Source organism: Methylorubrum subtropicum (assembly GCF_038442325.1).
GTDB lineage: Bacteria > Pseudomonadota > Alphaproteobacteria > Rhizobiales > Beijerinckiaceae > Methylobacterium > Methylobacterium subtropicum.
Genome location: NZ_JBBXMW010000017.1, coordinates 57,672 through 114,999, shown reverse-complemented (window position 1 = coordinate 114,999; position 57,328 = coordinate 57,672). Strand labels below are relative to the sequence as shown.

Genomic DNA, 57,328 nt, shown 5'->3' with positions numbered 1-57,328 from the left:
GGTTCGAGGCTCAGGGCGAACTCGACCCGGACAGGCTCGTCTTCCTCGATGAGACGGCGACCACCACCAACATGGTCCGCCGCGACAGTTGGGCCGTGCGCGGTGAGCGCTGCCGTGTCGCTGTCCCGCACGGCCATTGGAAGACCACCACCGTCACCGCGGCCCTGCGCACCGGCGGGGTGGCGGCCACGGTCCTGTTCGACGGAGCCACCAACGGCATTCGCTTCCGAGCTTACGTCACCGACACCCTGGTGCCCATGCTGAAGCGGGGTGACACGGTGATCATGGACAACCTCGCCGCTCACAAGGTGGCCGGCGTGCGCGAAGTGGCCTGCTGCCGGTTTGGTGGACACCGTCCTAAGCTAATTGGGCACGGTTTTCGAACTCGACAGGGCTGAGGTAGTCCAGAGTTGAGTGCCGCCGCGCCGGGTTGTAGAAGCGTTCGATATAGTCGAACACATCGGCCCGAGCCTCGTCCCGCGTGCGGTAGGTCCGCCGCGCTGTGCGCTCGGTCTTCAGCGAGGAGAAGAAGCTCTCCATCGCAGCGTTGTCCCACACGTTGCCCGACCGGCTCATCGAGCAGGTCACGCCGTGCTCGGTCATCAGACGCTGGAAGGCTTCACTCGTGTATTGTGAGCCCTGATCCGAGTGATGCAGCAGAGCATCCGGCTTGCCTCTGCGCCAGATCGCCATGACGAGCGCATCCGTGACGAGTTGAGCCGTCATGCTCACTTGCATCGACCAGCCCACGACGCGGCGCGAGAACAGATTGATGACGGCGGCGACGTAGAGCCAGCCCTCGGCCGTCCAGATATACGTGAAGTCGGCGATCCACTTCCGGTTCGGGGCGTCGGCCGCGAACCGCCGATCCAGAAGATTGGGCGAGGCGGCGGCCCGCTCTCCCTCGTCCTTCGGTAGCCTCCGTCGGCGCGGTCGCGCTCGTAAGGCGTTCTCGCGCATGATCCGCTCGATCCGGTGCAGCCCGCACGAGACGCCCTCGGCCAACACATCGCGCCAGACGCGCCTTGCGCCGTAGGTGCGGTCGCTGGCCACGAAGCTCGCGTGGGCCTTGCTCAGGATCGCTTCGTCGTCCCGTGTGCGTTGGCTGGGCTGCCGGGTGAGCCAAGCGTGGAAGCCGGAGCGCGAGACGCCCAGCGCCGCGCACATCCACGCAACCGGCCAGACAGCTCGATGCTTTGCGATGAACGCGAACTTCATATCGCGTCCCTCGCAAAGTATGCGGCGGCCTTTTTTAGGATATCACGCTCCGCCTTCAGACGAGCGACCTCCTTGCGCAGGCGATCGATCTCGATCTGCTCGGGCTTCATCTGTCCCTGGCCGGGAAAAGCGTGTTGGGGATCGGCCGCCGCCTGCTTCACCCACCGGTGCAGCATCGTCTCGTGAACATCGAGATCGCGCGCGGCCTGCGCGACACTGACACCACGTTCCCGAACCAGTCGAACCGCCTCGATCTTGAACTCACGTCCGAACTTGCGACGCTGCATGGAGCACCTCCGGCTTCACCATCACACCTAAACCGGGTGTCCGGGAAACCGGCAGCAGGCCAGTCTGCGGATCGCCACCCGCGCCGCGCAGGTTCTGCAGAAATGGGGTTTCCGCCGCGATCCGAGCCGCCTCACTCAGAAGCTCTTGTGCCGAGGCGGCTTGGCTGACCCATGCACAAGCTAGGCTGGCGACAAGCTGACGATGAACCCTCGGCACCAAGCTGACATCCCTGAGCAGGCAACCGCCGTCTCCATGACGGTTTCGCTTATCTCAGGCACGTAACAGGCCGGCAACAGCGTCGGTAGGGCGCGCCGACGGCTAGAATCTGGGATTGCCGCGGTTTGATGGACACCGAGATCGCTTTCGCGTGAGGTGTTTGCCCGATGCCCAAGACCCGCCCCGCATACCCCGCCGAGTTCCGGCGGCAGATGGTCGATCTGGTCCACGCCAGCCGCGACCCCACCGAGCTCGTCCGCGAGTTCGAGCCGTCGCGCCAGACCATCCAGAACTGGGTCGCGGAGGCTGACCGCGGCGAGGGCCGCCGCGAGGCCAAGCCGCCGACAGCCGATCCCGGACTGACGGCGAGCGAGCCCGACGAACTCGTCCGGCTGCGTGGCGAGAACCGACAGTTGAGGTTGGAGCGTGACATCCTCTCTCGCGCGACGGCTTGGTTCGTGCGGGAGACCGGGGTCCTGCCGTCGGGATCTTCCGGTACATGAGCGCCAACCAGGCCGACTTTCCGGTCGCCGCCATGGCCCGTGTGCTCGGCGTGTCGAAGGCCGGTTACTACGCTTGGGCGGGACGAGAGCCCTCGGCGCGGGCGGTTGCCGACGTCGCACTGCTGAAGCGCATCCGTACAGTCCATCTCGGCTCGCGCCAGACCTATGGCGCGCCGCGCGTCCACGCCGATCCGCGCGAGCAAGGCGAGCGCCGTTCTCGAAAGCGCATCGCCCGGCTGATGCGGGAGGCTGGTCTCGTCGGAGCCAGCCATCGGCGCGGCGGTCCCGTGACGACAGGATGCAAGGTCACCCCGATTTTCCGATTTTTTGATGCGCGCAGAAACCCGTAAAGAAATAAAGTTACAGCGGACATCGACTGCGTAATTTTTCAACCAGCGATGGAAAATCTAGATCGCGCACTTAGTAGATGATCAGAAAGTTGCATATCATAAAAATTAACGCGATTTTAGCAGATCAACTTGTAAGAACGTAGCAAGGTGCCGACGTAGATGCGCACCTGACCCAAGCTCAATAATTTGACATGTCGATCTGCGCGCTCGTTCGGGGGGAGGGCAGCTCATGTTCGCTATCAGCTCGCATAAAATGCGTTCGAAGCTTCGAGCGCTCCCAGGCCATCATCGAGTTCGACAGCGCCGCCGCGATGAGTATCGCGGCCTCGTCATGCTGACGGACCTATCTGATGTGACGGAAGCGCGCGCGCATAGTGGCGTAGCACTCGCAGGCCCGGTGGCTGAGGCGGTCCCGACTCATGACCGTGATCCGACCATGGCGCATGAGGATCGTGCCCTCGGCCTGCAGCGTGCGCGAGATCGCGACGACGCTGGTGCGGTTGACGCCGAGCATCCGGCTGAACGCCTCCTGACGCACCGGCAGTACGTCGCTGTCGAGCTGATCCCGGCAGGTCAGCAGCCAGCGGCAGAACCGCTGCTCGAGCGAGTGGCTGGCGTTGCAGGCGGTCAACTGAACCGCGGCGGCGAAGATCGCCTCATAGTAGCGCATGATCCGGTGCCCGAATGTCTCGTCGCGCCGCATCGCCGCTTGACACGCCGCACCGGAAAGCTCCCAGGCCGTACCTTCGACCAGCACCACGGCGCGGCTGATCACATGGCCGCTGCCAAGTGTTGCCGGCAGGCCGAGGGCGCCGTGCCGGCCGACCGTGATCCCGTCGCTTTCCCGGCCGCCTTGCAGCAGCGTGACCAGCGAGACCAGCCTGCTCTCGACAAGCCAGATCCGGTCCAGCATCTGTCCGGACTCGAACAGGACCTCGCCGACGCTCAGCGTTGCCGGCCGGAGTTCGCCCTGCAGGACCTGCGCGGTCGCCTCGTCCAGAGACTGCAGCAGAATGTGCTGCCGCCAGCGCGCGGTGCTCGAGCCGGTCGCCGAACCCGGCCGGGGTCTGTCCGCTCCATCCGGCTCCATACGCACCCCACTTCGACGGCCACGGCATGCCGTGACGCAACCGCGGCTCCGGACTTCCGATGAACCAGCTCTACACCTGCGTCACGCAACAGCACGACCTGCGCCTCGTCGCCGTGGCGGCGCTGATCTGCGGGCTCGGCTGCTACGCGACCTTCACCATCGGTCGTCAGGTGTTCCGCAGGCAGCCCTGGCGGGAACGGTTGGCCTGGGCCTTGACCGGGGTGATTGGCACAAGCTCGGCCATTTGGGCCACCCACTTCATTGCGATGCTGGCTTACGAGCCGGGTATGGCGATCGGCTTCGCCGTTGGTCAGACCGCCGCATCGCTGGGCATGGCCGCCGTACTCGTCGGCCTCGGCGCCGGTCTCGTCGTGATGTGGCCCGGCCTGTCCGGTCGGCTGGTCGGCGGTGCGATCATCGGCCTGGCCATCTCGGCCATGCACTACACCGGCATGGGTGCCTACGCCGTACAGGGCAGCCTCGCATGGGACGCGGCGACGGTTGCCTGGTCCATCGCCGTCGGTGCCGGGTTCGGCAGCCTGGCGATGGGTCTGGCGTTCCACCGCCGCCGTGCGGTGCGCAACCTCGCACCGATGGTCCTGATGCTGGCGGTGTGCGGGACGCATTTCCTCGGCATGAGCGCGGTCACGATCCGCTTTGATCCGCGGGTCGAGATCCCCGGCGGCAGCATGGACACCACCATCCTGTCGATCCTGACCACCAACGCCGTGCTGCTGATCCTCGGACTGTCGCTCGCCGCCCTGCATCTGTGGCGCTTGAACAGGCGGCGGCACGAGGCCGAGAGCCAGCGCCTGCGCGACCTCGCCGATATCGCCGTCGAGGGTCTGATGATCTGCGACGGCAATACGATCTGCGGGATTAATCACAGCCTGGAGCGCGTGCTTGGCCGCTCGAGCGAGGACCTGCTGGGAGGATCGCTGCAGCGCGTGCTTACCGACCTGTCGATAAGCGACATTCCTCGGCATCAGGAGATCGACGCGGTACTCCACGACGCGGCGGGTCTTCCTATCCCGGTTCGTCTCATCGCCCAGTCGATCGTGATCAAGGCCAAGCCGCATACCGTCGTCGCCGTGCGCGACCAGCGTGAGCGGCTGCGGGCCGAAGTGGAGATGCATCGGCTTGCTCACCACGACGCCCTGACCGGCTTAGCCAACCGGCGCCAGTTCAACGAAGCCTTGTCGGCACGCTTCGCATCGCGCCGCAGCGGGGACGACACCTTCGCCCTGATGCTGCTCGACCTCGACCGCTTCAAGACGATCAACGACACGCTCGGCCACGGTATGGGCGATGCGCTGCTGGAGCGCGTTGCGCAGCGCCTGCGACGGGCGATCCGCAGCGACGATCTCGTGGCCCGGCTCGGCGGGGACGAGTTCGCCATTCTCAAGGCCGGCGGCATCGACCTGGCCGAGATCCAGGTTCTAGCCGAACGGGTGCTCGACCTGCTTGGACGTCCGTTCCTGATCGACGGGCACGTCCTCAACATCGGCACCAGCATCGGCATCGCCCTCGCACCCAGCGACGGCCTGACCTCTGGGCAACTGATGGGCAACGCCGATCTTGCCCTGTACGGGGCCAAGGAGGATGGGCGTGGGCGCTATCGGATGTTCGAGGAGAGCATGAACGTGCGCATCCAGGCCCGCCGCTCGCTCGAACTCGATCTCCGCCGGGCCATCGCCCGGCAGGAGTTCACCCTAGTCTATCAGCCTCAGCTCTGTGTCCGGACGGGCACCTACGACGGCGCGGAGGCCCTCATCCGCTGGCAGCACCCGGAGCGTGGCCTGATCCCCCCTGCCGAATTCATCCCGCTGGCGGAGGAGACCGGACTGATCGGCCCTCTCGGCGAATGGGTGCTGCGCACGGTCTGCACCGATGCACTGACATGGCCCAGGCACCTGACCGTTGCGGTCAACCTCTCGCCGGTCCAGTTCCGGGACGCGCGTCTGGCCCAGACGATCCGCACTATCCTGGCCGAAACGGGTCTGCCCGGTGCGCGCCTGGAAGTTGAGATCACCGAGGGCTCGCTGCTGCAGGATGAGCAAAAAACCCTCGCGATCCTGCGCGAGCTGCGCACCCTCGGCATCCGCATCTCGATGGACGATTTCGGCACGGGCTATTCCTCGCTGAGCTACCTGCGCCGCTTCCCCTTCGACAAGATCAAGATCGACCAGTCCTTCGTCCGACAGACGCCGGACGATCACGACAGCGCAGCGATCGTGCGCGCCATCACGATGCTGGGCGCGAGCCTCGGCATGAAGACGACGGCGGAGGGGGTCGAGACCGACGCGCAGTCGCGGTTCGTCATGGATGAGGGCTGCGATCAGCTGCAGGGCTACCTCATCAGCCGACCCATCCCGCTCGCGAGCGTAGCAGCTCTTTTCTCGGAGGCGTTCCCGTGCGTGCAGACAGCTTGAAGGAGCCTCTGGCCTTAACGGTCCACCGGCTCCTTTATCGCAGCGACATGCATCTGACCGGCAGCGAGGCCGACCTGCGCCAAGAGGTGGCCGAGATCGTCCGCCAGTCCGCTGCTCGGAATGCCGAGAGCAACCTGACCGGTGCGCTGCTGCATAGCCGGGGGGTGTTCATCCAGGTGCTGGAAGGGCCCCTGCCGGCCCTCGAGACGACGTTCGAGCGGATCTGCTGTGATCTCCGGCACCGCCGGGTCGAGCTGCTGGAATTCACTCAGGCCGCCGGCCGGGTGTTTCCCGAGTGGTCGATGACGTCCGTGCCGACGGATGGCTCGGCGGAAACGTTGTTTCGGCCGTTCCAGGAAAAGCTCGAGCAGGCGTTCGAGGCGGTCTCGGCGCAGACGGCCATTCACCTGCTGCGGTCCCTCATCGTGGTCGGCTCCGACAGTGATCGGGCCAAGCCGGCTGCCACGAGGTCTGCATCGTCACCCGGAGCTGGGGGGTAGCACTGCGTTAAGTACACCGAGGCACGGATAGCGTCACAGTGCCCCTGTATCGGCTTTTCAGGGTTGTAGAAACAGATTTGCAATCTGACCGGTCATACAACTGACGGCCACCCGGGGGCGGGTGGAAAGGAAAAACGACGTGCCGGACCCTTGACCGTTTTGGAAGCACGATGGGTGAACTGCTGCTGATCACGGACGACTGCCGCCGGGGTGAGCGCCTTGCCCGCGACCTCGGTCCGTTCCGATCGTGCCGGCTGCACGACCTCTACGACGACGTGCCGCCGACGGGATCGCCCGAACTCATCATCACCGACGTCAGCACGCTGACGTCCCCCGCCATCGAGCGGTTGCAGCGTGTCCTCGGTCTCGTTCGTGGACCGGATGTCCCGTTCCTGTTCCTGACGCACGGCAATGCTCCGCGCGCTGCCATGCAGGCACAGATCCTCGGCGCGAACGGCTCTGACCTGACCGGCTGGCTTTGGGCCGGGCTGATTGAGAGGATCAGCCAGGACTGAAGGAGTCGGACATGCGGCGAGGTCAGAAGACGAGTGCGGAGCAGGTGGTTCTGAAGCTGCGCCAGATCGAGGTGCAGACCGCCCAGGGCAAGAGCTTGGCGCTGGCGTGCAAGGAGGCGGAGATCTCCGAGCAGAGCTATTACCGCTGGCGCAAGGAGTACGGCGGCCTGCAGGTCGATCAAGCCAGGAAGATGAAGGATCTTGAGCGCGAGAACGCTCGCCTGCGCCGGCTCGTGGCTGACCTGTCCCTGGAGAAGCAGGTGCTGGCGGACGTCGCCTCGGGAAACTTGTAGCCCCCGAGCGACGCCGGCAGGTGGTGGACGCCATCCAGGAGAAGTATGGTCTCTCGGAGCGCCACGCCTGCCGGATCGTCGGCCAGCACCGCGGCACGCAACGCTACGTGCCGACCGTGCCGGCCGACGAGGATGCACTGACCCGCGCCATCATTGCCCTGGCGTCCGAGTACGGGCGCTACGGCTATCGCCGCGTCACGGCTCTGCTGCAGGCAGCCGGCTGGCAGGTGGGCAAGGATCGGGTTCAACGCATCTGGCGTCGCGAGGGGCTGAAGGTCCCCAGCCGACAGAGACCCCGCAGCCGCCTGTGGCTGAACGACGGCTCCTGCGTACGACTGCGCCCGCTCTACCGCAATCATGTCTGGAGCTTCGACTTCGTTCAGGCGCAAACCTATGACGGGCGAAGCCTGCGCATCCTGACGCTGATCGACGAGCACAGTCGGGCCTGTCTGGCGTTGAAGGTGGCACGGCGCATCAACAGCCTCGGTGTGATTGAGGCGCTGGCCGACGCGATGTGCCTACACGGCATCCCGGAGCATATCCGTTGTGACAACGGCCCTGAGATGATCTCGAAGGCACTGCGCAAGTGGGTCGCCAAAGCTGGCTCACAAATCCAGTACATCGCGCCGGGCTCGCCGTGGGAGAACGGGTACTGTGAGAGCTTTAACGGAAAGCTGCGGGACGAGTGCCTGAGGCAGGAGATTTTCTACTCGCTGAAAGAGGCGCAGGCCGTGATCGGTCTCTGGCAGAACACCTACAATCGCGTCCGGCCGCACTCATCCTTGGGCTACCGACCGCCCGCGCCGGTCACCTTCCCGGATCTGGCCTTCCGGCTACCCATGGCCGCCACCATGCAGTAGCCTCTCAATCGGCCCGGTCCAAAATACCGGTCAGGTCAACGCCGATGTCGTGCTCAATCAGGACGATTGCCGTGCCGTAGCTCTCCCGCGCGGCGAGGATGAACCCGCTCAATTCGCCGGAATGGCGATTATCGCTGCCCCATGAATGACTTGCGTTTATAAGGGCATGACGGACAAATAAAGAACGATAGCAGAATGAACCGAGAGCTTGTAAAACGCCCACAAGCCCTGTGCCTAGGGTTTTCAGCTCGGAGTTCAGCGCTCCCATATGTGAAAGCGCGACCTTAAACGCACAATTATGCCACGCGTAGTTCCGGCGCTGAAACGAGCAGCGAGCGATATTCAGCTATTGGCCGCGGCTTACCGGTCAAATATCCCTGTATCTCCGCACACCGATGCTGGCGCAGGAAAGATAGCTGATCCTCAGTCTCGATACCCTCCGCGATCACACGCACGTTCAGGCTTTCACCCAGACTGATGATTGCACGCACAATCGCACTGCCTTTGCCGGCGACACCGATCTCGCCTACGAACGATCTATCGATTTTGATCTTGTCGAATGGAAAGGCCTGCAGCGTGGCTAGCGACGAGTAGCCAGTACCAAAGTCATCAATCGAGATACGCACGCCAAGAGCTTTCAGATCGCGCAGCATCTCTTGTGAGTGCATTGTGCTTTTTAAGAACAAACTTTCAGTCACTTCAAGCTCTAGGCGACTTGCACATAAGCCCGTATCACTCAGTGTTGTCTCAATGACGTCACGTAGGTTTGATTGCTGAAACTGCGCGATTGAAATGTTCACAGCGATACCTAGGGGCTTCGCCCAGGTTGCTGCTTCGCGGCAAGCTTCGCGCAATACCCATTCGCCCAGCGGGATAATTAGTCCCGTTTCCTCTGCAATCGGCACGAACTGTGCGGGCGAGATAGGTCCACGGATAGGATGTGTCCAACGCACAAGTGCTTCGAAGCCGCAAGCCTTATGCGAGGCAACCTCATACTGCGGCTGATAGTGTAATTCGATCTGTGAAGTGCCGATTGCGGCGCGCAGATCTTGTGCTAGCTGATGTCGGTCGCGAGCCGCTGCATCCATCGCTGGTTCAAAAAAGCTATAGCCTCCCTTGCCCTCAGCCTTGGCGCGATACAGCGCCATGTCCGATGCGGAGAGGAGCTTCTCATAGCTGCTGCCATCGCGCGGGAACGACGCGATCCCGACACTGCAACCGACGTCGATCCGCCGATCATGCTCGAGATAGGGCACAGAAAGAGCGTCGATAACGGACTGCGCAGCGGTCGCCGGTGTCTTGTAGTTATTGAATCCCGTTGCCAGGATTGCGAACTCGTCGCCCCCAAGGCGTGCGGCGACACAGCGTTCGCCGAGCAGACCCTGGAGGCGGGCGGCGACCTCGGTGAGTAGTCGGTCTCCAACAGGATGACCGAACAGATCGTTGACCTGCTTGAAGCCGTCAAGGTCAAGACAGAGAAGGGCGATTTCATCACCGGTCCTTGCGCAGATCGCTAGCTCTCGCTGGACAACCTCCTCGAATTGCACACGATTCGGCAATTTCGTCAGGGCGTCATGCCGTGCAAGAAAGCGTAGGCGCTCCTCGTTATGTCGTCGCTCCGTGACGTCCTCGTGCGTGCAGATCCATCCTCCACCTGGGACGGAAACTCTCACGACGCTAATGCTGCGATCGTCAGACAGGTGGACGATTCGCGCGGCGAGCGGCGTCGCATCCAATTCCGGAGGCGTGACAACAATATCCCATGCCCCCGCCGCATCCCCGCGCTGATTGAGAACATGGTGGCGCAACTCCTCGGCTTTGGTGCCCGGCGCGCGCATATCAGGGGGGATGGCATAGAGGCCGGCAAAGCGGTCGTTCATGACCACAAGCCTCTTGTCAGCGTCGAAGAGGCACAACCCCTGGACCATGTTATTGAGCGCTACGCCGAAGCGCTCGTATTGGGTGCGTAACTCGTGCTCACTGCGGACGCGTTCCTCCGCGCCCGCAAGTCGCCTTTCGGCGCGAGACTGTCGTAGGACAAGCCAGTAGAGCGCCCAGATACATGCCGTGATCAGTACCGCTGCCGCCCCAACAACGAAAACCTGTTGGTAAAACGAGGCAAGGCTCGCTTCGACAGTACGACTGATGCTCAGGATCAAGGGGAAATTAGCAAGAGCTTTGGTGGCGATGAGTCGTTCATGACCATCAATCGGACTTACGTTCCGCAGAACGCCACTCGCTTGCTTTTTTGCCGCGATCAGTGCGGCCCCTGTCGTCGAGAAAATTTTACCTATCGTGCCCTCTTTGTGGGGGTGCCGCACAAGTAACATACCGTCGTTGCGGAACACGGAAACAACAGCGTCGGCAGCAGGGGTGATTTGCTTGTAAAGGCGTTCGAAGTATCCGAGCTCAACCGCCCCCAGCACAAGGCCAAGAAATGCCCCGTCCGGCGCAGCCACTTTACGGGCGACGTAGATTGTCCAAACGCCGTCGCCGCGGTTCTGAACCGGCTGGCTTATGAAGCGTTGCATTGAAGGGTCAGCAACTAACGCCTTAAAATAATCTCGGTCCGCAATATTGATATCGGGAATCGGCCAAAATCGGGTAAAGTTCAGAAGTTTACCGGTGCGATCAACGATCGTAATAGCATTGACCTGTGGCAGCGCAGCGACACGAGCTTTGAGCGCTAAATGCATGTCCTTTCGGCTAGCTGCGATTGCGAAGTCCGCAGGAGTAGAGACATTTGCTTCATGCATGCCCCGAATTATGGCATCCTGAACCATCTCCATGGACTGCAGAGATCGATCGGCCTGATCGGCGAGGACTGTCGACAGCCCAACTAAGCTGTGCTCGACGTCGTGAACGGCTTGACGATGCATATCGGCGATGAAAATCGATGTACCCGCCGCCAACACCATGCTCAGGATGATGAACGGAGCAACGAAGCTCATAACAGGCCGTACATTGTACGCGGACGCGAGCGTCGACCAAACTTTTCGCACTGGCATCGCACTCATCCTACGCCATCGCGCGTTGTAGTGACCTCCTGCTTTCGAATCGTTGAAGATCGAAAAAATCAATCCACCGGTCCAATGCCAAGGCTAGAGCAGGGTGAACAAAGCCTTGCGCTGTCATCATTTCCGGGCCGCCGCCATGTGTAGGATCGCGGCCTGCCCACTGGTTTTTCGGTCAGCAAACCGGGCGTACCGCTCGATCATCGCCATCGACATGCCGATCACGTCTTGGATCTGAGCGGTGCTCAGGCCCGCGCGGCGCAGGCGGACAACGGCGGTGGCGCGCAGGCCGTGCAGTATCACGTCCTTCAGCGCCGGGATCGCCTCGCGCTGCGTGTCGAAATGCTTTGAGAAGAGCTTTCGCGTGAATGGCCGGCCGGAGGCCTGCCGGACGAACGGGCCTGGCGCCTTCTCCCATCCTGACATCTCGGTCGCCAGCTCGGCGACGATCGGGCACCAGACCTCGCGCCCGGTCTTCTGCTGCGCCAGCCGGAAGCCGTTCTCGTCGATATCGGTCCAGCCGAGCCGGACGACGTCCGAGCCACGCTGCCCGGTGTAGATCATCAGCATGACGCCGCGGCGGACGTGACCGGTCAGGTGCTCGTGTGCGGCCGCGTTCTGCGCGTCCGTCCAGGGCTTGTGACCGCTTGTTGCGGCGTAGGGCTCGATCCCGTCGGTGATCGAGGCCGTCAGGTGGTCGCGCACCAGTGCCCAGGTCGAGACGGCGCGCATAGCGCCGAGGAAGTTGTTCGCCGCACCCGGCCGCTCGGCGAGCCCATCGACCACGCCACGGATCATGCTGGCGCGCAGTGTGGGGAAGGAAAGGACGCGGCCGATCATGCCTCGGCCCTCAAATAGCGGGTCTTAAGGCGGCCGCAGATCGCGGCGTCGAAGTCGAGGGTCAGCCGACCGTCCGAGCCGTACTCGTGGCGCTCCAGGCCATTGAGCCAGACATCGACGTGGGTCACCCACGCGAGAGCGAGGCCCTTCGCGGGCAGGTTCTCGATTGTGGCAGGTAGAGCTTCGGCGGCATCGATAAGCGCGTTGCGCCGGTCGGCGTGACGATCGAACTCGGCCTGCCCAACGGTGGTATCGTCGAGATTGGGAAGCGCCGCCCATTCTCGCCATGCCGAGATGAGCTGATCGAACAGCGATAGCTGGACGGTACCTGCCGCCTGTTGGCTCGGCCCCGCGGCATCGCTGCCGGCATCGCCACCTGACCGAGCGTTCGCTTCGTCACCCCATGCCCAGTCCGGAATGCGGCCGGGCCGATCATGGAGCGCGGCGCGCTCCCGCTCGCGAAAGTCCGGCTCGTTGCCGTACCCCATGAAGTCCGGTGGCGGGCTTGCACCCGTCACCGATAGAATGGCCCGCGCCGCCGAGACTGGGACGAACTCGTCGTCGCCTTCGTCGACGCCGCAGACCGCCCCCTCTGTGTGAAGGGCCAAGGCCAGCCCGATCACCGCCAGCCCCTCGGTCGTCTTCGGGGGCGCCATTGCGAAGGTGTCGGAGATCAGGGTGCAATTCGCGTTTCATAAGTTGAGCAATGGCACCTTCATCGGCATCGACAAGATTGAGATGCACTGAGGGCGGTTCATGCATAAAATTAAACCAAAAGATGCATTACGATTAAAGTTCGCGCTTTACCGTGAGCCCTCAACTCACCGACATATCACTGAAATCTATAGTTGAAATCACGAAAATTTCAATGAAAGACTAATTCGAACATTTAATCAAAGACAGCAATGTATTAACTATTATGATAGCTAGTACACTTTGAAAGCGAAAATGCCGGGTGCGCTGATGAAATTTTTCCGCAACGCCAAATTGATCGTGAAGATTGCCATTCCGCTTACCATGACCATGGTGATCAGCGCGGGGCTGGTCACCTACGCAAGTTCAATCATGAGTACGCTCTCCAAGCGGACAGCAGGAATTGTAGACTTTCAGGGCGGTAGACTTGATGCCCTGATGCATTTGCGGGGTGGTGTAACCGAGGCAGCACTAATGGATCGCAATATGCTCTTGGAGCAGGATCTTCAAAAGGCAGAGCGGTTCAAAGATCTGCAGCAGAGCGCAATGACCGAAGCGCGAGAGGCGATCAGCCGACTGGTCACTCTGTCCGACTCGCCGGAGCGACGCACCGCCAACGAGAACACGCGTCATGACATCGAGGCTTACTTCGCCATCCTCGACCGCGTGAGCGATCTTAGGGTGAGCGGTCAGCGCGAGGCGGCTTTTAAACTTGCTCGGGACGTAGGCATTCCGGCGCGTCGGCAGCTGAATGTATGGATGAACGAGCGAGCCACTGTTCAGGCGAACGAACTTGCCGCTGCGAAGGCGCAGGGGCTGGATGAGGCGGTGGCCGGCACGTACACTCTAATCGGGGCGGCAGTTGCAGGTCTCCTGAGCGCTCTGGTGCTGGCCGGCCTGATTGTTTTGCGCGCGATTAACCGGCCGCTCGGCAGACTGGTTGGCGTTCTGCAACGCATGGCGCAGGGCGAGATCGATGCCCACATTGAGGAAGCCATCCGCGGTGACGAAATCGGCGCGGTTGGTCGAGCGGTTGAGGGAATCAAGACAATGGTGGCCCGCAAGGCAGCCGAGGAGGCCGAAGTTCGCCGCCGCGCTGACGAAGCGGCTGCTGCCGAACGCAAGCGTACGATGATGGAGCTCGCGGACGGGTTTGAGGGCGCAGTAGGTGGCATCGTGGGCTTGGTCTCAGCTTCGGCCACCGAGCTGCAAGCTACGGCCCAGCAGATGACCGCCTCGGCGACCGAGACGGCATGCCAATCCACGGCTGTCGCAGCCGCAGCCGAGCAGGCTTCAGCGAATGTGAACACCGTAGCTTCGGCCGCCGAGGAACTGGGCGCCTCCGTGCAGGAGATCGGTCGACAGGTTTCTGGCTCGTCGGACTTGGCGCAGGTCGCCACGAGCGAAGCGGATCAGACTGCGTTGCAAGTTCACGAACTGAGCATGGCGGTTACCAAAGTTGGCGACGTCGTCCAATTGATCTCAACCATCGCGGCTCAGACCAACCTCTTGGCGCTTAATGCCACGATTGAGGCGGCGCGGGCCGGCGAAGCCGGGCGCGGCTTCGCCGTGGTCGCTGCCGAGGTCAAGGAGCTAGCAAACCAAACTGCGCGGGCCACAGACGAGATCTCGAGCCAGATTAATCTCATTCAGAGCGCAACGACGCGAGCGGTCGAGGCAATTGGTGGTATTACGGAGCGCATCAAGCAGATCAACACAGTCGCAATGACGATTTCGGCTGCAGTTGAGGAACAAGGGGCGGCAACACAGGAGATCGTGCGCAATGTTGCCCAGGCTTCGACAGGGGCGTCGGAAGTGACGAGCAACATCGCAGGTGTGGCACAGGCTTCAGAGCAAACTGGTGCTGCAGCGACCCAAGTGCTCGACTCAGCATCAGAGCTTTCTCGGCAGTCAGAGCATCTCTCGGCCGAGGTTAAGCGCTTTCTTGCTACGGTACGCGCCGCCTAAACGTACAGTCCCTTCCAAACTTGTGGTCCCGCCCGCTCAATGGTGGGATCATTTCTACAATGGCCTTCGGGAAGCGCTCACGGGTGCCCGGCGTAGTTCGTGTCGGGCCGCCGCTGGCGTAGCGTTCCCCAAATGTGTGCATTGTGCGCCGCCGTACTATTCTTGCGGTGCGGCATGCACTACGCTGGTCTCGTTCCTCCCAAGGACACGGACTACCGCCCCGCCTCGGTTCGCCGCGGCGGGGTTTTTCCTATGGGCATATGTCAAATAACTTCGACCAGTAACATATTATGCATCATGTTGCTTCTGCACGCCCGATCAGCGTGCGCAAGCTGCTGAATGCCAGGACTGGCCCCGCCCGGCACCGCCGCGGTGGGGTTTTTTGTACCAACCATTTGCCGCACTCCATCTAACATAAGTTGCGACTTGCCTCGCTTGCGCTCTACGATGTCTCAGCTCTTTGCGAGACACCCGATTGCCCGATGCGCCCACCCTCGAAGATAATCCCGACCTCGATCCCGAAGAGACGCTGGTTCGCATCTGGGCGCATTGTGCGGATCGAACCTACCAGTGACGGCCCTGCTGCCGAGCCTGGGTATACCGAACCGGCCTGCCGCGTCCGCGACGAAGGCTACGACCTCGACTGCGTGTCGCAGCGGTGTGTCACGCCGAACGATACGTTCGACGGTCGCGATGCCCATGAGCACGCCGAGCGTTCCGACATAGCAGCTGGCGTCCGAAGCGGTGTCGACGTGACCTCCGATAACGATGGCCGGGCCTCCGGGGACCGCCCCCTCAAGTCAGCCGATGAGATTGCCGGCGGGATCGCGCCGGGCCGACAGGCCGGCCTCCTCCATTCAACCGAGGACGAGTGCCTCGGCCTCGGCCTGCTGGGGGCTGAAGACGCGCCGCGTCAGGTTCCACGGGTAGGCGCTGACCCGGGCGAGGCGTTCGATATGGTCGATGACCGTCTCGGCCATGCTCACGACATTGCACCGATGGTGACGATGACGAATTCGGTTGGCATGATGGCACTCCGCACCATGACGTGACAAGACCCGGGTCGACCACGCCAGCCCGCGACCCATCCGTCGTGGGAAATGGCAGCCTCAAACTTAGTGCAGAGGAATCTGACACGACGAACTTTGCGACGCTCATGCAAAGCGATGTCAGATTGTAACAATCGCGCCTCTTGGCCCGTCTTCGGCGGCGTCAGGAACGAGAATGCCGTGGGGATGGCGCCAGGCCGAACCGATCGCCGAACGGCCGCCCGGATGATTTTCAGTCTGATGGCTCTGGAGCGGCGTGCGGGCCCGAGTGACCTGACCGGCTGGCGTCATTTCCTAAACGCATCGAGCGTGTAGGTGGGCACCGAAGAGCTGAGAGCGTCGCGCCTGCCACTCAACCCGCAGCACGCCGATTGCGGATCACCGAGAGCAGCGCCCCGTAGATGCAGGCTGCGAGCGCGCCCATCAGGACCAACAGGGTGATCGTCCGGTTCCAGAGCCGGTCGAGGCCGAGATCGGTGGTGACGAGGTCGGGCCGAGCCGGATCGGCCATCACCCCGACGCCGTAGTCGCCTGCGTGCAGGCCGGCGAACACGTAGTTCACCCGCCGCGTCACGCTGCCCTGGGCCGTGCGCAGATTCAGCGTCACGTCGCAGATGTGGATCACGAGCTTGGTGCTGCACTTGCCTTCGCTCACCCGAGCCTGCGGGGCTGGCTGCGCGGTCTCACGCATCTGCCAGTCGGAGACCACGACGGGCGCCGTGAACCAAGCGCTGGCCCCCAGGATACCGCCGAGCGTTAGGACGCCGAACAGCACGAAGAACATGGCGGTCCAGCCCATACGTTCGGGCGGCAGGCGCAGGGAATCGGACGTCCGGGTCGTCTCGGGCTTCGGGGATACGCTCATCGGCTCCTCAGGCAGGCTGTGCTTCGGAAGGAGTTGCGCGGGCCGTGCCAGTCTCGGTAGGCGTCCGCTCGGTCGAGGCCTGCTCCGCCAGGATCCGGCGGGCCTGGTGGGCTGCCTGGTAGCGGCCGATCAGGTCGGCGAAATCCTGCGGCTTCATCCCGCGCGGCAGGCCGACCGAGACGGTGACGATGCCGCGCTTGCGATCGAGCTTCACGTTGCGGCCGCCGGGGACGCGCTGCGGGAAGGCGGCTTCGGGCGGCAGCAGCAAGCGGGTCACCATCGTGCTCTGACTGAGCGTCATGTCGAGATCGGCCACAGCCTCCCAGGGAATCATCCGGTCGAGGCCCGGCGCCTTGAGCCCCTCCGGACTCAGGGTCAGGGCGAGCGGATCGCCCCGCCACAGGATGAAGCCGCCGACCGCGCCGAAGAGCGCAGCGAACGTGAGCGCCACCGCGAGGACGATGCGAGCCTCATGAGGCGAAATCCCCGGGATGCGGAACAGGGCCAGGGCAAGCGCCACAGCGGCGAACAGGCCGCCGCCCACCGCCAGCGCAAGCCCGCGGGCGCGGTGGTTGGCGTGAAGCACTTGCTCTTCGTTGCCGACCCCCGCGACCGTCGCCTCCAGATGCGCCCGCACGGCCGCCTCTTGCGCGCGGACCGCGCCGAGGAAATCGCCGCTTGCCGCCCGGCACAGCCCGGCCGGGTCGGCGAAGTAGGCGGCGAGCTGCCCCAGCGCATGGGGCGGTGGCGCGACGCCGGCCGCTGCCAGAAGATCGGCGTCGATCGTCCGCCCCAGGGCCGCGATGCGTTCGCGCGTCGGCGGGTGCGTGTCGGTGGGGTGAGGTTGCTCCTGCTCCAGATGAGCCGCGGGATCGTCGAGGCCGCGCGTGCCGGCGCGATCGAGGATCGCCGCTACGAGGTCAGGCGGAGCCGAGCAAGGCACATCGGCCGCCTCGTCCAGGGTCTCGGTGATACGGGGACCCAGCGCGCCGCTACGCAGGAGCGCCCGCGCGGAGGCCTCCGTCGAGGTCGCCCCGGCACCGGCCGCGTCGGCCGCGAACTCGCGCACCCGGCTCCAGTGGCGCACGGCAAGGTGGAAACGCTCCATCACGAACAGGCCGAGCCGCACCGACGGCCCGAGCAGGCCGAGCGAGCCCTGCTGGCCCCTCGCCACGGCTTCGAGGGAGCGCCCGACGCCGGCATAAATCGGCAGGAAGCGTGCGCTGTAAGCGGTATCGCCCCCGGCATAGTGGGCGAGTTCGTGGCCGAGGATCGCCGCGATCTCGTCGCCGCGCATCAGGGCGAGATGGGGCAGCGGCACGTACAGGATGCGGCCTGTAAGCTGGGTGCCGCCCGGCTCCAGCACGGCGTGGCCTGCGGTGACGAAGAAGCCTTCGGTCAAGCCCACGACCAAAGCCTCGGGTTTGAGCGCGCCCATCCGCTCGGCGAGCCCTTCGGTGAGCCGCCACAGGCCCGGCGCCTCGGCGGGTGAAATCCGGCGACCGAGGATCGGCAGCGGGTCGGGTTCGAAAGCGTCGAGCGCGCGGCGCAGTCCGAGAAGCGCACCGCCGGCGGCGATGATCACGGCGCCGACGGCCACGGCGGCGAGCGCCAGCAGCTTCATCCCGCCACTGCTGAGGCCGCCCGGCACGAACATCCCGGCTTCGAACAGGATCACGGCGACGAAGCCCGCGGTCGCGGCCAGGATCTGGACGGCGAGGAGGGCGGGAAGCACCCGGCGCATCACCGAGAAACCGCGCACCAGCGCGTCTCGCGAGCGGCGGCCCAGCCCTCCGAGTAAGGCGCCGGCCAGCAGCACGATCAGGGAGAGTGCAGCGGCAACGCCGCCGCCCACCACCGCGACCGGCGGGAGCAGCCGGCGCCAGTCCATCACGGTGGCGAGCGTTCCGGCCTCGTCCCGCGCCTCGCGCGCCTTCACCACGGCATAGGGCCCGCCGTAGTTCTGGCCGTTGTGGCGGAACTGCATGCGGTAATCAGGCCGCCCGTCTCGCGGCGAGCGGGCCTCCAGATCCGCCACGACCCTAGAAAGCCGGTCGCGCTCGGCTGCGAACTCGGCCCCATCGTCGGCGCCGCGCTGCCCCTCCCAGAGGCCGAGCAGCAGGATCGCGAGCGGAAGCAGCACGGTGGCCGCGACGAGCCCCCCAAGGGTGCGAGAACGCGAAGGCGCGCGCGAAGTCGTGGCCTCGGAAATGGTCACCTCCTGAAGCACCGGAAGATCGGCGGCGACACTGTGCACGGGCAGCGTATCAAGCGAAGCAAACACGGCACCTTCGCAAAGAAAGCGCCCGCGAAAGCTTGCCCTTGAGCCGGGAGAAAGGGCGCAATTAGAGCCGTGATTTGTTCGGCGGTAGGATTCCTACCTTACTCTGCGTTTGCGTCAACCTGTTGCTGCTCAGCTCGCTGTTCCATCGCGGCTTGAGGGCGGTGCCGATCTCTCGTGCGCGTACTACGACAGCGCATCTTCGCGGAGCCCTTCCATACCCGCTTCCATCCTGACGTTCTCGATCCTCGCTGCCCTGGTCCTCCCGGCTGATCCTCTCGATCAGCCCAGTCTAAAGCCAACCGATTAGGTCAGATGCCGGATGTTCGATCCGCCATGCCAACCCGCTTTTCGTATCTACAATCAGATTGACCGGCCGGGCAGCAAATCGTAGATACAGATATGCAGATCGTTTGGGACGAGCCGAAGCGGGAGACGAACCTCGCCAAGCACGGCCTGGACTTCGCAGCGTTCGCCGACGGCTTCGACTTCGATGGCGCCGTGGTGGTGGCCGCCAGCCCAAGTGCTTTCGGCAGCACCCGGATCAAGCTGCTGGGCGAGTTCGAGGGTCGGTTGATCGTTGCCGCGGTCGTCGCGCCGCTCGGTAGCGAGGCTCTGTCCCTGGTCAGCCTGCGCCCGGCCAGCCGTAAAGAGCGGAGGATCTATGAGGATGCCTGAGATCAACCTGCCCCCGATCACCGACGAGGATGAGGCCCGTATCCAGGCCGGAATCGCGGCTGATCCTGACAACCCCGAGACGACGGAGGACGAGGCCCGCGGCGCGCGGCCGTTCCGCGAGGCGTTCCCGGAGATGGCGGCCGGCCTGCGCCGCTCACGCGGCCCGCAGAAAGCGCCGACGAAGCAGCTCGTGAGCCTGCGCCTGGATCAGGACGTGCTCGAGCAGTTCAGGGCGACCGGGCCCGGTTGGCAGTCGCGGATGAATGACGCGCTCCGACGCGCAGCACGCGACCTTTTCGCCGCCTGAGGATCACCGGCGGCTCGATGTCGAGGGAGAGCGCCATGTAGGATTTCGAGACATAGGCGGCGGTGACGGATGAGGCCGTGCGCCTTATGAGGTCCGCGAAAGTCGCGCCATATCGGACTACGAAACTTGACGCGACTTGCTCATGGCATTCGCAGCCAGGACCTGCGGCCCAAGGACAAGGGCACGGCGGGTGTCTTCGATCCCGGCGACGCGAGCGTCTGGGGCCGATGCGAGAACGCCTCCCGCACCGCGGGCGGCCGGCTGCAGCCGGAGCGCATGGCGGCGTGCCTGAAGCGGGCGGTGTAGGCTACACCCTATGCTACCCTCCCCCGACCGGTCGGCCCGGCGGCGGCCGGTCCGGATTGCGATGGCGGGGGACACGGAATGGCGCGAGCGGCACGGGCGAGGACGGAGGGCGAGGCGCGCCAGCGTCCCCCGGCGGAGATCGTCCATGCGGAGGAACTGGCGCGGCTGGCGGCGGAGGACACCGCGCCGCGCCCGCCCGGCTGGGGCCTCTCGCTCCAGGCCGTTCGGCGCTTCATCTGCGGCGACCGGCCCGAGGCGGCCAAGGTCGTCTGCGCCCCCGCGCTGGTCGAGCGCGCCATGGTCACGCTCGCCACCTCGCGCGCCCTCCTGCTGATCGGCGAGCCGGGGACAGCGAAGAGCCTGTTGTCCGAATTGCTCGCCGCCGCGATCAGCGGTTCCTCGACGCTGACGATCCAGGGCGGCGCCTCGCTGACCGAAGACCAGATCCGCTACGGCTGGAACTACGCCCTGCTGGTCTCCGAGGGGCCGAGCGAGCACGCGCTCGTGCCCGGTGCCCTCCACCGCGGGATGCGGGAGGGGCGCATCGTGCGCTTCGAGGAGATCACCCGCTGCCCGCTGGAGGTGCAGGACAGCCTGCTCTCCGTCCTCTCCGACCGGGTGCTGGCGGTGCCCGAACTCACCGGCGAGGCCGGCATGGTCTACGCCCGCGAGGGCTTCAACCTGATCGCCACTGCCAACACCCGCGACCGGGGCGTCAACGAGATGTCGGCGGCGCTCAAGCGCCGCTTCGGCTTCGAGACCGTCTTCCCCATCGCCGACGCGGCGGCCGAGCGGGAACTGGTGCGGCGGGAGGCGGCGCTTCTGCTCGCCCGCTCCGGGGTGCCGCGGGCGCCCGACCCGGGGGTGCTCGACCTTCTCGTCACCTGCTTCCGCGAACTGCGCGAGGCGGTCGATTCCGAGGGCAAGGGGCTCGAAAAGCTCTCCTCGGTGATGAGCACGGCCGAGGCCGTCAGCGTGGCCCACGCCATCGGGGTCAAGGCGCATTTCCTGCGGGGCGATGCCGGGCGCCCCGAGGATATCGTGGCGTGTCTGGCCGGCACCGCCGCCAAGGACGACGCCGAGGACCTCGCGCGGCTGCGCCGCTACCTCGACCAGCGCGTGGCTGGCCGCAAGGGCGAGGGTTGGCGCGAACTCTACGCGGCACGCCACCTGCTGACCCCACAGTGAGGCCGACGCGAACATCGGGTTCGAAGGGCAAGCCCTTCGCGGGTCCAGGGCGGAGCCCTGGTCGGCGAAGCCATTCATGGGGCTCGGCCCCAAACCCCGCCGAAGGGATGATCCCTTCGGAATCCCGGACTCCGGGGAACTGCCCATGGAGGGCCTGACCGTCGTCGGCGTCCGGCATCACTCGCCGGCCTGTGCCGGGCTGGTGCGCCGCACGATCGAGGTGTTGCGGCCGGCCTTCGTGCTGATCGAGGGGCCGGCGGACTTCAACCCGCATCTGCCCGACCTCGCCCTCGATCACGCGCTCCCGGTGGCGATCTTCTCGTTCCGGGCGAACGAGCGGGGCAGTGCCGCCTCCTACGCGCCGTTCTGCGCCTTTTCGCCGGAATGGCAGGCCCTCGTCGCCGGGCGCGCGGTGGGGGCCGAGACGCTGTTCTGCGACCTGCCCGCCTGGGATCCGGCCTTCGGCGAGCGGCGCAACCGTTATGCCGACCCGCACGGGGCGCGGGCCGAGGCCGCCGAGCGGGCGCTCGCCGCGGCGCTCGGTGCCGAGGATCAGGACGCCCTGTGGGACGCGCTGGCCGAAGCCGCGCCGGAGGCCGAACTGCCGGCCCGGCTCGCCCGCTACTTCGATCTGCTGCGCCCGCCCGGCACCGACGACCCGGCGGAGGAGGCGCGCGAGCGCTTCATGGCGGCGCACGCCGCTTGGGCCCTGCGCGCGGCCGCGGGCCGGCCGGTCGTGCTGGTCTGCGGCGGCTGGCACGCGGAAGCGATCCGGCGCTACGCGGCGCAGGCCGACGGCACCCGGCCCGTGCCGGCGGAACCGGAGGAGGGCCTGCGCACCGGCAGCTACGTGGTGCCCTACTCCTATCCCCGGCTCGACCGCTTCTCGGGATACAGTGCCGGGATGCCCTCGCCCGGCTATTACGAGCGCGTTGCCGAAGGCGGGCTGACTGCCGGCGCGGACTGGGCGTTCGATGCGTTCAGCGCCGCCTTGCGGGGCGCCGGACAGGTGGTCTCGACCGCCGACCGCATCGCCTGGGCGGTCCATGCCGAGGGGCTGGCGCGGCTCCGGGCGCATCCGGCGGTGCTGCGGGCCGACCTGATCGACGCCGCCCTAGCGAACCTCGTCAAGGACGCCCTCGACGCGCCCCCGGCCTGGACGGCGAGCGCCGCCATGCCGGGCCATCCCGCGCTCGCCGCGATGCTGCGGGCGCTCGCGGGCACCCGCGAGGGGCGGCTTGCGCCGGGCACGCGCCGGCCGCCGCTGGTCGCCGATGTCGAGGAGCGCCTGCGCGCCGCCGGGCTGGAGCCGGGCGCAGGCCGGCGCCGGATCGCGCTCGATTGGGCCGAGCCCGAGGACCGCCCGCGGGCCCACCTGCTCCACCGGCTCCGCATCCTCGGCCTTCCGGGGGTGAACCGGGCCGAGGGGCCGGACCTCGCCGAGCCGGGCCTGCCCCGAGAGACCTTCGAGATCGCGTCCCATCCCCACTGGCCCGGCGCGCTGATCGAGGCCTCGCAATGGGGCGGCACGCTCGCCATGGCGGCCACCGCCCGGCTCGCCGCCCGGATCGAGGCGGAGCCGGACGCCCTGACCGTGCTCGCGGCCGCCCTCTCGGGCGCGCTGTTCTCAGGCCTCGCCATCGAGGGCGAGTTGCTGGCGCGGCTGAGCCGCGGCATCGCCGGGGCGCACGACCCCGCGGGCCTCGGCGCCGCGGGCCGTCGGATCGTCCGGCTCCACCGCTTCGGCGCGGCCCTCAGTGAGGCGGCCCGGCCCGCGTTGGCCCGGCTCTGCCTCGCCCTGGTGGAGCGGGCGCTGGGCCTCGTCGAGGGCCTCGCCGATCCCCGCGCCGGGCTCGCCACCCTCGACCTGATGATCGCCGTCCGCGACCTCTTTCGCGACGCGGCCGACGACCTGCCCGACCTCGCGCCCCTGCGCCCGCCCTTCGTCGCCATGCTCGGGCGCCGGCTCGCCGACCCCGACGCGCCGCCCGCGCTCGCCGGCGCGGCGCTCGGCTTCCTCGTCGCCTGCGGCGAAGTGGGGGCCGGCGCGGAGGAGGCGGCGCGCCGGCTGCGCCGCGTCGGCCTACCCGACAGCCTCGGCGACTTTCTCACCGGTCTATTCGCGCTGGCGCGGGAGGAGATCGCGGGCGACGCCACGCTCGCGGCGGTCGAGGGGCTGGTCGCCGCCTGGGGCGACGACGACTTTCTGCGCGCATTGCCGTCGCTGCGGATGGCCTTCGCATGGTTCCCGCCGCGGGAGCGCGAGCGCATCGCCGTGGCGATCCTGCGCCGCAGCGGCCTCGGCGAGGCCCGCGCCGAGGCCGAAGCCCTGGCCTGGATGCGCCAGCGTGCGGGCCCCCTCGATCAGGCCGAAGCGCTGGCCCGCGAGGCGCGGGTCGCCGCCCGCCTCGCCCGCTACGGGTTGACCTGAGGCGAAGCCTCGGGGTCTATCACGGCTCCGTGATACGGCCCCCGACCAGGAGACCGGATGCAGCGCTACGAGCTGACGGCGGGATCGTCGTCCAAGTTCTGGGAAGCCGGAACCGAGGGAAGCGTCCTCACCGTCCGGTTCGGCCGGCTCGGCACGCAGGGCCAGTCCAAGGCCAAGACGTTTTCGGACGCCGCGGCCGCGCAGGCCGAACTCGCCCGGCTCGTGCGGGAGAAGACCGCCAAGGGTTACCACCCTTCCGGCGCCGCCGCCTCGCCCGAACCGGACGAGGCCCCGCCGGCCCTCGCCGAGACCGCCCCGGTCCAGGGGGCGCCACGCCCGGACGGGGCCGCGATTTTCTCCGCCGTGCCGCTTCCGACCCGCACCCGGCCCGGCGCCTCGCTCGATCCCGAGACCGACTGGGCCGCCTTCGCTGGCCTGATCCGCCCGCTGCTGGCGGCGGCGGCCGAAGCGGCCCGCGCGCAGGCCGATCCCCTCGCGGCGCGGCTCGACCGAGAGCCCGCGCCCCCCGACTTGGGCCAGGCCCGCGAATGGCTGGAGACCCTCCAGGCGGCCTGTCCGGCGATGGATCAGCGCCGCTGGGGCGAGCGGCCCGGCCCGCAGGGCCCGGCGGCACGGGCCGCCTTCGCGCATTTCGCCCGCTGGCTCGTGGCCCGCTCCGGCGCCGAGACGCTGGTCGCCCTGTTCGACCGGCTGCGACCGCGCCCGGAAGGCGCCTACGCGATCATGCCGGCCTCGATCTGGGACGTCCCGACGACGTTCGGCGTGCGCGCCGCCCTCACGGCCGCGCCGGAGGCGGGCTACGAGGCCGCGCTCGCCGCCGCCCTGCGGCTCGACGCGGCGGAGGGGAACGAACATCTCGGCCCCTGGCTCGCCCACGTCTTCGCGGACGACCGGCCGGAGGCCGCCCACGCGCTGCGCCCCCTGCCCGTGCTGGAGCGGTTCTTCGCGGCCGATCCCGATTACGGTCACGGCCACGCCGCCGTCCCGCTGATCCTCGACCTGCCGCCGTCGCAGGCGGCCCCCTGGCGCAGCCGGCCTTACCACAAGGCGAGTCTCGCCACCTGCGACGTCACCCCCGCCGAGGCCGCCGCCACGGCGGTCGCGGTGGCCCGCGCGGCCGGCGAGCCGGCGACCGCCTCCCTCGTCTGGCTCCTCGACGCCGCGACTGGAGCCGACCGCACCCTCGTGGCCAGGGCCCTGCTCGACACCCGCGCCGACGACGCGCTGACCGCGCTCCTGCCCTTCACCGGCGCCAAGCTGGTGCGGGACGCCCTCGATGCGGGCGACGCCGCCCTCCCGGATTGGATGGTCCGGGCCTACCTCGCGGCGCTGGACTGCAAGGGCGAGGCCGCCTACGGCCCCCGCCTCGTGACCCTGGCCGGGCGCCACGGGCCCGAGACCGTGCGGGCCTGGGCCGCCGAGGGCGGGACGAAGGCGACCGGGCGGCTCGAGCGGCTCATGGCGGAGAACGACCGGCCGCAGGCGCCGCGCGCGGCTTGGCCGCCGTTGCTGCGCGACCCGCCCTGGCGCCGCAAGGCGACGGCGCGCGGGCGGATCGAACTGTCCCTCGCGCCGATCCCGACGCCCTTCGCCCACGGCTTCGATGCCGAGAAGGCCCTCGACCGCGACGGCTACGGCTATCGCGCCGGCCGCATCGTGCCGAGCCTGGACGACCTCGCCGGGGCGATCCGCGAGGCGGAGGCCAGGGCCGAGTACGACATGCCGATTCCGCCTCCGGCCGAGCCGGTGCCGGCGGACGACGCGCCCGCGGACGCCGCCCTCGCGTGGCTCGACCGGCGGCTCGACCTCACCCGCGAGGACTTCGCCGGCTTCTACTATTTCAACTACGGCCCCTGGTTCCGCGCGGTCCCGTGGCAGCCCGAGCCCCTGGCCCTGCTGCTGTGGGAGAAGACCGGACCGCTGCTGGCGAATTACGGCGACTGGCGCGCGACGATCGCCGGCATGGTCGTCCGCTTCGGCGAGCGGGCGGTGCCGGGCCTCGCGGCCCTCGTCGCCGCCGAGCCCACCGACATGCTGCCCCCCATCGCGACGGTCGATGCGGCCGGGCTCGCCCCGGTCGTCGCGCGGGCCTTCCTGCGGATCAAGCGGGCGCGGCCCGCGGCCGTGGCGTGGCTGCGCGCCCATCCGGCCAAAGCCGCGATGCGGCTCCTGCCCGACGCCCTCGGGCCCGCCGGCCTCGAACGCGACGCCGCCGACGCGGCCCTGCGCTTCCTCGCCGCCGAACAGGCGGGGCGCGCCGCCCTCGATGCCGCCCTGTCGGCCTATGCCGAGCGCGACCCGCGCGTGGGGGAGGCGGCGTCGAGCGGCGTCGATGGCGACCCGCTCGATCAGGTGCCGGCCAAGCCGCCGAAGCTGCCGGCCTGGCTCGTGCCCGCCGCCCTGCCGCGCCCGGTACTAGGCGGGGCCGGTGCCCTGCCCGACGAGGGCGTGACCCTGCTCTGCGAGATGCTCGCCTTCTCCGATCCGCTCCTCCCCTATGCAGGCCTCGCGCCCGTGCGCGCGGCCTGCACGCCGGAGAGCCTCGATGCCTTCGCGGGCGCGCTGTTCGAGGCCTGGATCGCGGCCGGCGCCCCCGCTGCGGGCGAATGGGCGATGCGGGCCTCGGCGCTGCTCGGGGGCGACGCCTGCGCCCGCACCCTGGCCCGCCAGGTCCGCGCCTGGGGGCAGGCGGGCCTGAAGCCGCGGGCCAAGGCCGGCATCGCGGTGCTGGCCGGCATCGGCACCGACGTGGCGCTGATGCACCTCTCCGCCATCGCCGAGAAGAACCCGGCCTTGCAACTGCGCGAGGCGGCGGGCGCGGCTTTGGGCGAGGCCGCCGAGGCGCGGGGCCTCGAGGAGGTGGACCTCGCCGACCGGCTCTCGCCCGATCTCGGCCTCGACGCGAAGGGCGGGCTCGATCTCGATTTCGGCACGCGGCGCTTCCGCGTCGGCTTCGACGAGGCGCTGCGGCCGTTCCTGCGCGACGCCGAGGGCCGCCGCCTCCCGGCCCTGCCGCGGCCGACCAAGGCCGACGATCCCGAGGCCGCGAAGGAGGCGGGCAAGCGTTGGGCGGCCCTCAGGAAGGATGCCGAGGCCGCCGCCCGGCTCCAGATCACCCGGCTGGAGACCATGCTGGCGCATCAGCGCCGCATCGATTGGAGCGTGTTCCGGCCGTTCTTCGCCGAGCATCCGCTGATCCGCCACCTCGCCGCACGCCTCGTCTGGGGCCTCTACCCGGACGGCGCGCCGACGAGCCCGCCCCGTCGCGTCTTCCGGCTGGCCGAGGATCTCTCGGCCACCGATGGCGAGGATGGAGCGCTCGCCCTCGACGGCGCCGAGGGCGTGGTCGGCCTCGTCCATCCGTTGCATCTGGAGCCGCAGGCACTCGCCGCCTGGGGCGCCCTGTTCTCCGACTACGAGATCGCCCAGCCCTTCCCCCAGCTCGCCCGCGAGACCTACGCGCCGACCGAGGCCGAGAGGGGCCGCGCCGAGATCGACCGCTTCGACGGCGCCCGCGTCGCCGGGCGGCGGCTGCGCGGCCTGCGCAGCCAGGGCTGGACCACCAACGCGGCAAGCGAGCACGTCCACGACGTGCGCCGCCGGGTGACGCTGCCCGGCGGCACCGGCCTGACGGCGGTGCTGCATTTCGAGGACGGCTTCTGGCACAGCCCCGGCCCGGACGGCGACGGCGTCCAGACCCTGCGGACGCTGAGCCTCACCGAGGACGGCTGGGGAACCTCGGCGCGGCACCGCTTCGGCGATCTCGACCCCGTGACGGCGAGCGAGTTGCTGCGCGCGCCGAGCCTGCTCGCCGCATCGGGCCTGGATTAGAATTTCGACGGAGAAGGAGCGACGACGGCATGGAGCGTTACGAACTGGTCGAGGGCACAGCCGCCAAGTTCTGGGAGGCCTCTGTCGCGGGCGCGACGCTCACGGTGCGCTTCGGGCGCATCGGCACCCAGGGGCAGAGCAAGGACAAGACCTTTTCGGATGCCGCCGCCGCCGAGAGAGAGAAGGACAAGCTCGTCCGCGAGAAGACCGCCAAGGGCTATGCCCGCGCCGACGGCTCGGCGGGAGGGTCGGCAGCGCCTGCCGCGGCCCCGAAGGCCAAGGTCGTCAAGGCTGCCGAGGAGGCGCCGGCCACCGGGATTCCGGCCGAGGCGGAACCCGCCCCGCAGCCGGTGGAATCCGCCGCCGCGCCCGTCGCCGAGGCGCCCCCCGCGGAGGCCGCGGCCGCCGCTCCGGCCCCCTCCCGCGCCGTATTCGACGGGACGCCGTTGCCGACCCGCCTGCGGCCCGGCCGTCACCTGAATGCGGACGCTGCATGGCAGGTCTTGCGGGAGCCGCTGATCGCGCAGGTCGGCCCCGGAACCTGCGGCCGGCTCGTGGCGCAGAAACCGTCGCCGGACGGGCTGTCCGACTGGATCGCGGCCGTCACCGCGGCCCTGGAGGAGGCGCGCAAGGCCGGCCGGCACGGCTCGCGCCTGGACAACGAGCTGCGCCCCCTGTTCGAGGCGGCCCTGCGCTTCTTCGTCGGGAACGGCGGCGCGGTGGCAGTCGCCCGTCTCGCCGACGCGATGCGGCCTGCGGCCAAGAAGGGGCATTATCAGGACCTCGCCTGGGCCCATCCCCTGTTCCTCGCCCTGCGCGCCGCCCTCGTCCACGCGCCGGAGGCCGAATACGATGCGGCGGTCGCCCATCTCAACGCGCGGATCGCCGAGGATCCCGACTGGCCGAGTGCCGCCGCCTTCGCCTTCCTGCTCGCCGACGACCGTCCGGCGTCCCACCCGCTGCAACCGCTCGCCGTGCTGGAGGCGGCCGACGCCGCCGGGATCGATGTCGCGGCGGACACGACCTTCCTGCCGCTGATCGTCGACGCGCCGCCGGAGGCCGCCGCGCGCTGGCGGACCAAGCGCAGCTACCACCTCTACTTCTGCTACTGCGCCCTCGACGTCTCCGAGGCCGCCGCCACCCTGCTCGCGGTGGCGGACGCCGCCGGCCAGCCCGCGCTGCCGGCCCTCGACTGGCTCCTGCACTACGCCCTCGACGACGAGCGAACGGCTCTGGCGCGGGCGATTCTGTCCACGGGCGAAACCGGCGCGCTCTCCCTCCTGCTGCCGCACCTGCACCAGAAGCCGGTCGCCGCCGGCCTCGACGCGGCGCTCGCCGCCGACCCGGCCGCCCTCGTCCCGCGCTGCCTCGCCGCGCTCGCCACCGGCCGGGCGGAGCCGGCGCTCCGGGCGCGGGCCGTGCGCGCCCTCGACGCCCACGGCCTCGACACGGTGAGGGGATGGCTCGGTGAGGGCGACGGGCGCGCCGCGCGCGTCCTCGACGGGCTGGTGCAGGCCCGCGCCGTGCCGCTGGCCGCGCGGGAGGCGTGGCCCCGCGTCCTGCGCGATCCGCCCTGGCGGGCGAGCGCGCGGCGCGCCGACGACCTCGTCCTCGCCCTCGATCCCCTGCCGACGCCGTTCGGCTTCGAGAGGCCGGTGGTGGAGGAGCATTCCTGGCGCGCCTATCACGCCCACGTCCTGACGGAGCTGAGCGAATTGCCCGCCTTCATCGCCGAGGCCGAGGCCGCCGACCTGAAGCAGAGCTGGGTCAAGATCCCCCCGCCGCCCTCCGCGCCCCCCCAGGACGACGCGAAGGCGCTCATCGCCTGGCTCGCCGCGCGCCTCGAACAGATCGATGCGAGCTGCCGCTACTGGGCGCCCTCGCCCTACCGCCGGCTGATCGAGGGGATGGAGAAGCAGCCGGAAGCCCTGGCGCTCGCGCTGTGGTCGCTCACCGACGTGGTCGCGGGCCAGGGCCACGTCTCGACCCTGCCGGTGATCGTCGCGACGATGCTCGACCGCTTCGGCGAGAAGGCCCTGCCGGGCCTCGTCGCCCTGGTCGAGGCCGATCCGGTCCGCCTCCTGCCCTCGATCCTGACGGTCGACGCCGCCGCCCTCACCCCCCCGGCGGCCCGCGCGCTCAGCCAGCTCAAGAAGGCGCGAGAGCCGGCCCTCGCGTGGCTGCGTCGCCACCGCGGTACCGCGATCACCCGGCTCGTACCGGACGCGGTGGGCAAGCCCGGCGCGCCCCGCGAGGCCGCCGAGCACGCCCTGCGGGTCTTCGCCGCTGACCGGGAGGACGGGCGCGCCGAAATCGAGCGCGTCGTGGCGGCCTATGCGGGAAGCGAGCCGCGGGTCGCCGAGGCGGTGGCGCAGGTGCTCGACCGCGATCCCCTCGCGCGGGTGCCGGCCAAGGTCGCTCGCCCGCCGGCGTGGCTCTTGCCCGGCGCGCTCGCCCGCCCCCAACTGAAGGAGGGCGGCGCCTTGCCGGACGAGGCGGTGGCGAGCTTGTGCGAGATGCTGTCCTTCACCAATCCCGATGCCGTCTATGCCGGCGTGCCGATGGTGCGGGAGGCCTGCACCCGCGACAGCCTTGCGGCCTTCGCCTTCGACCTGTTCTCGGCCTGGACCGCCGCCGGCACGCCCTCGAAGGACGGCTGGGCGCTGCGGGCACTCGGGTGGTTCGGGAACGACGCCACGGCGCGCGACCTCACCCGCCTGATCCGCCGCTGGCCCGGCGAATCGGCCCATGCCCGCGCGGTCACCGGCCTCGACGTGCTGTGCGACATCGGCTCCGACGTGGCGCTGATGAACCTCAACGGCATCGCCGAGAAGCTGAAGTTCAAGGGCCTGCAGGAGAAGGCGCGGGCCAAGATCGCCCAGCTCGCCGAGGCCCGCGGCCTCTCGCCCGAGGAGCTGTCGGACCGGCTCGCGCCGGACCTCGACCTCGACGCGCGCGGCGGCCTCGACTTCGATTTCGGCCCCCGCCGCTTCCGCGCCGGCTTCGACGAGGCCTTGAAGCCCTGGGTGAAGGACGAGGCCGGCCAGCGGCTCAAGGATCTGCCCAAGCCCGTGAAGGCCGACGATGCCGGGAAGGCCAGTACGGCCACCGCCCGCTGGAGCGCGCTGAAGAAGGACGCCCGCGCCGTGGCGAGCCTCCAGGTCGCGCGGCTGGAGGCGATGCTGGCGACCTCGCGGCGGGTACGGCCGGCCGTGTTCGGGCCGTTTTTCGCCAGCCACCCGCTGGTGCGCCACCTGACCCAGCGCCTCGTCTGGGCGACCTACCCGGATGCCGACCCGCGCTCCGCGCCGACCCTGACCTTCCGGGTCGCCGAAGATCTCGGCTTCACCGACGCCGCCGACGAGCCGCTCAACATCGACCTCTCGGAGGAGGCTGACGGCCTGATCGGCCTCGTCCATCCGCTGCATCTCGATCCGCAGGCACTCGCCGCCTGGGGCGCCCTGTTCGGCGATTACGAGATCGCCCAACCCTTCCGCCAACTCGCCCGCGAGACCCACGCCTTCACCGAGGCCGAGCGGGCGGCGACGAAGACCGACCGCTTCGCCGGCGCCGTCGTCGAGGCCAAGCGCCTGCGCGGCATGGCCGCCATCGGCTGGCCGCTCGGCGAGAAGCAGGACCACGGCGACATCCACTGGCTGGAGCGCGGCCTCACCTTCACCGACGGCGGGACCGGCCTCGCCTATCTCCATTTCGAGAAGGGCCTGTTCACCGGCGCGCCTGAGTTCGAGGATGCCGAGCAGACGCTGCGCGAACTGACGCTTGAGCGTCCGTGGAGCCGGGAGACGAGCCGCCAGACCTTCGGCGACCTCGATCCCGTCACCGCGAGCGAGTTGCTGCGCGGCCCGAGCCTGCTCGCCGGGACGCGGCTGCGGTGAGCCTCGACGCGGCCACGCGCTGGCGGCTGATCCTCGGCGAGGCGGCGGAACCCGCCTGCGCCGGGGCCGGCTGCCGGCTCGACGGCCGGGCGGCGGCGATGGATCGGGCGCTCGACTGGCTCTACGGCCGCGACGCGGGCGGCGAGGCCCGCGGCGTGCGCCGGCAAGGGGGGCGCGAAGGCTCGGCCCTGACGGTGCCGGGCTGGATCAACGAGGTCCACACCCTGTTCCCGCGCGAGACCATCGAGCGGATGGAGCGCGACGCGATCGAGCTCTACGCCATCGACGACGTGGTGACGAACCCCGAGGTACTGGCCCGCGTCGAGCCCAACGAGACCCTGCTCAAGGCGGTTCTGCGCACCAAGCACCTGATGGCGCCGGACGTCCTCGTGATGGCGCGCAAGCTCGTGCAGGAGGTGGTGCGCCGCCTCACGGAGACGCTGGCCCGCGACCTCGCCGTGGCCTTCGCGGGGGTGCTCGACCGGCGCCGCCACACCCGCCTGCCCGGCGCCCGCGACCTCGACCTGAACCGCACCATCCGGGACAACCTGCGCCACTACGATCCCGAGCGAGCCCGCGTCACCGTCGAGCGGCTGCACTTCTTCGCCCGCAACCGGCGGCAGATGCGGCCCTGGCAGGTGATCCTGCTCGTCGATCAGAGCGGGTCGATGCTCGACTCCGTCATCCACGCCTCGGTGATGGCGGCCTGCCTGTGGCGCCTACCGGGGATCGAGACCCACCTGATCGCCTTCGACACCGCGGTGGTGGACCTGACGCGCGACTGCGACGATGCCTGCGAACTGCTGATGAAGGTCCAGCTCGGCGGCGGCACCGATATCGGCGGGGCGCTGGCCTATGCGGGCGAAAAGATCACCGCCCCGGAGCGGGCGATCGTCGTGGTGATCTCGGACTTCTACGAGGGCGCGAGCGAAGCCGTCCTCGTCGCGCAGGTGCGGGCGCTCGCGAGCCAGCGCACGCGGGTGCTCGGGCTCGCCGCGCTCGATTCGCAGGCGAAGCCGGATTTCGACCGGGTGATGGCGCGTCGCCTCGTCGAGGCGGGCGCCGAGATCGCCGCGATGACGCCGGGCGAACTCGCGGGCTGGCTCGCCCAGGTCGTACGGAGCTAAAAATTCGGCATGGCCCGCCCCGACCTTCTCGCCCTGACCGAGGACGGCCTGATCCAGCTGGCCAATGCCGGGCTGGTGAAGCGGGCGACCCGCGAGGTCGCGGCCGGGCAGAGGCCGGCGCTGGCGGAAGCGCCGGACGGCACGATCGAGGCCCGCTTCCCCGACGGGACCGTGACCCGCTTGGAGCCCGGCCGTCCGCCGGGCGAGGCGGCCTGCACCTGCCCGGCGAGCGGGATGTGCCGCCACCGCGTCGCCCTCGTGGTCGCCTACCAGGCGCAAGCCGCCTCGCCCGCGACCGAGGCGGCGACCTGGGACCCCGGCAGCCTCGACGGCGCGGCCTTCGAGGCGGGGCTCGGCGCCGCGGCGGTCGCGGAGCTGAAGCGCCTGCTCGCGGCCGGCCTCACCGTCGGGCTGGAGCACGGCCCGGTGCCGGCGGCGCGCCTGCCGACCGCCAGCGTGCGCTTCCTCGTGCCGGACGTGGTCGGCTACGCGGCTTGCGACTGCGCGGCCGGGGGCGGCTGCGCCCATGTCGCCGTGGCCATCCGCGCCTTCCGCGAGGCGCGCAGCGCCACCGAAGTCCGGCTCGGAGGCACCGCAGCCGCCCCCGTGGCGGACGATCTCGCCGCGGCGGTGGACCGGCTCGTCGCCGGCCTCCTCGATGCCGGGACCGTGGCAGGCCCCGAGGCGCACGGGGCCGCCCTCGACGGCCTGCAACGCGCCGCGCAGGCCCGCGGCGCCACCCAGATTCTCCTGACCGAGGCCGAGTTGCGGGCGCAGCTCGCGGCTTACGCGACGCGCAATGCCGCCTACGACGAAGGCGTGGTCCTGGCGCTTGCAACCGAGTTGCTGGCCCGCACGTGGATCGCCGACGCGACCGCGCTCGGCCTCGGCCAGCCCTACGAGACGGCGATGGGCAAGACCCGCCTCGTCTCCCTCGGGGGCCGGATCGTCGCCCGCGGGCGCGGGGCGGTGGCGCGGGTCGCGCTGGCCGACACTGATACCGGCGCGACCCTGGCGCTGGAGCGCGCGTTCGAGCCGTCAGACGACGAGGCGGGTTTCCTCGCGTCCCTGCCCGGACGCCTGCTCGCGCCGGGTCTGCCGCTCGGCGGCACCGGGCGGGGCCAGATCCTCACCAGCGTCGCCCGGCGCCGGGCCGACGGATTGCTGGCGCTGGGCCAGGGGGGCGGGGGACGCACCGCGTTGCTGCCGCGGGACGCAAGCCTGCGCCTGCCCGCCCCGCTCGCCGCGAGTGAGGTCCGCACGGTCCTGCATCGGCTGACGGAGCGGGCGCCGGGCTTCCTGCGCCCGCGCGACCGGCTCGACGCCTTCCACCTCTTCGATGTGGGCGAAATCCTGGGTCAGGCGTGGTCGCCCGGCGCGCAACTCTGGCAGGCGGCGGTGGAACTGCCCGGCGAGGGCGGCCGGCTCCACCTCGCGCGCAGCCACGACCCCGCCGCGCCGGGCGCGCTCGACCGTCTCGCCGCGGCCTTCGACGGGGCGTTCGGCCCCGTGCGGCAGGTCGCCGGCCCGGTGCGGGTCGAGGCCGGCGCGCTGGTCTGCGAGCCGTGGTCGGTCGGCACCGAACGTTTCGTCGTGCCCGACCTCGACGCGCCGGACGGACCCGCCGCCCCGCTGCTGTCGGCTCCGGCCACGGGTGAACGCGGTGTCGTCCAGGACGTCGAGGCGCTGCTGGCCGGCGCGCTCCATGCCGGCCGCCGCGCCTTCGCGCCGGTGGCGGCAGCGAGCGGCCGGCCCCTGGTGGCCCGCCTGCGCCAGACCGGGCACGTCGCCACCGCGGCGCGTCTCGCGGCGTTCTTGGCGTCCCGGGAGGAGACGGCAGCGATCTTCGCGCAGGCCGCCCTCTGGGTCGCCACGATGCGCGAGGATGCCGGGCCGTTCCCGACGGCCGCCTGATGCTCGGCTGCTGCAATGAGCATGACATTCCCGGGAAGAGCGGCAGACCTCCGCTTCGTGGAGAGAAGGTCCGATGACGAATCCGGCAAGCGCGAACGCGCCGATCTTCGAGCGCGTCCTGGGGGAGGACTGGACGAAGCTCGGAGCGATCGTGCGGCGGCACTACAGCCTGCGCCCCTTCACCCGCGACGCCGTCACCGTGCGCGGCACGATGGACGAGGTGTGGCACTCGAAACTCGCGAAGGTTCTGCTGCCGCTGGCGCGGCTGGCCGGCGCCCTCGTGCCCTATCGCGGCCGCGACGTGCCGGTCGCGGTGCACTACGCCGCCCGAGAAGGCGACGGGACGCTGCACTGGGACAGGATCTTCCGTTTCGCCGGCATGCCGCCGTTCCACTTCCGCTCGCATATGGAGTGCGCCGACGGGAACGAGGTGATCGAGTTCGTGCGCCTCGGTATCGGCCTGCGGCTGGCCGTGACCGCCGAGGCGGGGGCGCTGGTGTTTCGAGGCCGGGGCTACGTCTGGCGCCTGTTCGGGCGTGACTGGCGGCTTCCGCTCCACCTCGTCCTGGGGCAAGCCTATGTCGAGGAACGGCCGGCCGACGGCGACCGCTTCACCATGCGGATGAACCTCGTTCACCCGCTGTTCGGCGAACTCTTCCGCTACTCGGGCCGCTTCACCGTCGATGCTCCCGTCCGGTGAACGAGGCTCCGTTCGGGACGGGACACGACCGCTCCGTCCCGCGCCGCCGAAACCGGGACGGGTTCGACGATGCATGCAAGGGGAACGATGGCCGTCGATTCTCGAATGCGCGCTTCGGCCTGCACTCGCCCGGGAATACCCGGGTGCGGGCCGGTCGAGTGGAACGAAAGGGGGAACGGATGAGCTTCCTGAAGCGGTTGTTCGGACGCGGGGATACGGCCGACGGGGTCGGGGCGGCACCGATCGAAACGATCCTGATCAACGCCTACGCCACCTTGCGCGACCTGCCGCCGCTCGACGTCCCTCATGAGTTGCACGGGCAGCGCGATCGCGCCGACCCCGAACTCGCACCGCACCTCGACGGCTTCATCGGCTACGTCATGGGTCGCGGCGACGGAGGCATGACGGCCGCGCGCTACCATCTGTGGCGCCATCTCCAGCGCGTCCGCAACCACGTCAGCTTCGAGGTTGTCACCCTCGATCTGGCGGACGTGGAGGCCTGGGCGCGGACGGCCAACGCGGTGCTGTTCCTGCCCGACGGCTCGGTGCGGGCGCCCGACATGGCGATCCTGATCTCCGCTGCTGGCGAGTCCGATCCGGCAGCGGCTCTGCCCTACCCGCCCGACGCGGTGGCGCGCCGCGCACGCACGCTGGCTCGGCTCGAAGGAATGGACCCGAGACTCCCGAGTGGAATGCCGCCCGCGCTCGGGGAGGGAGAGGTCGTCCTGCAGGCCCCGGAGGCGGTGCTTCGGCGTGCCCTCGCGCTCTTCACCGTCGCCGCATGGGGACAGGCGCACGGCACCGGTGCGGGGCCGATCCCGGCGGGACAGCGGATGCACAACCCGATCGGTTTCGACGCGCTGACACCGCGCGAGCGAGCCCAAGTCGCGGTTGAGACCCCCGAGGCGGCGACGCCCGAGGCAGCCGCCGCGATGTCGTGGCGCTACGAGGCCGCGAACACCCTGTTGTGGGCGCTGGGCCGCGAGGCGGCCGAGATCGGCCGCAGCGACCGGATGATCGACGTCGATGCTCTCTGGCGGGACGTTGCGGATCTGGCCCGCCCCGGCAGCCCCGGCGAGGTGCTGCGCCTGCGTCCCGTCGGAGAGATCCTCGACGCCCTGGACCGCACATGGCGCGAGCACTGGATCGTCCGTCAGGCCCGGCAGATGGCCTCGCCCATCGACGGGCTGAACGGCGACGTCGTCGCGGAGCGCCACGTCGCTCTCAACTGGCTGACCGGTTTCCAGAACGATCTCGGAACCCCCTGGGACGAGATCGATACGCCGACGTGACATCGAACCGCTGAACCCGCGAGGCTTTCCCTGCCCATCGTCCCCGTCATCTCCGCTCGCCCTCCCATCCCGGACGCGCCGCTCGATTTCGAGGCCCCGCTCACCCAGGCGCACCGGGTCGCGGGCAACCTGCAGGCGCAGGCGCCGCTTCTGGCCGCGCAGCGGCGGCGCATCCTCACCGTCGGCCTGCCGACGCTGTGGTTCCTGGCTCTGCTCGGTACGGTCTCGGCCTGGGCCACGGCGGGTGGGCGGCGAAGCCTGTCGGCGTTCTGGCGCGACCTGCCGGACTTCGATCCACTACCGCTCGCCGCCGGCCTCGCCGCGATCACGCTCGCCTTGCTCGCCCACTACGCGCTCCAACCCCGGCTCGCCCGGTGGCGGATGCGGGCCCTGATGGGTCCGCCGAGCCAGGACGGCCGCGACCCGGGCCCGGTGCCGACGCGCTACCGGCTCGACGGTGCCGGACTGACCCAGACCGCACCGGATCTCGCGAGCTTCGTGCCTTGGCCGCGCATCCGCGGATCGGCGGAGGACCGGGATCACCTTTTCCTCATGGTCGAGATCGGCGACGTCCCGATCGTCCTGCCCAAGGCGCATCTGGGCGAGCAGGTCGTCGCGGACATCCGGCGCTGGGTGCTGGCCTGCGCCGGCCGTCCCGCCCCCGTGCCGCCGCCGGCCGAACCGGTCGCCGGCCCCGAGGCGGTGCGCGCCACGATGCGTCTGACGGTGGAGGAACGGGTGCCGATCATCCTGCGTGCGATGGAGAACCCTCTCGCCCGCCGCGCCCGGCTCGTCGCCGCCGCCGCGTGGTTCGCGGGTCTGAGCCTGCTCTACCCCGCGCTGCTGGCGATGCTCTGGGCGATCGACCCCTACCGGGTTCCCCTGGCCGACACGCTACCGCTCTTCGCCGAGATGGCCGCCACCGATTTCTGGAAGCCTGCCGCCATCGTCGCGGCGGTGATCGGCTTGGTCCTCGCGGTCCATCCCCGCGCGCGCCGCTGGTTCGCCGGGGCCGCGGCCCAGGACCTCGACGCGGAGGCCCCCGCAGGGGAGGCCCGGATCGTGATCGACGGGGCCGGCATCGTCACGGCGCAGGACGGTGCTCACGCTCGCCTCGGCTGGAACCTCTTCCACGGATACGAGCGGGTCGGCGACCTCGTGATCCTGTCGATGCGCTGGAACGACGTGCTGCCGGTGCCGCTGCGGATCTTCGAGCCGGAGGCGCGCGCCCGGTTCGAGGCCCTCGCCGAACGCCACCTTCCGATGGAGACCCGTGCCCGATGACCGATGCCCTCCGCCGCGGCCGCGCCATGCTCCTCCTGTCCTACCTGCTCGCCATCGCCCCGGCGCACGCCGAGGATGCCCCCGAAGCCATCGCCGAGCCCGCCCCCGACGCGATCGCGACGCCGGAGGCGGGGGACGCTCTCCCGGGCCCGACGGTGCTGCGCCTCGATCAGGGCTTCGTGCTGGACCTCCCGGCGGGCTGGGTTCTGGAAGAGGCCGACGACGACCCCGGCGACGCCACCGGCCGGCGCGTGGTGCGCGTCGTCTGCCGGACCCCGGCCTGCGCCCGGACCCAGGAGACCTGCACCTTGCGCCTGCGCACCGGCCCGGTCGAGGGGGCGGACGACGCGGCCCGCCTCGCCGGGCTCCACGCCGCGCCGCTTTCCCGCTACTTCCGCCTGCGCGCCGTGCTGAAGAGCACGAGTCCGGGCGCTTCGATCCGCCGCCCGATCGGGCCCGAGCGCTTCGGTCCGCGCGACTGGATCGCCGTCGAGACCGAGGCGGCGCCGCGGTTCAAGTCGGGCCTTTTCGCGGAGACGGTGATCGGCGGGCGCTATCTCGGGGCGATCTGCAAGACCTGCGAGACCGGTCCGGTGCGCCACGAATCCGCCCGCGCGCTGCTGGCGAGCGCGCGCCGGCCGGCATGGTCGGCGGCGCGGTGAGGCCGCGCCCCCTCTCGACCGGCCGCCCGCGGCGGCGAAAACGCGTCTGCGCGTCCATGGCGCACTCGAGCGACGGCGCGCGGTCGGCGCCGGCGAACCATGTCACCCTTGCGAGGAGAAGCGAAGAATGATCATCTGGTCCGGCTGGGGCATGCTCTCGGCTGTTCGGTAGCGTGCTTCTCGACCCCGCGCTCGCACGCCTGGGGGTCCCGACGCCCACCGGGGTCGTCCTCGTCTGGATCGCCGCAGCCGGCTTCAACTGGTGGCTCGGCGCCCGGCTCAACAACCGCCCGGGCCGCGAACTCCTCGATCCGCGCACCGGGCAGATCGTGGTCCTGCGCGGACGCCACACCCTGTTCTGGAACCCGATGCAGTACTACTCCGTGCTGATGGTGCTGCTCGGCGCCCTCGCCGTGCTCGGAGCGATGCATGGGGGTCCGTCCGGGCGTCCGGTCTGATGCCCCGGTGCTGCGCCGGTCTGCGAGCAGGAGTGGTTGCAGCCGCGTCATCGGCCCTCAGGGATGACGAAGACGGAGGCCGGCGCGCCGTGCTGCCGGTCCCAGCCCTGCCAAGCGACGTCGGTCGGACCGACGGCGAAATCGACGATGCGCCAGCCGGACCCCTCCCGGCGCAGGAGCGCGACGTAGGAATCCGAGGTCAGGTCGTCCCGCATCGCCCGGCGCGGGCGCCCCCCGTCCGGCCGCTGCATCGTAGCGAGGAGAAAGGCCCAGACGCCCTCGCGGTTCAGCGCGGTGACGAAGAAGCGGAGCGGCTGGCGAAGCGCCGCCTCCGCCGGGCCGCGCGCAGCGTCGAGGAGGACGCGCCGCTCCGGACCCTGCGGCGTGTCGGCCCGGCCCGACGCGGCCCGGAGGGCGAGCGGGGCCGCAAGAAGGGCCAGGAGGGAGCGGCGTCGCATGATTGGATCTCCAGGGCCGTTCATCGCGCGTGCGACCGTCGCTGCGAAGCCTGGACGAGCGCGAGCGCCGGGGTGAGAAACATGACGGGCAGGAGAGGGATGACGAGCCACACCGGCACGATCAGCGCACCGGATGCGGAGGCGTCGCTGCGAAGCGCAGCGGGGTGAGGTCCGGCGTCATCCAGGCCCCCTGCGGTAGTCCCGCATCTGCCGGGCGAAGGCCCGCGCGCCCGCCGCCCAGGGGGCGCCGCTGCGCGAGACGGCGTCGAGGGCGGCGAACGCGGCGCGGCCGTGTCGCCGGCTGGCGAAGAGGGCAATGCCCTGGTCGGCCACGTTGACGTCGCCGTCCGTGAGACCAGCGACGCAGGCGAGGTAACCGGCGACGTTGGCCACCGCGTCCGCATCCAGGGCGATGCGCTCGATTTTGCGGGGGTCGGCGAGGTCGCGCGGGTAGCGGCCGTCGAACGTCTCCGCGAGAGCGCCGCCCACGAGCTTGGAGGCTTGAACTTCGGCGCAGCTCGGCAGCGGCAGGCCGTCGACGGCGCGGGCAGCGGTGGACGCGAGGATCAGGGCGAGGGCAGCGACGGCGGGGGGTGGGACGGTCATCGGCGGTAGCCCGGCACGCGCAGGGCCTCGGGCCCCCGTTCGAGGGGGAAGCGGCCGCGGGCGGCCAGCGCGACCTCGGCGCCGTCCAGATCCTGCGGGATCGCGCGTGGGGGCAGGCCACTCCCGCGCGGGTGAAGGACCACGGCCGGCATCTTTAGCCACTCAATCGCCCGGAGTTCGATCGGTCCGAATTCGAGCGTGTCGACGTAGGGTCGCGGCGGGTGCAGCGCCCGTCCGGTCGGCAGGGTCATGGGCTTGGGGTCCGAAACATCGATGAACTTCACCGATGCCCAACGGACCGCGACGCCAGCCTCCTCCAAGGCGATGAACAGTCGGCGCCATTTGGTGTCGGACATCAGCGCGTGCGAGAATCGCCGCCGCGCCAGCGCGGCGAGACGGTCCAGTCCGGTGCGCGCGCGGGCGGTGACGGTGCCCGCCATCACCTGCCCTCCCGCCGGTAGACGCCCCGGAAGCTGACGTTGAGCCCGCCGCAGGCGAGGTTGTCGTCCACCACGAGCCAGGGGCCGACCCGTCGCATCCAGACCTTGCAGTCGAACTCGCCCCCCTTCGCGAGCGGAAGAGTGCCCTTCTCGCCCATGGCGAAGCTCAAGGCTCCGTCCGCGGGCGCGACCGTGCCGCCGATCTCGCCGAGGTGGACGGAGCCACGCTGCGCGCGCTCCGGGTCGCCCGCGCCCCAGGTGGCGCTGCCGTCGATCGCGACGGTGCCGGGCTCCGCGCCCGCCTCGATCGCGATCCTGGCCTCGACCCGCCTCCAGACGCCGAGCCAGGCCTCGCGTGTCACGGGCGACGCCGGCTCGGGGGCGACGGCGGCTTCCGGCAGCCAGCCCGTCGTGTCCAGGCCGGTCTTCATCTGCGGAAAGGTCGCGCAGACGTAGCCTTTCCGCCGCTCGCCGAGGACCACGCGGTCTCCCGGCACGAGGTAGCCCCGCGCCGCGCATGCCGGGTCGGCGCCTGGGCAGCCCTTGCGGGCGAGCCCGTCCCGCACGAAGCGGACGCGGCCCGCGCCGACGATCCGCCCAGGGCCGCATGCGGCCCCCTCCGAGAGCCGCGGTGCCTGCCGGCACAGGTTCTCCGACGTCTCCTGCGCGCCCGCCGCGGATGCTGCAGTGAGGAGGGCGGCCACGGCCACGTTCCGTCCGGATCGGGTCATCAATCCATCCCCGCGAGGTCGTCGAGGTCGGCCGCACAGCGCTCGTCGTGGCCCCCGATGGTCCTGCCCTCCGTGCCAACCTTCCGGCACGCCCGGTCCATTCCAGCGGCGCGCGGCATCGTTAACGTTCGCGCGGCCATCCGTCAGCCCCGGGAACCGGTTTCCGGATGGGAACCCCGACCCCTAGCGGGCGTGGGATAGCCAGAGAGCGATCCGCGCGCTTCAGCCGACGAGGAAGACGAGGATCGCTGCCGTCGCGGCAAGGGCGATCCAGGGAGCTGCCCGCCGCTCCGCCACGAGCACCCGCACGACCATGAAGAGGAGCGCCTCCGCCAGAAGCAGGAACCCCGCTTGTCCGGTGAAGCCCCGTACGGCGTGCCGCCAGTTCCGGGACCCGGGCACGTAGCGCGACTCGACCAGCGCGGCGCCGATCGCGGCCAGCACGAGGGTCAGGCCCACGACCACCGCGAGGACACGGATCGCCGCTGCCGACCGGCCGTTCCCATGCCCGCGCCACAGCATCAGGAGCTCGGACGCGTAGAAGCCGATGACCGGCGTCACCAGAGCCGCCGCCACGACCCCGGCGCGCATGGGGCCGGATCGACGCGCGAGCACGGGGGAGCGTGCCAAGCGCACGACCCAGACAACGTGCGCGATGAGGACGCCCACGATGAGGATGAGACCGATGTTGATGACGAGCAGCATACCCCGGATGCCGTCGGCGTTCAGGAACATTCAGGCTCGCACCAGGATGCGCGGCGGGGCGTTCATCTGGGGCGGCTCGGCCCCGCCTCGCTTCCTGTGTCCCCTCGTGCATCCCCTTGCGCGTCGGCCGGGGCGGACTCGTCCGTCACGACGTCCCTCTGATCAGCCCCCATGCGGTGCTCCAAGTTCAAATCGAAGAGCTGGCCGGCCATTCTAACTGCCATGCGACGAGCTTGTTGAATATCGGATAGGATCATGCCGTCTTCGTCGATAACGGACTTGCCGTCGTAAACGTTGAAGAAATAGCGTGGCACAGGAGACTCCGCCTACATTCGATAAGGCGGGAGCGTGTTCGCTCTCACTCGCAGACGTGCCGATACAAAGCCCTGCGATTGGCGACTGGCATACGCCTCAGATCAAAGGGCTGCCGTCACCTTTGTTGGTTTGCAGGCGTCTATTCTGTGTTTTGTTCGCGGGCGACGAAATCACAAAATAAACCCCACGCTGACTGAAGCGCGGGGCAAGGTGTGTCGATCGGTGCAAGCAAACCGATGGGGCATCGGGTGCCGGCACAAGCTACATCGCATTGGGCGTCGGCGCATTCACAAACGGCACAGCGCAACGGTTATGGCGTAAAATACCGGCCAGCCACCGCTACCCGTGGGGCGTGGTTCGCGAGGTATATAATCGCCCTTTTTTAGCACCCGCCGCATGTTGGTGGGCGCGGACGATGGTAGAATCCACGATCAGGTACTCGAAGTCGGGATCGTCCGACATCGCTTCGAAGATGCGCCACCACACGCCCTTCTGGCTCCAGCGGCTGAAGCGGCGGAACACGCTGTTCCACTCGCCGAATACCTCGGGCAAGTCGCGCCAGGGCGAGCCCGTCCGCACGATCCACAGCACGCCTTCGACGAACAGGCGGTTGTCGCGCCCCGTCGAACCGCGCTGATCGGGCCGACCGATGATCAGCGGCGCCATCCGCTCCCACTGCGCGTCGCTGAGAACCAAACGATCCTGAACACTCAAGCCTGCCCTCCCAAAGACAGCCTTGAATCACGCCTTACCCCGCACGTGAACCCCAAGAGTCCACGCGGCCTAGTTCGGCTGCATCCTCGCGGCTGCGGGTATCGGGGAGTTCGCCATGCTGCTGGTATAAGCCGCCATCCTCGAACCTTATGCCTTGCGAAAAAGATCGCCTTCCGCTGGCAGACGATTGTTCAGCTCCATCAAGGATCCGCAGCGGATAGCGGCATAGAGGAGCGTCTGGTCGCCAGGGTCAGCGCAGACGAGATCGCGCGGATCCTCCATCCTTCTATAACACCCGAGCGCCGGGATGAGATCGGCCGGCGGATACTTCCAGAAATATTCGCAACTCACCGTGCGAGTGCGGCCCTCGATCGGGAAGGCGACCCGAGCCGTTCCCTGATTGCCCTCCGGTGGCAACGTCATTGTGATGTCGTGCGGCTGCACGGCATGGCCCAGCGCGGCGAGCGCACAGGCCGTGATCTCGGCAAGGAGGGTGGCGTCGTATTCGGTGTGGGCCGGAACGAATATCAGGCGCCCGATGCGCGGATGTCCATCGTCGTGAAGCGCCGCGAACGAGCCGATGGCTTCATAGATGCCGATGGGCCGGCCGGGATCGAGCCGCTGGGCCGCCCTCCAGAGCGAGCTTGCATCGATCTCGCCGCGGGGGGGGGCGCCGCCCGCCCTCGAGCGCGGCGATCGTGGTTTCGAGGAGACGCAGTTCGTTCGGCGACGGATCGCCGATCGGAATGTTCTCGACCGGCTCGATGCCGATCGTCCGAGGTCGGTCGGATGTCGTGGGATCGTCGATTTTCTGTCGCCCGACCTCGATACCCGGCTTCAAGAGGCCGATGTCCCGCTTGAACAGGCCGCAGCACGCGAGGATCACGAAGGCGACACAGGCGGCAAGGCTTGCCCAACCGACGAAGTCGAACGGGCGCCGGAAGAGGACGAGTGCGCCCGCCGCAAGCGCGAAGAACGCCATGCCCACCCAAAGCTCACGGTTCGAAGGCATGAAGGCATCCGCGCTTTGGCGAGCCGATCGGAGCATGCGCACCCCGTCCCTGATGGCCACTCGCTTCGGCAGGAAATCCGCCGAGGCGGGAGCGGACGCCGTCGGCCGGAGCGTCGTGGGCAGCGGCTCGGCCGCCCTCGTCCCATCGCTGGACGACCGGAGGGCGCTGCCCGATGGAGCGGGCTGAATTCACAACGCTGTCAAAGATCTTCTGGGCGGCCTCGGCGAAGACGGCCTGCGCCGTCCTCGTGCCCTCGCGCAAGTGAAGGGCGGCTTTGTGGACGAGTCTCATGCCGGCCTCCGGGCCGAGGAACGGGCGGGGGGCTCAATCATCGGACGAGAACACGTCGTCGCCGATGAAGATCATGTCGCGGTCGATCTCCGGCGGCTCCTTCTGCGAGCTGTAGGCGAAGAACACGCGGCGGCTGCGCCCGTCATTGCCGGTCAGGGTGAGGGTGTGGCGGTCCAGCGCGTAGCGTCCGCCCTCCGGCGCACGGCGCCGGCCGATCGCGGTGCCGACGCCGGTGTCGCCCCCTGAATTGATCGCGCCGACCGAGCCGCCGCGGCCGTAGCTGCCGTCGGGGCGGAAGTCGTAGCGGCTCTCGACCGCGACCGTGACGCTGCCGCCCATGGCGCTGTTGCCGCCGCCCGACAGGCGCCGGTAGGCGCGCTTCACGCTCTCGCCGGAGGCGGCCGGGAAGGCGCGGAAGAAGCTGCCGTCGCCGAGCGCGTAGTCGTTCGAGCGGCCCTTGTAGTCCGTCAGCACGAAGCCCTTGGCCGCGCGCGTCCAGCGGCCGAACAGGCGCGGCTTGGCGAGGCGCTCGGCGGCGAGATCGACATCTTCGAGCGCCGTGTCGGCGATCTCGTAAGTCGTGCCGTCGCGCAGGAAGATCAGCGGCTCGAAGTCGATGATCATCATGCCGCCGACGCCGAAGCCGGTGGTGGAGCGAAAATATACGCCCTCGACCGCGTCCCAGTTGGCAGCAAAGCGCGGCGGCTGCGCGGCGTCGGGCGGCGGCGCGACGGAGTTCGGCGGCAGTGTCGGACGGGCGTCGGCGACGGGCGGAGGCGCCTCCCTCGGCTGCGGTGCCGACCGGCGGGCCCCTTTGCCCACCAGCCCCTCGTCGGTGAGGGCAAGCGCCTGAAGTTTCGAAGCCGGGATGAACTCGTTCGACAGGGTGGCGAGGAAGCGCGGCAGCACGCCGAGCTGCTTGGCGGCCTTCCAGCCGGCGTGGTGGAGCACCATGCGCAGCTTCACCTGCTCGGCGAAGGCAGCGCGGGCGCTCGCTTGCGACAACGGCGGCTTGCCCGCCAGCGGCTCGACGAAGGTCTGGCGGATCGCCCGGAGCGCCGACGGGCTCGGCTCGTTCATGGCATCGTTGGCGACCATCCATTGGAGCGCGACGAAGGCGGCGAGCACGTCGCCGGCATCGTCTGGGCGCAGCGGCGTGCCGTCGAGGAAGCCGCGGAAGATCGTGTCGTAGTCGTGCCGGGCCATCTCGCGGGCGGTCTCGGCCGCGCCGACCGGGTTCGTGGCCCGGAGCGTTCGGATTTCGCGGGCGACCGTGGCGGCGCGCAGCTCCGGCGTCGAGGCGAAGGGCAGCGGCGTGACCGGGCCGGAATCCTGGGATCGGGCCGGGCTCGCGACGAGCCCGATCAGCAGCGCCAGCGCGAAGCCGAGGCATCGGAGCGCGCGTGTCGTCGGGCCGTTCATGGCAGCTCCTTCCGATGGTCCGCCTCGGTGCAGGCCGCGAGCGGCTGCCGGTCGAGCAGGAATACCCGGTTCGGCGCGTCCGGCGGTACGAATCGCCCCGGCCGCGCCGCATCGGCGACGGCCCGGCACACCGCGTCGGGGTTGAAGCCCGGCGCATCGCCGGGCTCGCGCGGGGCCGTGCCGTCGTTGACGATCCGCAGGCGCCCGTCGGGCATGAGATCGACCGCGACATCGCCGGCGCAGTCGGCGTTGCGGCCGCAGCGGCGGATACGCCCGCCCCTCTCGGGGCAGCCCACCGCGCCCTGCGCCCGGCCGCCGTCGGCGAAGTCGATGCGGATCGTCAGGGTGAGTTCGGGATCGATGCGGGGGGCCTCGCGCCGCAGCGCGACGAGGCTGCGGGCATCGCCCCAGATCCGGAGGCCGGTGACGACCTGACCGGGATGACGGGCGAGATGCGCGGCCTCGTAGCGGCGCAGGTAGCACGCGCCCGCCACCGGAAAGGAGCGCTCGGCGACGAAGCCCTGGGCGCTCACGCCCGGAGCGAGCAGGTCGACGGCGCCCGCCAAGACGGCCGCCAAGACGGCCGCCAAGATGCCCGCCGCGGATCGGACCGGCCGCATCACGCCCCCCATCCCTGCACCAGCGCCCAGAGTCCCGCTCCGACTCCGAACAGGATCGAGAGCGCCATGAACGGCAGCATCGGGATCATCAGCCAGCCCATCATCGTCAGCGTGTAGAGCAGCCCGCCGAGATCGAGCCCGCAGATCACGCAAGGGTGGCGGCTGCCCTCATCGACGCGGCAGCCGGTGAGGAAGGCGAGCCCGAGACCCAGCGCCAAGAGCAGCGCGGGGGTCCAGACGATGGCGACCAGAATCGGCATCATGCGCGAGGCTCCCCGCACGATCCGGCTCAGCGCATCGCCACGGAGGCCGCGACGCGCTCGGCGCGGGCGAGCGCGTCGCTCTTCTCCGCGTCGGCGAAGCCGAGCACCCGCAGATAGCGGTCGTTCTCGAACACCACCGTCTGGGTCGCCGCCATGGGGCGGGCGGTCTTGGCATCGGTGAAGGTGCCGCGCAGCCGCACCACCACCGCGCCGCCGCGGGTCGTGCGCTCCTCGTCGGTCACGGCGAGGTCGCGCGCGTCCTTCTGGCTCGCGAACAGCCGGCGGGCATAGGCGGCTTCCGCGCCCTCTGGCACCGGCGCCTGCCCGAGGGAGGGGGCGATGACGATGGCGGGCTGCGCGCGCTCGGGATCGACGTCCTTCGGCCCCTCGGTGAGGATCAGGCCGTTGCCGGCGAAGACGATGACCGGGCGATACCCGGCGGTGTCGCCGATCGCGTAGGGCAGGGCCGCGACCTGATCGGCCACGCTGGCCTTGCCCCGGAAGGCGATGGTGCGGAGCGCCGCCTCGACCGCTTGGCCGGGCACCTGCTTGGCGGCTGCCTCCGGCACCTGCACGCTGACGAGGCCGGTGCCGGGCTGGCCCCGCACCACCGCGACCCACTTCCGGTAGGTGAGCCCATTGGCGCTCTGGCTGCCGCGCAGCACGAAGCCCTCGCCGCCCGCGACCGGCAACGCCTCGCGCGCGCCCTTCACCCGGAAGCCGCTCGCAGCCAGCGCCTCGGGCGTGAATTTCTGGCTGATCTGGTCCCAGGCCTCCGGTGGCATCTCCATCAGGATGATCGAGGCGCCGGAGCGGTGCTCGAACCCCGAAAAGCCCTTGGCCGGGCTCATGCCCGCGGGCGGCGCGAGACCGAGCGAGCCGGCGGGCGGGAAGACCGGCTCGGCCCGCGCCGGGACGATCGCGGCGAGCACCGAACCGAGCAGGCCGGCGGCGAGGCCGCGGAGCGAGGGGCCGCGGAGGCGGGCGAACAGGGACGATCCGTCGATCATCGGACAGCTCCGGTCTGGAAGGGGGGCTCAGCGGGTCGCGACGCGGCTGATGACGAAGGTATTGCCGGAGAACTGGACCTGTCCCGGCGCGCTCATGTGCTCCAGCATCAGGCGCAGGTTGCGGCCGAGCCGGGCGGAGTCCGAGCGGGTCTCGTACCAGTATTCGGCGGCGGCACCGCCCGCGCGGACCGGGCGGTGGTGCTCGTAGCAGCGGAAGGCCGCCATGTACTCCTCGGCCGCCTGCACCTCCTGGGCCGAGAAGCCGTTGAGCTTGACCACGTAGGCGCTCGGCAGGCCGCCGCAGGCCTCCCCGCCGGGGGCTGCCGCGACCGCGGCGTTGCCGACCGGCGCCGGGGGCGGGGCGCCGGCCTCCGCCCCGCGGCGGGGGGCGATCCCGCCGTCGAGCTTCATTGCCAGCGCCGCCGCTACGTCGCCCGCGATCGCCTTGGCCTCGGCGCCGACCCGCTCCAGCAGGCATTCGCGGTCGCAGCCCTGCGGCAGGGGCGGCAGTTGCAGCCCGGCCACCTCGAACGAGCCGAGCGACTGGCCGGTGCGGACGTTCAGGAGCCGGCCGGGGATGCGCACCTCCGGCCGGACGATGTCGGAATAGGCCGACTTCGAGGCCGAGGCGTAGATCTGGAACACTGCCACCACGTCGAGCGGCGGGTTCTGCACGGCGCGGGCGACCTCGATCAGCTCGGCGTCGCGGCGGCGCACGCGGTTCGCCTGGGTGAAGCTCATCGCCACCGCGGTCTCGTCGTAGACGTTGTAGCCGCGCAGGTTCATCGTCTCGGACAGTTCGGCGATGACCCGCTGGAAGATGCGGTTGCCGCGCGGCACCGCATCCTCGTCGGCATCCTCGCCCATCACCACGAGGTTGGGCCGCCCTTGCGCCTGGGCGGGCGCAGAGAGAAGGGTCAGGCCGGCGGCGAGCGCGAACAGGGCGGCCGCGACAGAGGTTTTCTGGGCACGAGCGAACATCGAAAGAATCTCCTCAGGGCGGCTTTCAGTCGGCGCAGGGCCGCGGCGTCGGAGCCGCGTCGAAATCGTCGAGGTCGAGGGGCATTGCCGCCCGCGGGTCGGTGAGGCCGGCGCAGGTCGTCGCGGCCGGCAGGACGAAGCGCAGCGCCCCGGTGCGGGCGGGCGCGATCAGGCTGACCTCGACCCGGCGGTTCACCCGCGAGAGCGGCGCCAAGGCGTCCTTCGGGCGGCTCGGGCCCCAGCCGTGGACGCGCAGCCGCGCGGGGTCGATGCCGTAGCCTTCCACGAGATGCGCCTTCACGGCCCGCGCCCGGGCGAGCGACAGGCGGCGGTTGTAGGCGAGGCCGCCGGCCGCATCGGTATGGCCGGCGATGAGGAAACCGTGACCCGCGAGCGCCGGGGCGCGCAGGGCTTCGGCCAGGGGTTCGAGCTGAATGCGCGCCTCGGGCGTCAGGCGGGCGCTGTCGTAGGCGAAGAGCACGGTGAGATCGACCGAGCGGGCGGACACGACCCGCACGGCCGGGCCGCCGTCGCCGGGGGCGACCGCGAGCGGCGCGCCCGGATTTCCGTCGGCGAAGGGGGCGAGCGAGCGGATGATCGCGGTGGCGCTCGGGTTGGCGGTGCCGGCTTCCGCCCGCTCGGCCGCCTCGTCCCGCGGCGGTGGCGCCTCGATTTCCGCCGGGCGGGCGCCCGGCACCTCGGTCAGCGGGTTGGCGAATGCTTGGCCGGCGAGCGCCACGGCGAGGCAGGCTGCCGAGGCCGAACCGGCGCGGCACAAGCCCGCCGGCCGGTGATCGGTCCGTTCGCCGCCCGCGGCCCGGCGGCGCGCAGGCGCAAGTTTGCGCGCGAGCGCATCGATGCTGCGCATCGGGTCCCCCTCTCGATCCCGGGCCTTGCTTCGGCCCCTCACACCCCGTCCTTGGGCGGCCCAGAGCGCGTTTCGCGCGTCCGCCGCCGAATTTTTTTGTCGGTTCAGCGCCCGCGTAGGATCGCGTTCATCCGCGCTGGATCGAGCGGGCCGTCCGCGGCCGGGGCCGGCGGTGCCGTCATCGGATTGGCCGCAGCCGGCCGCGGCGCCGGATCGGCGGCGGCCACGGGGCGGCCTTGCGCCGCCGCGATCCTCGCCAGGATCGGGCTGCGGCCCAGCAGCGCCGTCAGCCGCGTGGCGTTGTTGAAGCTCGTCGTGTCCTTCGGGTCGAGGCCGCCCTCCTTGTGGAGCGCGACGCCCGCCACCGAGGCATCGAACATCAGCGAGCCCGACGAGCCGCCGAGCGTGTCGCAGCGATGGCGCAAATCCGGTCCCACGGCCTGATCCTTCAGGGCGAAGCAGCGGAACCGACTCATCACCTTCGGGCGCCCGAGGGGATGGTGGATGACGAGCATCGAGCGGTTGCCGGGGACCGCCTCGCCGGAGAGCTTGGCGGCACCGTAGGCGGCGGTCGGGTTCCCCTCGGCGCGGGTGAGCGCGTAGTCGAGCCGCGCGTCGAACTCGACCGGCTTCGGATTGATCTCGAAGCGGCGCGAGCCTTTCCCGTCGAGGGTCAGGTAGTCCATCAGGATCGACGCCTTGACCGGCACCAGTTCGCCGCCCTGCGGCAGGCAATGGTGGTTGGTCAGCACGTAGTCCCCCGGCAGCAGCGTGCCAGTGCAGGAGGCGCCGACCTGCTGGCCGGTGCGGGCGTTCCTCAGCACGATGTCGACGCGGCCGATGGGCCTCGCCAGCGCCGCGAGCCCGTCCTTGGAGTCGAGTTCGGCGATCGGCTCGAACGCGCCCTTGTTCTGATCGACATAGGCCGCCGCGTCGCCGGTGGTCTGGCGCAGGGGCAACTGGGCCCGCCCGTAATCGGCGGGGTCGAACCCGACGCTCTGGCCCGCGGCCGGGCCGGCGGTCCCGAGCGCGAGCAGCAGGCAGGCCCCCGCCCCGGCGAGGCGGTGTCTCCGGCGAATCGAGGTCATCGCTTCCCTCCGCTTCGTCGCGGCTCTATGCCCGGCCGAGGGCCATAGGTCAAAAAGCCGTGAACGGATTGCTGTCCCATCGTCGGTCCCCTCACCGCGTGAGCGCGTGGACGAGGCGCGGACCGGACGCCGCGCCCGCCTCGGTGACGGCCTGGACCGCGTAGACGAGGTTTTGCCGGCCGCCCTCGCGCAGGAAGTAGCCCTGCGCGCCGTCGGCGAGCCGCACCGGGGGGAGGGCAGCGGCGCGCAATTCCGGGCCGACGTCGATTGTCGTGCCTGGCGCCTCGGCCCGGACGGCGAGGCCGCACAGGTCCGGTGTCAGGCGGGTCGGGGCGAGGCGCTCCGCGGTCTCGACCGGAACGGGCCGCCGCTCGGGCGGATCGGCGCCGAAGGCGACGCGGCGGCAGGACGAGCCGGCGGGGGCTCGCAATTCCTCGACGCGGATCGCGGGTTTCGGGGTCGTGGCAGGGCCGGCGTCCGGTGGCTCCGCGGCCGTGGCGGGGGCGGTCGCTGCCGGCTGCGCCTGCGGCTCGGCCGGCACCGAGGCGGTGAAGGTCGGCGCGGGCTCTTCGGTTCCGGAGCTCGGCATAGCGCGAGGAGCGAGGAGGACCATCGCGGCCATCCCCGCGGCGGCGAGGGTTCCCGCCGGCAGCGCGAGGCGCCCGAGCCGTCGCGGCGCCGCGACAGGCCCTGTCGCGATGGGCGGCCCCGGTTCGTCGGGTCGCGTCAGCGCATCGAGGGCCGCCGCCAAGCCCGTCCCCGGCAGCATCGTCGGCGCCTCGGGCCGCGCGAGGGCGCGAAACGCCGCCTCGGCCTGCGCCCGCTCCGGCCCCTCCGGCAGCAGCATTGCGAGGCGGGCCCGCGGCGCCTCGGCGAGGAGCGGGCGGGAGCGCTCGATCTTGTCGAGGAGCGCGTAGTCGCCGGGCAGCACGGCGAGGTCGAGATCGACCGCGCCGGTGGCCCACAGGATCCACTCGGCCTCTTCCGGCTCGGCGACGAGGCGGTGGCCGCGCGCGGCGAGACCATGGGCGAGCCCGACCGGCACCTCCCAGGAGCGCCCGGCATCGAACGAGCCGGAAAGACGCAACTCGTGCGGGCCGACCTCCTGCCCGACGAGCCGGGCGAGCGGCCCGCCCGCGGCGGCGAGCCGGGCGTAGTCGGCCGACCAGGGGAGGGGGCGGTAATCGCCGTCGGCGAAGGCGGCGGAAGCGGGCAGGCCGGGGCGGGGCGTGAGGGCGCGCACGCGCAGGGGGCCGGCGGTGGTGGGGATGAGGATGAGAATGGCGGATGGGCTCACGCAGAGAAGCCCCCGGTTCTGCGCGCGGAAAAAACCCTCCCCCCTCCGCGGGGGAGGTTGGGCCCCGAAGGGGGTCGGGAGAGGGGAGCGACGGTGCCGCTTTGCCGCACTCGCCCAGCTATCTCCGGAAGCGTGGCTCCCCTCTCCCGCCCTGCATCCGCAGGGCACCCTCCCCCGCAGAGGCGGGAGGGTTTTCGGCGCGCTCGCGCTTCGCCCTTCACAACAGGAACACCGCGCTGCCCGGATCGCGCAGCATCCAACCCAATTCCACCGCCTCCGGCACCACCGGATCGAGCGCCAGCACGATCGCGCCCTCGACCGGCGGCGGAAGGTCGAGCCGCACGGCCGCGTCGCCGAGCCAAGCCTCGATCGTCCGGGGCGGGCGCGCCTCGGCGCCGCGCAGGATCAGGAGCGGCGGCGTGCCCTCCAGGATCTCCAGCGCGAACGGGCCGACCCGGCGGCGCAGGAGCGCGCCGTCTAAGGCCGCCGCGGCGAGCGGGGCGTAGGCGATGGACTGGGCGGCGAGCAGGATGCGGTAGCGCCGGGCGGTGTCGGGATCGGTGCGCAGCGCGCGGACCACTGCGAGATCGACCGGGCCGCCGCCCGCGCGGGTCGCATGCGCCCAGAGCGCGGCGTGGCCGATGCGCGGGGCGGGGGCCGGGGCCCGCATCAGGGCGCGGGCGGCGTGGAGTTCGGCGAGCAGGCGGGCCTCGTCGCTCATGCCGCAGCCTCCCCGGCATAGGCGGCGGAGAGCGCCGCGGCGAAGACCGCGCGGTCGGCCTCGAACCCCTGCTCCAGCGGATGCTGCCGGGCGAGCGTCGCGAGGGCCCGCTCCAGCCGAGCGGTCTCCTCGGCGACCCGCAGCAAAGCCGTCTCGGCGGCGGCGAAGCCCGCGGTCAGCCCGGCGCGGTCCTCGAAGCCGGCCCGGCGCACCCGGCGCAGGTCCGCCTCCGCCGCGTCGAGGGCGGCGCGGGTCTTTTCCGAGAAGCCGTCGCGCTCGACGAGGCGCAACGCCGCCGCGATCCGCAGCATCCGGGCGAGATGGGCGGCGAGTTCCGACGCCCGCTCGGTGAGCGCGGCGTAGCTCTCGGCCTCGGTGCAGGCGGCGCGCGCGGCGATGTCGGGCCCGCCGCCATTCCGGCGCAGGCGGTTGGCGATGCCCGATTGCACCCGACCGAAGCTCGCGGCGCGCAGGGCCGTTAGCGGGCGGGTGCGGTGGAACGGCTCCAGGCGCAGGAAGTCGGAAAGGTCCTCGCGCTCGGCGCCGGTGAGGATCTTGGGGCCTTCCGGCCAGTCGGCCAGCAATGCGGCCAGCGTCGCGGCGGGCTCGGCGGCGGCGAGATCGGAGAGGGCCGCGTCGAGACGGTCTTCCCAGCCCTCGTGTGCGTCGAGGGAGGCGGCGGACGACAACCCGTCGAGGCCGTCCACGAGATGGGCGCCGGCCTCGAAAGTCACGAAATGCTCGGCCACGGTGCGGAAGCCCGGCCGCTCGCCCGCCGCCATCCCGGCCTGCCAGAAGGCGAGGATGTCGGCATCCGAGAAGGCGCGGCGCCCGCCGAGGAAGCCGAGCAGCGCGCGGAAGCGCCGTTCCTCTCGCGCCAGCGGCAGGTGGGCGTTGCGGTAGGCAGTGAGATGCCGGGCGAGGCGTTTTGCCAGGAAGGCGGCGCCCGCGGCATCGGGCGCGGCGACCAGCTCGTCGAGCCAGCCGGTGACGGTGCCGAATGCACCTAAGTCTTCCGCCGTCAGCACGAACTCGGCGAGCGCCAGCAGCCGGGCGAGGCCGGCCCAGCCGGTGTGCCAGCTGGGTTCGCCTTCGAGAACGAGGCCGCGACCATCCGCAGCCTCGCTCCCGGAAAAGCGCGCCGCGCAGGCCTGCGCCGTGGCAAGGCCGGGATCGAGGGCGAGGGTGACGAGGTCGCGGCCCTCATGCGCAGCTGTCGCTTGTGCGAGCGCGGCCAGCGCGTGGGCGAGGTCCCAGAGCGGGCGGTCGCGGTTCGGGCGCACGGCGCCGGTGACGACGCGGGCGAGCCACGCCCGCTCGGCGCGCGACAGGTCGCGGCCCTCGCCGACCGCCGCGAGGTCGGCCGCGCAGCGCTCGTCGTATCCGCCGGTCATGCGCCCCCCTGCGCTCTCCGCCGCCCTCGACCCGAGGGGCCCTCGATAGCCCGATCCCGCCGCGCGGTCACGGTCAGCGGCCGACGATGCGCGGCGCCACCGCCCGCACCAGCGACTCGACCTGCCGCGTCGCCGCCTCGGAGTTCTCGGCCACCGCGCGGATGGTCAGCCGGTCGCCGCCGCGCAGGAGGATGGCGGTGGCGCCCGCCGTCCTGCCGATCGGATAGGCGCTGATCCAGCCCACCGCCGGGGCCACGCCGAGGGCCGAGAGGCGGCAATCCGGGCTTTTGGCCCGGCACAGGGCTTCGAGCTGGGCGATCGAGGTCTGGCCGGATCGCACCCGCTCCTCGGTGCCGTCGGTCTGACGTCCGAGGAGCAGATCGACCATCGGGCCGCCGGGGCAGCCGAGGCACATCAGGGTGAGCCGCTGCGGCTCGGCCCGCGCGGCATAACCGTCGCCCAGCGCCCGCTTCGCCTCGTTGGCCACGGCCGTCAGGTTCTGGACTGCAAAGCCTTGGGCTTGGGCTGATTGGCTCAGGAAGTACTGGCTCCAGAGGCAGGCGAGGAGGAGGGCGACGATCCGCATGGGGAACTCCTGAACCGGGACTTGGTCTTTAAAAAATCAGCGCACGACAATGCGCGCCGTCGCCTCCGTTACGCCGGGCGTCGCCCGGATCTTTTCGAGCAGGTCGAGCACGTCGGGCGGCTGAAGCAGGGTCGCTTCGCTCTGCGCGCCGGGCGCTGCGGCGAGCCAGCGGGCGGCGAGTTCCGGCGGCAGGCCGTCCTCGATGCCGAAGCAGGAGAACAGGTTCTCGAACGGCGCGCCCGCCACGATCTCGTCGAGGCCGTAGCCGCGGGGGTAGCGCTTGGCCTCACCGGGTTTCAGCGGATTGAGTGAGGCGGCATTGTCGCGCACGGGCAGAGCCACGAAGGCGGTCTCGTCCGGCGCCACGACCCAGCAATAGAGGTTTTGCCGCGCCCGCGATTCGATGCGCAGTTCGAGCCGCTGCCCGGCAACGAACGGCGTCGCGGTGGGGGCCACCGTCAGCCGGCCCCCGTCGGTGCGGGCGGTCGCCGCGAGATGGTCGAGGAAGGGCCGCGGAATCGGATCGCAGCCGAGCCCGTCGAGGCCGATGCGGCGGCGCCCGGTCGGAGCCAGCACCGCGCCGTCGCGCTGGAACTCGACCTCCATGAAGGCTTGTGCGCTCCGATCGGTCAGGAAGCGCCCGCGCGCGGTGAGCGGACCGGTGCAGGCGGTGCCGGGCGGGCGGCGGCGCACGTCGAGGCGGGCGCCCTTCAGGACGCGGTTGGCCGAGCGGGCCTCGGCATCCAGCGCGATGACGAGGCGATCGGTCAGCACGCCGGCGCAGCTCGAATGGCCGCCCTCGGCCACGATGGGGCAGACTTCGATCGCGCTCGCGTTCGGCGCGGCCTGCGCGAGCGCCTTGACCGCGCCTTCCATCACGGCATCGACGTCGGCGACGCCCGCGCCGACGCGGATCGGCACGCTCACCGGCTCGCTCGTCGCCTTGCACTGGGCCGAGCGGGTGATGGCCTGGAGCCGGAGCGCGGCGGTCTCGCCGGCGCGGCGCGGCTCCACGAGGAAGACGCTGGCATCGCCCTCGAAGGCCGCGCGGATCTGCGCCTCGGCCTCGGCGCCGGAGAGCCCGGTGGTGCCCTCGCGCAGGGCCTTGATGCGCACCACGTCGGCGGACGCCGCGAGCCGCACCCGGCCGCTCGCCTGGAGCCGGCTCTCGATCGCGAGGCGCACTTCCTCGGCCTGCTCGCGCGAGAGCGCCGTCTGGCCGGGCTCGACGCCGACGACGGCGAGCGTCAGCTCGCGCTTCCCGGCGCAGGCGGAGACGGCGTCGAGGAAGGGGGTGAGGGCGGCGGTGGTGGGGTCGGCGTGGGCGGGGGTCGAGGTGACGATTGTGGCGAAGAGGGCGGCCACCAAAAACCCTCCCCCCTCTGCGGGGGAGGGTGCCCGCGGAGCGGGCGGGAGAGGGGGACCACGCTTCCGGAGAATTCGCGTCGAGGGCGGCCAAGCGGAACCGTGGTTCCCCTCTCCCGACCCCCTTCGGGGGCCACCCTCCCCCGCAGAGGGGGGAGGGGAAGCGTCGCAGAGCCGGCTCATTCCGCCTCGTTCGCCCGCGCGTACTGATCGAGCGCCCGGACGAAGACCGGGTTGAAGCGCCCGTCGAGCGCGCCCGGATAGTAATCCGCCTCCTTGATCGCCCGCTGCACCGTGCGGATCGTCTCCGGCTTGAGCTTCTGCTGCGCCGTGTCGGTGGCCGAGACCGAGGCGGCGCCGATCTCGCCCTTCTTGAGCGCCCGGAGTACCATGTCGGCGGAGCGCACGCCGGGGAAATAGCGGCCGAAGCCGTTGTCGATCAGCGTCGCCATCGTCGCCATGGCGACGGGATCCCCCTTGTCGGCCGCTTGGCGAAACAGGTCGAAGCCTTGGCGCAGGTCCTTCGGGAAGCCGTAGGCGCCGGTCGAATAGTGCGGTACGAGCTTCGAGATCGAGGCGACGTCCCCGCCCGCGACCGCGCGCTTGTAGAGCGCGACCGCCTGGGCCTCGTCCTTGGGGATGCCGTTGCCGTATTCGAGCATCCGGGCGGCGTTGGCGAGCGCCACCACGTTGCCGCCTTCGCCCGCCTGCCGGTAGAGCCGGAACGCCTCCGTTTGCGAGCGCTTCACGCCCTGGCCGTACTCGTAGAGCGTGGCGAGGTTGTTCATCGCCGAAACGCTGCCGGCCTTGGCGGCGCGGTCGTAAGCCGCAAATGCCTCCTTGGACCGCTCCGCCCGGTCGTAGACGCGGCCGAGCTGGTAATCGAGGCGGCGCAAGTTCGGGTAGGCCGAGGCCGCAGCGCGGCAGGCCTCGATCGCGGCCGACGCCTCGATGCGGCCGAGCTTCACTCCCGTGACGCTTTTGGGCCGATCCGGATCGTCGGTGCCCGCCGCGAGTTCGTCGCAGCGCTTCACCCGCGGATCGCCGCCGGGGTTCGTGCCGCCGAGATAGCCCTCCGCGATGCCACGATAGGCGCAGACCTCGCCGCAGGAATCGAGATAGGCCTGATACTGCCGCTGTGCCCCGAACTTCGCCCAGTTCTCCCCGTCGATCGCCGCAGCGTCCCGGCGCCGGCCCGCGAGCAGCCGGTCCATGGCCTGGGGCCGGTAGGTGCAGGTCGCGCCGCAGGCGCCGACATAGGCTTCCAAGGCCTCGCGGGTGCCGAGCGCCTCGGCGCGTCGCCACGCCGCCTCGTCGCGGAGCGCCGCGACGCCGCCCGCCACCGCCTCGACGGGGAGCGAGGCCTTGAG

The 57,328-nt window shown here is 70.2% G+C and carries 51 protein-coding genes and 2 pseudogenes (2 of these 53 only partly in view); 23 read left to right on the top strand and 30 right to left on the bottom strand.

Annotated features, from left to right (window positions below; all coding sequences use genetic code 11):
• Positions 1-326, top strand: a pseudogene (locus AAHG03_RS20910) (IS630 family transposase); its annotated part reaches 402 nt to the left of the window's first position; the annotation flags it as partial.
• A 31-nt stretch (positions 327-357) separates the two neighbouring features.
• Here AAHG03_RS20910 and AAHG03_RS20905 read toward each other — a convergent pair.
• A protein-coding gene (locus tag AAHG03_RS20905; RefSeq protein ID WP_342152914.1) for an IS3 family transposase occupies positions 358-1,505 on the bottom strand; the annotation gives its coding sequence in 2 pieces (ribosomal slippage) (positions 358-1,256 and positions 1,256-1,505; 1,149 coding nt in all).
• A 384-nt stretch (positions 1,506-1,889) separates the two neighbouring features.
• Here AAHG03_RS20905 and AAHG03_RS20900 point away from each other — a divergent pair.
• Both AAHG03_RS20900 and AAHG03_RS20895 read left to right on the top strand, forming a co-directional pair.
• The gene (locus AAHG03_RS20900; RefSeq protein ID WP_342152913.1) at positions 1,890-2,225 is read left to right on the top strand and encodes a transposase; all 336 of its coding nucleotides are present in this window, start codon (positions 1,890-1,892) and stop codon (positions 2,223-2,225) included.
• The gene (locus AAHG03_RS20895) at positions 2,222-2,575 is read left to right on the top strand and encodes an IS3 family transposase (RefSeq protein WP_342152912.1); all 354 of its coding nucleotides are present in this window, start codon (positions 2,222-2,224) and stop codon (positions 2,573-2,575) included. The genes AAHG03_RS20900 and AAHG03_RS20895 overlap by 4 nt, the downstream gene beginning before the upstream one ends.
• Positions 2,576-2,918: 343 nt before the next feature.
• Here the strand turns inward: AAHG03_RS20895 and AAHG03_RS20890 are convergent, their stop codons facing one another.
• On the bottom strand, positions 2,919-3,665 hold the full coding sequence (locus tag AAHG03_RS20890) for a Crp/Fnr family transcriptional regulator (protein WP_342152910.1): 747 nt from the start codon (positions 3,663-3,665) through the stop codon (positions 2,919-2,921).
• A gap of 59 nt (positions 3,666-3,724) precedes the next feature.
• On the opposite strand from AAHG03_RS20890, the gene AAHG03_RS20885 reads away from it, so the two are divergent.
• From AAHG03_RS20885 to AAHG03_RS20870, 4 genes are all read left to right on the top strand, one after another.
• Positions 3,725-6,097: a bifunctional diguanylate cyclase/phosphodiesterase gene (locus tag AAHG03_RS20885; RefSeq protein ID WP_342152908.1), complete on the top strand. Its 2,373-nt coding sequence runs from the start codon at positions 3,725-3,727 to the stop codon at positions 6,095-6,097.
• Positions 6,079-6,597, top strand: coding sequence for a BLUF domain-containing protein (locus tag AAHG03_RS20880; RefSeq protein WP_342152907.1), 519 nt, complete (start codon positions 6,079-6,081; stop codon positions 6,595-6,597). The genes AAHG03_RS20885 and AAHG03_RS20880 overlap by 19 nt, the downstream gene beginning before the upstream one ends.
• A gap of 170 nt (positions 6,598-6,767) precedes the next feature.
• A complete protein-coding gene (locus AAHG03_RS20875; RefSeq protein WP_342152906.1) occupies positions 6,768-7,112 on the top strand; it encodes a hypothetical protein in 345 nt (114 codons plus the stop codon).
• 11 nt (positions 7,113-7,123) lie between these two features.
• Positions 7,124-8,265 (top strand): IS3 family transposase gene (locus AAHG03_RS20870; RefSeq protein ID WP_342152905.1). Its coding sequence is split into 2 segments (ribosomal slippage): positions 7,124-7,391 and positions 7,391-8,265, totalling 1,143 coding nucleotides; the frame shifts between segments, so codons are not numbered across the junction.
• 4 nt (positions 8,266-8,269) lie between these two features.
• Here the strand turns inward: AAHG03_RS20870 and AAHG03_RS20865 are convergent.
• The 4 genes from AAHG03_RS20865 to AAHG03_RS20850 all read right to left on the bottom strand — a co-directional run bounded on the left by AAHG03_RS20865 (position 8,270) and on the right by AAHG03_RS20850 (position 12,775).
• On the bottom strand, positions 8,270-8,533 hold the full coding sequence (locus tag AAHG03_RS20865) for a hypothetical protein (protein WP_342152903.1): 264 nt from the start codon (positions 8,531-8,533) through the stop codon (positions 8,270-8,272).
• Positions 8,534-8,561: 28 nt separating this feature from the next.
• Positions 8,562-11,216, bottom strand: a complete 2,655-nt coding sequence (locus AAHG03_RS20860) for a bifunctional diguanylate cyclase/phosphodiesterase (RefSeq protein ID WP_342152902.1) — start codon at positions 11,214-11,216, stop codon at positions 8,562-8,564.
• Between the two features lie 183 nt (positions 11,217-11,399).
• Positions 11,400-12,119: a tyrosine-type recombinase/integrase gene (locus AAHG03_RS20855; protein WP_342152900.1), complete on the bottom strand. Its 720-nt coding sequence runs from the start codon at positions 12,117-12,119 to the stop codon at positions 11,400-11,402.
• Positions 12,116-12,775: a hypothetical protein gene (locus AAHG03_RS20850; RefSeq protein ID WP_342152899.1), complete on the bottom strand. Its 660-nt coding sequence runs from the start codon at positions 12,773-12,775 to the stop codon at positions 12,116-12,118. The genes AAHG03_RS20855 and AAHG03_RS20850 overlap by 4 nt, the downstream gene beginning before the upstream one ends.
• Positions 12,776-13,082: 307 nt before the next feature.
• On the opposite strand from AAHG03_RS20850, the gene AAHG03_RS20845 reads away from it, so the two are divergent.
• Together AAHG03_RS20845 and AAHG03_RS20840 are read left to right on the top strand one after the other, a co-directional pair.
• A complete protein-coding gene (locus tag AAHG03_RS20845) occupies positions 13,083-14,780 on the top strand; it encodes a methyl-accepting chemotaxis protein (RefSeq protein WP_342152916.1) in 1,698 nt (565 codons plus the stop codon).
• A 482-nt stretch (positions 14,781-15,262) separates the two neighbouring features.
• A complete protein-coding gene (locus AAHG03_RS20840) occupies positions 15,263-15,832 on the top strand; it encodes a hypothetical protein (protein WP_342152898.1) in 570 nt (189 codons plus the stop codon).
• 349 nt (positions 15,833-16,181) lie between these two features.
• Here AAHG03_RS20840 and AAHG03_RS20835 read toward each other — a convergent pair whose 3' ends face one another.
• Together AAHG03_RS20835 and AAHG03_RS20830 are read right to left on the bottom strand one after the other, a co-directional pair.
• Entirely contained in the window at positions 16,182-16,694 is a 513-nt protein-coding gene (locus AAHG03_RS20835) for a hypothetical protein (RefSeq protein ID WP_342152896.1), read from the bottom strand.
• Positions 16,695-16,701: 7 nt separating this feature from the next.
• Positions 16,702-18,837: a M48 family metallopeptidase gene (locus AAHG03_RS20830; RefSeq protein ID WP_342152895.1), complete on the bottom strand. Its 2,136-nt coding sequence runs from the start codon at positions 18,835-18,837 to the stop codon at positions 16,702-16,704.
• A 540-nt stretch (positions 18,838-19,377) separates the two neighbouring features.
• Here AAHG03_RS20830 and AAHG03_RS20825 point away from each other — a divergent pair.
• The 14 genes from AAHG03_RS20825 (at position 19,378) to AAHG03_RS20760 (ending at position 39,070) form a co-directional block, all read left to right on the top strand.
• Positions 19,378-19,653 (top strand): BrnT family toxin, encoded by a 276-nt coding sequence (locus tag AAHG03_RS20825; RefSeq protein ID WP_342152893.1) that lies wholly within the window; start codon positions 19,378-19,380, stop codon positions 19,651-19,653.
• Complete coding sequence (locus tag AAHG03_RS20820) at positions 19,640-19,960, top strand: BrnA antitoxin family protein (protein WP_342152892.1); 321 nt, start codon at positions 19,640-19,642, stop codon at positions 19,958-19,960. Before AAHG03_RS20825 ends, AAHG03_RS20820 begins: the two co-directional genes overlap by 14 nt.
• Before the next feature lie 126 nt (positions 19,961-20,086).
• A complete protein-coding gene (locus AAHG03_RS20815; RefSeq protein WP_342152891.1) occupies positions 20,087-20,266 on the top strand; it encodes a hypothetical protein in 180 nt (59 codons plus the stop codon).
• A 78-nt stretch (positions 20,267-20,344) separates the two neighbouring features.
• Entirely contained in the window at positions 20,345-21,454 is a 1,110-nt protein-coding gene (locus AAHG03_RS20810) for an ATP-binding protein (RefSeq protein ID WP_342152889.1), read from the top strand.
• 145 nt (positions 21,455-21,599) lie between these two features.
• The gene (locus tag AAHG03_RS20805) at positions 21,600-23,885 is read left to right on the top strand and encodes a DUF5682 family protein (RefSeq protein WP_342152888.1); all 2,286 of its coding nucleotides are present in this window, start codon (positions 21,600-21,602) and stop codon (positions 23,883-23,885) included.
• 57 nt (positions 23,886-23,942) lie between these two features.
• On the top strand, positions 23,943-27,737 hold the full coding sequence (locus AAHG03_RS20800) for a DUF4132 domain-containing protein (protein ID WP_342152887.1): 3,795 nt from the start codon (positions 23,943-23,945) through the stop codon (positions 27,735-27,737).
• A 29-nt stretch (positions 27,738-27,766) separates the two neighbouring features.
• Positions 27,767-31,633: a DUF4132 domain-containing protein gene (locus AAHG03_RS20795; protein ID WP_342152886.1), complete on the top strand. Its 3,867-nt coding sequence runs from the start codon at positions 27,767-27,769 to the stop codon at positions 31,631-31,633.
• The gene (locus AAHG03_RS20790) at positions 31,630-32,760 is read left to right on the top strand and encodes a VWA domain-containing protein (RefSeq protein ID WP_342152885.1); all 1,131 of its coding nucleotides are present in this window, start codon (positions 31,630-31,632) and stop codon (positions 32,758-32,760) included. The genes AAHG03_RS20795 and AAHG03_RS20790 overlap by 4 nt, the downstream gene beginning before the upstream one ends.
• Positions 32,761-32,769: 9 nt before the next feature.
• Positions 32,770-34,674 (top strand): hypothetical protein, encoded by a 1,905-nt coding sequence (locus tag AAHG03_RS20785; RefSeq protein ID WP_342152884.1) that lies wholly within the window; start codon positions 32,770-32,772, stop codon positions 34,672-34,674.
• Positions 34,675-34,747: 73 nt separating this feature from the next.
• Complete coding sequence (locus tag AAHG03_RS20780; protein ID WP_342152883.1) at positions 34,748-35,374, top strand: DUF4166 domain-containing protein; 627 nt, start codon at positions 34,748-34,750, stop codon at positions 35,372-35,374.
• A complete protein-coding gene (locus tag AAHG03_RS20775; RefSeq protein WP_342152881.1) occupies positions 35,371-36,666 on the top strand; it encodes a DUF4272 domain-containing protein in 1,296 nt (431 codons plus the stop codon). Before AAHG03_RS20780 ends, AAHG03_RS20775 begins: the two co-directional genes overlap by 4 nt.
• Positions 36,667-37,002: 336 nt before the next feature.
• Positions 37,003-37,950, top strand: a complete 948-nt coding sequence (locus AAHG03_RS20770) for a YcxB family protein (protein WP_342152880.1) — start codon at positions 37,003-37,005, stop codon at positions 37,948-37,950.
• Positions 37,947-38,612 (top strand): hypothetical protein, encoded by a 666-nt coding sequence (locus AAHG03_RS20765; protein WP_342152879.1) that lies wholly within the window; start codon positions 37,947-37,949, stop codon positions 38,610-38,612. Before AAHG03_RS20770 ends, AAHG03_RS20765 begins: the two co-directional genes overlap by 4 nt.
• 173 nt (positions 38,613-38,785) lie before the next feature.
• Entirely contained in the window at positions 38,786-39,070 is a 285-nt protein-coding gene (locus AAHG03_RS20760) for a hypothetical protein (protein WP_342152878.1), read from the top strand.
• A 47-nt stretch (positions 39,071-39,117) separates the two neighbouring features.
• Here the strand turns inward: AAHG03_RS20760 and AAHG03_RS20755 are convergent, their stop codons facing one another.
• The 22 genes and pseudogenes from AAHG03_RS20755 to AAHG03_RS20655 form a co-directional block, all read right to left on the bottom strand.
• Complete coding sequence (locus AAHG03_RS20755) at positions 39,118-39,528, bottom strand: hypothetical protein (protein ID WP_342152877.1); 411 nt, start codon at positions 39,526-39,528, stop codon at positions 39,118-39,120.
• A gap of 177 nt (positions 39,529-39,705) precedes the next feature.
• Complete coding sequence (locus tag AAHG03_RS20750; protein ID WP_342152876.1) at positions 39,706-40,134, bottom strand: hypothetical protein; 429 nt, start codon at positions 40,132-40,134, stop codon at positions 39,706-39,708.
• Positions 40,131-40,574: a DUF6678 family protein gene (locus AAHG03_RS20745; protein ID WP_342152875.1), complete on the bottom strand. Its 444-nt coding sequence runs from the start codon at positions 40,572-40,574 to the stop codon at positions 40,131-40,133. The genes AAHG03_RS20750 and AAHG03_RS20745 overlap by 4 nt, the downstream gene beginning before the upstream one ends.
• Entirely contained in the window at positions 40,574-41,278 is a 705-nt protein-coding gene (locus tag AAHG03_RS20740) for a hypothetical protein (RefSeq protein WP_342152874.1), read from the bottom strand. The genes AAHG03_RS20745 and AAHG03_RS20740 overlap by 1 nt, the downstream gene beginning before the upstream one ends.
• Before the next feature lie 249 nt (positions 41,279-41,527).
• Positions 41,528-42,040 carry a hypothetical protein gene (locus tag AAHG03_RS20735; RefSeq protein WP_342152873.1) on the bottom strand — a complete coding sequence of 171 codons (513 nt, stop codon included), beginning with the start codon at positions 42,038-42,040 and terminating at the stop codon, positions 41,528-41,530.
• A 32-nt stretch (positions 42,041-42,072) separates the two neighbouring features.
• Positions 42,073-42,324 carry a DUF6894 family protein gene (locus AAHG03_RS27135; RefSeq protein ID WP_412759776.1) on the bottom strand — a complete coding sequence of 84 codons (252 nt, stop codon included), beginning with the start codon at positions 42,322-42,324 and terminating at the stop codon, positions 42,073-42,075.
• 376 nt (positions 42,325-42,700) lie between these two features.
• Positions 42,701-43,039 (bottom strand): annotated as a pseudogene (locus tag AAHG03_RS20730) (IS5 family transposase); the annotation flags it as partial.
• Positions 43,040-43,186: 147 nt separating this feature from the next.
• Positions 43,187-43,483: a hypothetical protein gene (locus AAHG03_RS20725; protein ID WP_342152872.1), complete on the bottom strand. Its 297-nt coding sequence runs from the start codon at positions 43,481-43,483 to the stop codon at positions 43,187-43,189.
• 142 nt (positions 43,484-43,625) lie between these two features.
• Complete coding sequence (locus AAHG03_RS20720) at positions 43,626-44,021, bottom strand: hypothetical protein (protein WP_342152871.1); 396 nt, start codon at positions 44,019-44,021, stop codon at positions 43,626-43,628.
• 355 nt (positions 44,022-44,376) lie between these two features.
• Positions 44,377-45,765 carry a hypothetical protein gene (locus tag AAHG03_RS20715; RefSeq protein WP_342152870.1) on the bottom strand — a complete coding sequence of 463 codons (1,389 nt, stop codon included), beginning with the start codon at positions 45,763-45,765 and terminating at the stop codon, positions 44,377-44,379.
• Positions 45,762-46,355, bottom strand: coding sequence for a hypothetical protein (locus AAHG03_RS20710; protein ID WP_342152869.1), 594 nt, complete (start codon positions 46,353-46,355; stop codon positions 45,762-45,764). The genes AAHG03_RS20715 and AAHG03_RS20710 overlap by 4 nt, the downstream gene beginning before the upstream one ends.
• 29 nt (positions 46,356-46,384) lie before the next feature.
• The gene (locus tag AAHG03_RS20705) at positions 46,385-46,648 is read right to left on the bottom strand and encodes a hypothetical protein (protein ID WP_342152868.1); all 264 of its coding nucleotides are present in this window, start codon (positions 46,646-46,648) and stop codon (positions 46,385-46,387) included.
• Between the two features lie 26 nt (positions 46,649-46,674).
• Positions 46,675-47,658 (bottom strand): hypothetical protein, encoded by a 984-nt coding sequence (locus tag AAHG03_RS20700; protein WP_342152867.1) that lies wholly within the window; start codon positions 47,656-47,658, stop codon positions 46,675-46,677.
• 27 nt (positions 47,659-47,685) lie between these two features.
• Positions 47,686-48,639, bottom strand: a complete 954-nt coding sequence (locus AAHG03_RS20695; protein WP_342152866.1) for a hypothetical protein — start codon at positions 48,637-48,639, stop codon at positions 47,686-47,688.
• Positions 48,640-48,664: 25 nt separating this feature from the next.
• A complete protein-coding gene (locus tag AAHG03_RS20690; RefSeq protein ID WP_342152865.1) occupies positions 48,665-49,507 on the bottom strand; it encodes an OmpA family protein in 843 nt (280 codons plus the stop codon).
• Positions 49,508-49,611: 104 nt separating this feature from the next.
• Positions 49,612-50,595, bottom strand: coding sequence for a trypsin-like serine peptidase (locus AAHG03_RS20685; protein WP_342152864.1), 984 nt, complete (start codon positions 50,593-50,595; stop codon positions 49,612-49,614).
• Positions 50,596-50,686: 91 nt separating this feature from the next.
• Positions 50,687-51,892, bottom strand: coding sequence for a hypothetical protein (locus tag AAHG03_RS20680; protein ID WP_342152863.1), 1,206 nt, complete (start codon positions 51,890-51,892; stop codon positions 50,687-50,689).
• Between the two features lie 217 nt (positions 51,893-52,109).
• Positions 52,110-52,613, bottom strand: coding sequence for a hypothetical protein (locus AAHG03_RS20675; protein ID WP_342152861.1), 504 nt, complete (start codon positions 52,611-52,613; stop codon positions 52,110-52,112).
• Positions 52,610-54,007 (bottom strand): hypothetical protein, encoded by a 1,398-nt coding sequence (locus AAHG03_RS20670; protein ID WP_342152859.1) that lies wholly within the window; start codon positions 54,005-54,007, stop codon positions 52,610-52,612. Before AAHG03_RS20670 ends, AAHG03_RS20675 begins: the two co-directional genes overlap by 4 nt.
• 73 nt (positions 54,008-54,080) lie before the next feature.
• On the bottom strand, positions 54,081-54,593 hold the full coding sequence (locus AAHG03_RS20665) for a hypothetical protein (protein ID WP_342152858.1): 513 nt from the start codon (positions 54,591-54,593) through the stop codon (positions 54,081-54,083).
• 36 nt (positions 54,594-54,629) lie between these two features.
• Complete coding sequence (locus AAHG03_RS20660; protein WP_342152857.1) at positions 54,630-55,958, bottom strand: hypothetical protein; 1,329 nt, start codon at positions 55,956-55,958, stop codon at positions 54,630-54,632.
• A gap of 179 nt (positions 55,959-56,137) precedes the next feature.
• On the bottom strand, positions 56,138-57,328 hold the 3' portion of the coding sequence (locus AAHG03_RS20655) for a caspase family protein (protein ID WP_342152856.1). The gene runs 912 nt beyond the window's last position; only the last 1,191 of its 2,103 coding nucleotides appear in the window; the start codon falls outside the window, past its right edge; it ends in the stop codon at positions 56,138-56,140.

Bases quoted from the DNA above. Each gene is read 5' to 3' on its own strand.
- AAHG03_RS20900 (WP_342152913.1), top strand. From the start codon at position 1,890: ATGCCCAAGACCCGCCCCGCATACCCCGCCGAGTTCCGGCGGCAGATG.
- AAHG03_RS20895 (WP_342152912.1), top strand. From the start codon at position 2,222: ATGAGCGCCAACCAGGCCGACTTTCCGGTCGCCGCCATGGCCCGTGTG.
- AAHG03_RS20890 (WP_342152910.1), bottom strand. From the start codon at position 3,665: ATGGAGCCGGATGGAGCGGACAGACCCCGGCCGGGTTCGGCGACCGGC.
- AAHG03_RS20885 (WP_342152908.1), top strand. From the start codon at position 3,725: ATGAACCAGCTCTACACCTGCGTCACGCAACAGCACGACCTGCGCCTC.
- AAHG03_RS20875 (WP_342152906.1), top strand. From the start codon at position 6,768: ATGGGTGAACTGCTGCTGATCACGGACGACTGCCGCCGGGGTGAGCGC.
- AAHG03_RS20865 (WP_342152903.1), bottom strand. From the start codon at position 8,533: ATGGGAGCGCTGAACTCCGAGCTGAAAACCCTAGGCACAGGGCTTGTG.
- AAHG03_RS20860 (WP_342152902.1), bottom strand. From the start codon at position 11,216: ATGAGCTTCGTTGCTCCGTTCATCATCCTGAGCATGGTGTTGGCGGCG.
- AAHG03_RS20855 (WP_342152900.1), bottom strand. From the start codon at position 12,119: ATGATCGGCCGCGTCCTTTCCTTCCCCACACTGCGCGCCAGCATGATC.
- AAHG03_RS20850 (WP_342152899.1), bottom strand. From the start codon at position 12,775: ATGGCGCCCCCGAAGACGACCGAGGGGCTGGCGGTGATCGGGCTGGCC.
- AAHG03_RS20845 (WP_342152916.1), top strand. From the start codon at position 13,083: ATGAAATTTTTCCGCAACGCCAAATTGATCGTGAAGATTGCCATTCCG.
- AAHG03_RS20840 (WP_342152898.1), top strand. From the start codon at position 15,263: ATGCGCCCACCCTCGAAGATAATCCCGACCTCGATCCCGAAGAGACGC.
- AAHG03_RS20835 (WP_342152896.1), bottom strand. From the start codon at position 16,694: ATGAGCGTATCCCCGAAGCCCGAGACGACCCGGACGTCCGATTCCCTG.
- AAHG03_RS20825 (WP_342152893.1), top strand. From the start codon at position 19,378: ATGCAGATCGTTTGGGACGAGCCGAAGCGGGAGACGAACCTCGCCAAG.
- AAHG03_RS20820 (WP_342152892.1), top strand. From the start codon at position 19,640: ATGAGGATGCCTGAGATCAACCTGCCCCCGATCACCGACGAGGATGAG.
- AAHG03_RS20810 (WP_342152889.1), top strand. From the start codon at position 20,345: ATGGCGCGAGCGGCACGGGCGAGGACGGAGGGCGAGGCGCGCCAGCGT.
- AAHG03_RS20805 (WP_342152888.1), top strand. From the start codon at position 21,600: ATGGAGGGCCTGACCGTCGTCGGCGTCCGGCATCACTCGCCGGCCTGT.
- AAHG03_RS20800 (WP_342152887.1), top strand. From the start codon at position 23,943: ATGCAGCGCTACGAGCTGACGGCGGGATCGTCGTCCAAGTTCTGGGAA.
- AAHG03_RS20795 (WP_342152886.1), top strand. From the start codon at position 27,767: ATGGAGCGTTACGAACTGGTCGAGGGCACAGCCGCCAAGTTCTGGGAG.
- AAHG03_RS20785 (WP_342152884.1), top strand. From the start codon at position 32,770: ATGGCCCGCCCCGACCTTCTCGCCCTGACCGAGGACGGCCTGATCCAG.
- AAHG03_RS20780 (WP_342152883.1), top strand. From the start codon at position 34,748: ATGACGAATCCGGCAAGCGCGAACGCGCCGATCTTCGAGCGCGTCCTG.
- AAHG03_RS20765 (WP_342152879.1), top strand. From the start codon at position 37,947: ATGACCGATGCCCTCCGCCGCGGCCGCGCCATGCTCCTCCTGTCCTAC.
- AAHG03_RS20755 (WP_342152877.1), bottom strand. From the start codon at position 39,528: ATGCGACGCCGCTCCCTCCTGGCCCTTCTTGCGGCCCCGCTCGCCCTC.
- AAHG03_RS20750 (WP_342152876.1), bottom strand. From the start codon at position 40,134: ATGACCGTCCCACCCCCCGCCGTCGCTGCCCTCGCCCTGATCCTCGCG.
- AAHG03_RS20745 (WP_342152875.1), bottom strand. From the start codon at position 40,574: ATGGCGGGCACCGTCACCGCCCGCGCGCGCACCGGACTGGACCGTCTC.
- AAHG03_RS20735 (WP_342152873.1), bottom strand. From the start codon at position 42,040: ATGTTCCTGAACGCCGACGGCATCCGGGGTATGCTGCTCGTCATCAAC.
- AAHG03_RS20720 (WP_342152871.1), bottom strand. From the start codon at position 44,021: ATGGCGTTCTTCGCGCTTGCGGCGGGCGCACTCGTCCTCTTCCGGCGC.
- AAHG03_RS20715 (WP_342152870.1), bottom strand. From the start codon at position 45,765: ATGAACGGCCCGACGACACGCGCGCTCCGATGCCTCGGCTTCGCGCTG.
- AAHG03_RS20705 (WP_342152868.1), bottom strand. From the start codon at position 46,648: ATGATGCCGATTCTGGTCGCCATCGTCTGGACCCCCGCGCTGCTCTTG.
- AAHG03_RS20700 (WP_342152867.1), bottom strand. From the start codon at position 47,658: ATGATCGACGGATCGTCCCTGTTCGCCCGCCTCCGCGGCCCCTCGCTC.
- AAHG03_RS20695 (WP_342152866.1), bottom strand. From the start codon at position 48,639: ATGTTCGCTCGTGCCCAGAAAACCTCTGTCGCGGCCGCCCTGTTCGCG.
- AAHG03_RS20690 (WP_342152865.1), bottom strand. From the start codon at position 49,507: ATGCGCAGCATCGATGCGCTCGCGCGCAAACTTGCGCCTGCGCGCCGC.
- AAHG03_RS20685 (WP_342152864.1), bottom strand. From the start codon at position 50,595: ATGACCTCGATTCGCCGGAGACACCGCCTCGCCGGGGCGGGGGCCTGC.
- AAHG03_RS20675 (WP_342152861.1), bottom strand. From the start codon at position 52,613: ATGAGCGACGAGGCCCGCCTGCTCGCCGAACTCCACGCCGCCCGCGCC.
- AAHG03_RS20670 (WP_342152859.1), bottom strand. From the start codon at position 54,007: ATGACCGGCGGATACGACGAGCGCTGCGCGGCCGACCTCGCGGCGGTC.
- AAHG03_RS20665 (WP_342152858.1), bottom strand. From the start codon at position 54,593: ATGCGGATCGTCGCCCTCCTCCTCGCCTGCCTCTGGAGCCAGTACTTC.